We start from the raw sequence: 57671 nt of genomic DNA, 5'->3' as shown, positions 1-57671 counted from the left end.
ATTGGAGAGAGATTGTCAGGCGAAACAGTTATTCTAAAGCTCAAGAACGCAAGCGCATTGAAGGTGAAAGCAACCAAAATAATTTTGAACAATGAAGATTTTAAAAAAAATGGAGTGTAATAATCGTTTGTATCTAATCTGTACATAATCAGCGTTTTTTATTATTGTTTTTTGGTAAAATATGCGAATTAATTTAACAAATTTAGTATTTAAATTTTAAATGGTTTTTTTTTTGAAATTTAATTTTGTGTCTGACCTTGTTTTTTTATCTATTAAGCAAACGAAATATAATTGGCTGGATTCTTAAAAATAACACAAAAAAAAGAGACTACCGTTTTGGATAGTCTCTTTTGAATTTTTCTCAATTATTTTTACATCGTAAAAGGGAATATTATTCCGTTTTGTGTGTAGGTAGCATCTTTGTCACAATCACCGTTTCCATAATCTATAGTACCGCTTAAAAGAGTGCTTTCTACTTTTATTTTTCCTTTTGAAACATAATCACATGAATAATTTTTGACTAATGTTTCTAAAATGGTTAAAGTAATCTGACCACCATTCTGCTTGCTAACAGTATGATTTCCATCAATCATTTCATATGTATTGTCTTGTAAAACCAGCGGAGTTGAAACTCCTGCAGTTTGTTTGACAGTATGTGTACCTGAGTTAAAATATACTTCACCTTTAGAATCAGTAAATATTCCATTGGTTACTGTTCTTGTCCATTGTGGAGTATTTGAACTTACAGTTGTATTTTTGTATTCAATTTTTCCTTCTACTTTGTTGCCGTTTACATAATAGTTTTCTCTTTCAATAAGCATAGTACTTCCCGTTTCAGTAATAATGTTTGAAAAAGTAATTTTTAATTTACCTTTTCTTGTAATACCATTTGTAGTGCAGCCATCTCCAAAATCCACAGTATATATTTTCGGGAAATTAGATCCTGATTCTGTAGTAATAACAGCACAAGTTGTAGTTTTTCCTATTTGCTTAGCTGTCAATTTTTCGAATGATATTTCAGTTCCCATTTTAACATCTAATTCATTAACTAGATCAATAGAAACAGAGGCTACAATTGGGCTATTATCTGTTGCTGCCAACGAATCTTCTTTAGTGCAGGAAACGAATGAAAATAATGTAATTACAAGAGCAGATAATAAGAATGAACGGTTTTTCATAAATTTAATTTTTGGTTAAGTTTTTATAAGGGTAGCCAAATTTATTATTTTATGTGAACTAATTATTGACAAGACTGTTAAATTTTTAACATATCATCTCTATTTGTATTTATTAAATTATAAATCTGACAAATTAAAGTAAGTAATCTTTTGTTGAAGTTTAAACTTATATTTTGGTTTAACAGTAAAGCAGATTATTTATAATTTTAAAATAGCAATGAAATGCGATTAATGTGTTTTGAAATAAGTAGAAACTTCTGGCAACTCAGCTAAATCAAGTTCTAATTCAGTTGCGCCATTATCTGCAAATGCTCCTACGGTAAAAGATCCGTAGCTGTAAAAATTGAGTTCTGCAGATTGTTTGTCAATTTTTACAAGTTTGAATGGAGGATTGCCAAAGGTATTATGCAAGGCAAATAATATGTATTCTCCATCTTTTAGTGGATTATTTTTTGGATCTGTAGATATTACTTGTAATTTAATCTGGTACAATCCTTTTGTTTCTTCGGTTACAGCCGCTTTTAATTCTCGCTCGTTGTTGACTGCTTTTGACTGCCATTGCCCTTTTTGAGGATCCTCATGATTAAGAACTAATCCTTTATGCAGTTTTATTTTGGCTTCATCTATCATTTTATCAATATCTGACTTTATGTTTTCTTTGCCTTTTTTAATTTCATCAGATGTAATTATTTTTTGGACAACCGTTTCAAAATTAGTATTTGACATTGAAGTTTCATTTACTTTAGTCATCAGCGATTTTGTCAATTGTTCTTTTTCTTGAACTAAGCTCTGAGTCTGGATAATCTTTTTATCTTTCTGCTGAATTTCCTCTTTTACTTCATTAATTTTTTCATTGGCCATTTCGAGTTCTTTGCGAATCAAATTATCATCGGCATATTTATATTTATTTGATAAAACAAGGCGCATGTAATTGTATCCAATGTATAATCCTAAAAAGCCAAAATAAATTACGATTCCAATACTGTATACATTTAGCAGCTGTCCATCATATTTGGACGATGCTTTTACATATTCTCCTAGTGAAATCAAGAAGCCGGGAATTTCTTTGAGATTTACTAAACCTAGGCCTACGATTATTTTGGTTAACCAATCTGAAATTTCTACTAAACTATTATTTAGAGAATAATCACTTTCTTTTTCATTGTTACGTTTAGGCATGCCAAAAAGAGTTCCCAGAAAAAAAGAACTGATAAAAGCGGCTATGCCAAGGATGATTCCAATAAAAAGAATCTTGCTTCCCATTTCGGGAATTGTGATGGGAAAACCAATTACTGGAACCATTCCTAAAAAAAGGCCCATGTATAATGTGATTAAGATGGAAGTTTCAGCTTCTTTTACTGTTTTTTTTTCTTTCTTTAATTCTGTTTCATTTTGACTTTTGTTGTTTGACATATCTGTTAGGTTTAGATTAGTATCGTCTCAAATCAGTAATAGAATTAGTTTGTGAACTTATTTTTAATAAAGAAAATTTGAATTTCCGAGAGTGAAACAGCAATGTAGCGTCTCTTCTCTCTTAAATAATAGAATTATTTTATTTTATTATTTCTTAAAATTAATCAAAAAATGAATATGAAATAGTGGTAAGTGTTTGTTTTTGAGTAATATATTTATTGGTTTTTATTGGCCGTTTTAAAATCACAGTGATCAAAAACAAAAAACCCTGCAAATACTAATTTGCAGGGTCATTGTCATTAACTCTAAGTATTATCCTCAGAATTATTTTATCAGTTCAAAACTTCTTTTTACGAAAGCAGTCAACGCTTCCCCTTTCAATAAATTCTGAGATAATTTAGCCAAGTCCAAAGCTTGTTTTACCAAGTTTTCCTGAGCCGATTTATCAGAATTGTTTAAGATGCTTGTAGCCAAATCGGAGTTAGTATTAACAACCAAATTGTACATTTCCGGCATATTACCCATTCCGAACATGCCGCCTCCGCCTGTTTGACTCATTTCTTTCATTCTGCGTATAAATTCTGGCTGCGTGATAATGAATGGAGCCGCTTCGCTGTCTAAAGCTTCAAGCTGTACAGTGTAAGTCTGTTTAGGAACGATAGTTTCAAGAACTGTTTTTAGACTTGCCTGCTCTTCATCTGATAATTTAGAAATTGAAGTTTCTTCTTTTTTGATTAAATTATCAATATGGTCAGAATCGACACGAACAAACTGCATACCGCTGTTGTCTCCTTCAATTTTTTGAATTAAGTGCGAGATGATTGGAGAGTCTAGTAATAAAACTTCGTATCCTTTGTCTTTTGCAATTTCGATATAAGAATGTTGCGCTTCCTTATTTCCAGCGTATAAAACAACAAGTTTTCCGTCTTTATCAGTTTGTTTCTCTTTGATTTTTTCTTTTAATTCTTCAAGGGTGAAATAAGTATTATCAACTGTTGGATATAATACAAATGCTCCAGCTTTTTCATAGAATTTATCCTCAGAAAGCATTCCGTATTCTAGAACGATTTTGATGTCATTCCATTTTTGTTCGAAATCAGCTCTGTTTTCATTGAATAAAGATTTCAATTTATCAGCCACTTTACGGGTGATGTAGTTTGAAATTTTCTTAACTGCACCATCAGCTTGTAATCCTGAACGAGAAACATTCAAAGGAATATCCGGAGAATCAACGACACCGCGAAGCATCATCAGGAATTCGGGAACAATTCCTTCTACATTATCTGTTACATATACTTGGTTTTGGTACAATTGGATTTTGTCTTTCTGAATCTGCATATCAGAACCCAATTTTGGGAAATACAAAATACCAGTTAAATTAAATGGGTAATCTACATTTAAATGAATATGAAACAATGGCTCTTCGAACTGCATTGGGTACATTTCGCGGTAGAAATTTTTATAGTCCTCATCCGATAAATCAGCTGGCTGTTTAGTCCAAGCTGGATTAGGATTGTTTACAATATTATCTACTTCGATAGTTTCGGCAGTAAAATCTTCTGGAGCATCTTCCGGTTTTGGAAGTGTTTCTTTTTTGGTCCCAAATTTAATTGGAATAGGCATGAACTTATTGTATTTACTCAATAAACCAGAGATTTTGAATTCTTCCAAGAACTCTAATGAATCTTCGGCAATGTGCAGAATAATTTCAGTACCTCTAGTCGTTTTGTCAGCTGGTTCCAATGTGAATTCTGGGCTTCCGTCGCAAGTCCAGTGTGCTGCTGGTTCGTCTTTGTATGATTTGGTGATGATTTCTACTTTTTCTGCAACCATAAAGGCAGAATAGAAACCTAGTCCAAAGTGACCAATGATTCCTGAATCTTTGGCAGAATCTTTGTATTTATCCAAGAATTCTTCAGCACCCGAAAAAGCAACCTGATTGATGTATTTTTCTACTTCATCAGCAGTCATCCCTAATCCTTGATCGATAATGTGGATTTTTTTGCCTTCCTTGTCAATTTTAACTTCAATAATTGGATTACCATATTCAACATTGGCTTCTCCAATACTGGTTAGATGTTTTAATTTTAAAGTTGCATCCGTTCCGTTAGAAATTAATTCACGCAGGAAAATCTCGTGATCACTGTATAAGAATTTCTTGATTAAGGGAAAGATGTTTTCAACCGAAACATTAATTTTACCTGTTGTCATATTTTTTTATATTATTAATGGTTTTACAATCGGGAAAGTAACTTTCAAATAGAATACCAAATACTATAAAAGTGACAAATTGTCGTAAGTGAAATGTTTAAATACTTTTTGCAGGCTGGTTAAAATGTCTTTTCACGCACCTCATTTCTCAAATCCGCTGCAATAGCTTTAGCAGCAGTCTTGTCGATTACTCTGCTGTTATTTTTGAAGATTTAAAGATCTCCACCCATTTTTCTTGAGATTTTGGTGTTATCTCTTTTTGGTAAGTTGACCATAAACTGCAATATAATTCATTTTTTCCTTGAATAACATACCAAATTTGAGATTCACTTGAGTATTCGATTTTGAGGATAAACCAAGGATGTTTAGCTTTTTCATCCTTCTCAATTACTGTTCTTTTTGCTGTCTGTGCATATTTTAGCGGTTGAAATAATTCTTCCATTTTCTTTTCTATGGGCACATACATAGAACCACGACAAATATATGTTGTTGCAATTTCGCTGCAATTAGCAATAGTTTCTTTGCCTTTTAATGATACTATCATTGTTGTTGTTTGTTCGGCATTATTTTGCTGGTCAACTATATGCCAGCCTTCTTCTTTTGGCCAGTTAATTGTAAATGTTTCCGTGTTTGAATTTGACTGGGCATTACTATTGTTACATAATAAAAATGCAAATAGAACAATAATTTTGAATTGACTTTTCATTGATTTTGAGTTAGAGTAAAATTTATTTTTCTTCCAATCGTATTTATTCGTATTAGTTTTTACGAGTTAGAGACAGCATATTTATTTTAGTTCATTATATTTTTCAAAAAACATCGTCAATTTTGCCTCATCAATTTCAAAATTATCTTTAATGACATTATTTTCACAAAGAGCAAATATTATTTCTTGACGGCCAATAATTTTTTCGTTAGAGAACTTTTTTCCAGAAGTAATAAAAGTAATTATACTTGAAAATTTTCCGTTTCCGTGTGAAGTTATACTTCCTTTGATTAATTCTTTTCCATCAAGATTTGAAATTAGAAAATCATTTCCGTTTCGGCTATAGTTATAAGCTGTTTTGTTGTTCAGGATAATTTTGTCAGCTTTCAATTCTATAGCAGTAATAATCTGATCTTCTTTTGATTCTTGAGCTGTTAAGTTCGCGAAGGATAAAATAAAAATTGAAAGTAATAATATTCTTTTCATAAGTTATATATTCTGTTTTTAAGTTATTTATTTCTTTATTAAATCGGGAATATTGTAGTTAATGTCTTTGGATTTGCTAAATCATCCAAATACAAAACCATCATTCCATTAAGCCAATTGCCCAAATCCGTTGTAGTAGCTGTGTCTTTATATTTTAATGAATCTTGCTGCAGTACAATTATCTGGATCTCCAAATTCAATAAAGATTGTAAGTTTTCCATTTTGAGAAAAAATTTTCCAGAAGCTAACAGTATTATTTGATTCAGATTCTAAGCTAAAAATCATTTTTGTTATTATTTCGTTAGCATCCGATTTCTGTGGGAATTTCCAAGTTCCGTTTGCTTTATCAATTATTCTTTCACCATGCAAGAAATCATTAAAAACCGCAGTTGGAATATTTGTTATCTCAATCTGTCCGTTTTTCTTTATTGATAGTTTACTGTTTGAATTCTTCAGTTCTGGAATTAATTTTTTTGTCCAATCATCAAGTTCATAGTTGCCAATTAATTCTTTTTTTGAAACTTTATTATCCAAATCAGTTAAGCCCGCTGTAGAGCTACAAGGAATTAATGTACAACTCGACATGAATATCACAGCGATAATTATTAATACTATTTTTAATTTCATACCGTTTTTTTTTTTGATATAGCTGACAATGTTCTCGCGCTACAAGCAGTTTGGGATTAAAGATGCCCATTCTTCGGGTTTGCCAAATCATTCAAATACAAAACCATCTTTCCATTAAACCCAATACCCAAATCCGTTGTAGTGGCTGTTAGCAGGCGTTGTTTTTTATTCGTTTGTTTTAAAACCTGCACCAAAAATTTTTTCAGTGTCTGTCACTTCATCTGAAAAATCTACTGTTATTTTTTCAGGGTCTAAATTTGAATAGTGTAAAATAAAATATTTTCCAATTTTGCTTTCGTAGTTTGGTGGACACTGTCCATAGTTTTCCTTATAAACTTTTCCATTTACATAATACTTGAAATAACTACTTGAAGTTTTTGGAAATTCTTTACAAGAAACAAACTGACAAACTGTTGTCATTCTGTTTTTATTAATTTCTTTTTTATATAGGTAACCTATGACAAATAAAGATATTAAACCTAAAATGAATATAAATAATAGGTATTTATATATTGTTTTTTTCATAATCTCATTTTCGGCTACAATGCCTGCTAACGTTCTGGTACTACAGCGGGTTTGTTACTAAATTAAGCCCATTCTTCGGATTTGCCAAATCATTCAAATACAAAACCATATTTAAATTAAGCCAATTGCCCAAATCCGTTGTAGTAGCTGTTATGCACCGTTTTTTTACAACGCTATTAAAGTCCAGTTTTCAGGAAATTTTTTTTCGACAACTGCTTGTCTGAATCCTTCTGGATTTATTTCGGATTTATCTTCAAAATAAACGACAGCATAGAAGAACTTATATTCAGGATCTCCGACATAGCTGTCAGCATCTGTTTTGATTTGATCAAGATAGTTTGAGATTCCTACGCCTTTTCTAATATACTTATATTCTACCGCAGAACTAATTTCGGGAATTAATATATCAGGATGATAAGTGGTGAATTTTTTTATAAATCTAGCTTTACCTAAACTTCTCATGGTTGGATAAACTATTTCTACAAACCATTTAATAGGTGTATATATGGAAGTTTCATTAGTTACTTTCGATTTTGTTTTTGCCAATATTGGATTGGTATTCTCTAAAATTTGTTTAAGCTTATTTACTTCAAGTTTTTCAAAATAGTCAATATTGAATTCTTGGAATGAACGTAAAAATTCTCTAAATTCATCGTGAATTATCATTGATGGCTCATCATCAGTATATAATGGTCCTCGACTTTTACATACTATTTTTTGATCATTTATTATTAGTTGAAATTTATCAATAAACATTTTATAATAAAGTGGAACATTTTTCAATTCAAGAAATAGGCAAATTTTATAAAACAGTGCTCGAGTTCCATAAAATAGCCAAGTTGTTTTATCTTCTCTTTCATAATTAAAATGTAATTGCCCATTTGTATCTTCATAATATTCTTCATCATTTCCAGGATAAACATAAACTTCCCAAAATGTTACTTCTAACTTGTGTAATTGGGTGGATATCTCTTTAGATAAAACTTGTATTTCTTCTTTTCTGTCTGTCAATGTAGTTCTGTTTTTTAAAATGGTGCATAACTATCTTATATACGAAACAAACATTCATATAAACACCCAAAACCGGATGGCTTAACGAAAATTCGTCTCACGTTATTCTTTTCTCAAATATAGAAAATAATAGTTACAAACCTACAAAACGTAATTTTTGTTCATTACAGCTGTTTTTACGCTCCGCCCAGTAAAATAGGGCAGTAGAAGAAAAAATAATGCCCTGATACGAGCTTCGGAATGCCTGATGCATGCTTCGGAACGCCTGAAATATACTTCTGAACGCCTGATACAATCTTCGGAATGCCTGATGCGGTCTTCTGAATGATAAATTTGGTCATCTGAAAAGTAATTTTGCACATCTGAATGCTACAATTTAGCTTCTTAGTGCTTTTCGCTTGGTTCTGAACGCTTTGGATTTATATAAAGTAGTACTTTTTTTATATTTAATGTAAAACATATTGATATTTTGATACATTTGTAAGTATTAACTTTTAAATATAAAATTATAATTATGAAAAAACCGTCAGTAGTTAGGTCGTACAATTTCTCAGATGCTACTTTGGTTTCGAAGGCCAAAGAAAAAATTGCTTTTATGCGTCGCGATGCTGCCTCTTTTACCCCGTTTGGGATTACGGCTGCCTTAGTAACCAGTTTGGAAACGGCTGTGAATGTGTTCTCCAATACCATTACCGATGTTGAGGCGGTAAGCGACCAAACGGGAGTTACCGTTGCGAAAGATGCTAAAGCCGATCAGCTAAAGGTTGCGATACGAGCAGTAATGTCACGTGCGGAGCGAAAGTATACGGTGGGATCTGCTAAATATAAAAAATTTGGCACTCAGGCACTCTCACAACAATCGGATTCTGAGCTGGTGACTATTTCCAAAAGAGTAGTGCGTGTAGGGACATTATTATTAGCTGAATTGGCACCAAATGGTTTAACAGCAGCCATGCTTACAGCTATTACTAAATTATGTAATGAGTTTGAAGTGCTGATGATCGACCTTCAGTTAAAAATTGCGGATCGAGATATAACGCAGGAAGACCGTGTAGAAGCGGGTAATATAATTTACAAAACGCTGATGAGCTACACCACAACAGGACTCAGCATCTGGGAAACCAGCGATGTGGCCAAGTACAATGATTATGTTATTTATAATACCGTGACCGGAGAGACTCCAGAGGTGGCCGCACCTCCCGTAGTTTAACAGCATTTAACGAAATGAGAGCACTGAGTAATTAGTGCTTTTTTTATTTTATAAGGTGATGCAGTACAGCAGCTTGTCTTTTAAACCTGCCTTTGGCTTGTTATAAAAATACCATATTGCTGGAGACCGCCGTAAGCAAATTATATAAATAAAAAAATAATTTTGAACGAATTTCATACGTATCTTTGTAATCAAATTAATCTTAAAATTAAAAAAATGAGAAAAATTCTTTTGATATGCACTATGGCCATTTTGGTTTTTGCATGTAAGTCTGGGTCTACAGCTCCCACTACTCCCGAGCCAGTATCTAATGCCCCTGCAACAAAATTAGATAAGACTTCGCAAGTAGGAATAAAAGGAGATTGGCAGGTTGTTAGCGTGAGCTATCCGGGATCTGAGTATATAAAAGTGAATTCTTTTAATATCGCCGATTCAAAATGTTTCGTGGGAAGTACTTGGCATTTTATTTCCAATAATAATAAAGGAAATGTGACGTTAAATAGTCCAAACTGTACTGCTTTTACTTCGGCAATTACTTGGTATATTAATAAAGAAGGGCAGTTTGTCTTGAAAATATTAGACGAAGGATTGAAATCCAAAAAAGTAAAAACAGGTTTTGTTCTTGCCGTAAGAAATCAATCAGAAACTTCATTTGAATTGGTTGATAAAATAAGCGTAGGTAACAATCCAACAGATGTTGTTTACCATTTCCAAAAAGTTAACTAATACATAAATACAAAAAAGATGAGAAAGATTGCAATTATAGGATTATGCGGATTATGCATGCTGAGCATGGTGTTTACAGGATGTGAGGCTACAAAAAACGCGAATAATACTCAAAAAGGTGCCGGAATTGGTGTTGTTGCCGGAGGAGTTATCGGAGCAATTATCGGAAACAATACTAAACTTGGAACTGCTGCCGGTGCTGCTATTGGTGCTGCTGTAGGAGGAGGAACTGGAGCCTTGATTGGGAACAGTATGGATAAACAAGCCCGTGAAATCGATCAGGCACTTCCTGGTGCAGATGTGGAAAGAGTAGGAGAAGGAATTCACTTGACTCTTAACGAAAATGCAGTTCGTTTTGATGTAAACAAAGCTACATTGACTGCTCAGGCCAAAGCTAACTTAGATAAACTAATCCCGGTATTTAATTCGTATGCCGATACTAATATCGAGATTTTTGGATATACAGATTCTACAGGAAAAGCAGATTATAATTTAACGCTTTCGCAAAAAAGAGCCGAATCTGTAAAAACATATCTGGTATCAAAAGGACTTGCAGCAAGCCGTTTTAAAACATCAGGTTATGGAATTGCCGACCCTATTGCATCTAATGATACTAAAGAAGGACAAAGCCAAAACCGTCGTGTAGAATTTGCAATTACTGCAAATGCTAAAATGATCGAAGATGCTAAAAAGAAACAATAGTCATTAAGTTACAATGTTAAAAAAACTGCTTTATTATAAAGCAGTTTTTTTTTGGATATAAATGAATTATAACCTTATTTTTTTTGGACAAAGAAACTATCTTTGTTATCCTAAATTTTAATAGTACAGAATGCTTCAAGTTCAAAATATTTCATTCGGCTATACCGAAAAAATCATTATTCAGAATGTTGACTTCACCGTTGCCAAAGGACAGAATATTGCACTTATTGGCGAAAGTGGCTGCGGGAAAAGCACCCTTTTAAAACTGATTTATGGCATGTACGACTTAAATCAAGGGCGTATTATATATGACGATACGGAGGTTCGAGGCCCTAAATACAATCTGATTCCCGGAATGCCATTTATGAAATATCTGGCACAGGATTTTGATCTAATGCCTTATGAAACCGTATCCGAAAATATTGGAAAGTTTCTTTCTAATGGTTTTCTGCCATTAAAAAAACTGCGCATACAGGAATTATTAGAAATGGTCGAAATGACAGAATTTGCTAATGTCAAAGCAAAGCTGTTGAGTGGCGGACAGCAGCAGCGTGTAGCTCTGGCCAGAGTCTTGGCTTTGGAACCAGAAGTGCTGTTACTCGATGAACCTTTCAGCCATATTGATAATTTTAGAAAAAATGCACTCCGCAGAAATCTTTTTGCTTATTTAAAGAAAAAAGAAATCACCTGTTTCATAGCGACTCACGACAGTACTGATGCTCTTTCTTTCTCTGATGAAACTATTGTTTTGTACCAAGGCCGAATTATGGAAAAAGGCCCTTCTGCTGATGTTTATAAATATCCGCTGAATAAATATGTTGCTTCCCTTTTTGGAGAAGTGAATGAATTGAAATTATCGCAGCTAATGCCGATTGAAGGAGAAGATGAGATTGTTTTATTATACCCGCATCAGCTGAAAGTCGATACGCAGGGTTCTATAAAAGCAGTAGTTAAAGAATCATTTTTTAAAGGAAGCCGTTTCTTGATAAAAGCGGTTTTCGACAGAAGAGTCATTTTCTTTGAGCATGAAACCGCGTTAGAATTTAATCAGGAAGTAATATTGAGGATTATTTAATCTATAGAAAATAGTTTTGGAATAAAACTGCTGATGTCGAAAAAAACACGATATTGTGAACGTCTTTTTTAAAAGATGTTTAAATTGCGAGTTCTATTTTTAATAAAATAACAAAGTATGTATCATTCAAAAATAACAGGATTAGGATATTATGTCCCAGATAATGTAGTGACCAATGATGATTTGTCCAAAATCATTGATACTAATGACGAATGGATTCAAGAGAGAACAGGGATTCAGGAAAGGAGACACATCATTCGAGGTGAAGATACTACTACTTCAATGGGAGTTAAGGCGGCCAAAATTGCGATAGAGCGTTCGGGTGTTGTTCCCGAAGATATAGATTTTGTCATATTTGCAACATTAAGCCCCGATTATTACTTTCCTGGACCAGGCGTTTTGGTACAGCGCGATTTAGGTTTAAGAACCGTTGGAGCACTGGATGTGAGAAATCAATGTTCGGGTTTTGTATATGCCATTTCAGTTGCTGACCAGTATATCAAGACAGGAATGTATAAAAATATACTAGTAATTGGTTCCGAAGTTCATTCTACAGGTTTGGATATGACAACACGGGGCAGAGGAGTTTCAGTTATTTTTGGAGATGGAGCAGGAGCGGCTGTTTTGAGCAGGGAAGAAGATCTGTCGAAAGGTATTTTGTCTACACATTTGCATTCAGAAGGAATTCATGCTGAAGAGTTAGCTTTGACTGCGCCGGGAATGGGCGCGCGATGGGTAACAGATATTATTGCCGATAATAATCCAGATGACGAAAGTTATTTTCCTTATATGAATGGACAATTTGTGTTTAAAAATGCAGTGGTTCGTTTTGCCGAAGTTATCAATGAAGGATTGGAAGCCAATAATCTGCAGGTTTCCGATATCGATATGCTGATTCCGCATCAGGCAAATTTGAGAATTTCGCAGTTTATACAAAAGAAATTCGGTCTGGAAGACAATCAGGTGTTCAATAATATTCAGAAATATGGAAACACAACTGCTGCGTCTATTCCGATTGCCTTGACGGAAGCTTGGGAACAAGGGAAGATAAAATCAGGGGATACTGTAGTTTTAGCTGCTTTCGGGAGTGGATTTACCTGGGCGAGCGCGATTATAAAATGGTAGTTTTTTGTCAGTAATCTGATGATTTTTAAATATAAAGAAACCCCAGAGTTGGCATTCTCTGGGGTTTCTTCTTTTGTAACCAATTCTACTATTAAAACTAATTTTTAGAAACCACCGCTTCCTTGGGTTTCGTTTTTATCTCTTGTTTTTCTTTGAATCGCTTTATTTTTTCCTGTTCCAAAACGGTAATTGAACCCTAAATAAGCCGTTTGGCTTTCCCAATGAAATTCTCCGGTTTGTACTTTTGGTTTTGTAGCATCAAATGCAAAATGCATGCTGTCGAATAGATCACTTACTCTCGCCGTTATAGTTCCGCTGCCTTTCATTACTGTAAGACTGGAACCTGCATCGACTCTCCACATAGGTTTTCTCAGGAATTGTAAACTTAAATCTTCTCCGCGGTACATACCAGTTAATTGAAAACGTAAATTTTTATTAGCTTTAAAAGTGTTGCTGATACGGGAATTGAACGTCGTAACATTTACTTCTATATAATCGGTTTCTACGTAACCTTTGGTTTTTTTGTTGTACATGTCAAAGCTGATATTGGCAGTGTACCATTTTGTAAAATCAAGATTTCCCGAAAGTTCCACTCCATAAGCGTTGTTGTCGCCTATATTGGCATACGATAAAATTTGTCTTTCGGTATTGTTTGGATTTTCAAAAACTGTTCTTGAAATTTCGTCATTAATCTGACGGTAAAAAACGCCCGAAGTAATGGAACCTATTTTAGTTTTTCTAGTATAATTCAGCTCTACCGAATTTGTGAATTGAGGGGACAAATTAGGGTTTCCTTCGGAATCTATCAAAGGCGTGCTCCATTGGCGTATTGGATTTACTTGATCTATACTGGGTCTGTCCACACGCTTTGAAACGCTAAAATTGAAAGAGTCATTGTCGGTTGGCGTGTAGGTTACAAATCCAGAAGGATATACAGTGAATAAATCATCATCAAAAGTTCCGTCAGCTTCGTTCACTTTTTTGAATAATGCATCGGCCGTGTATTTTTCAAAACGGGCACCCACTTGAGCATTCCATTTTTTCCATTGTTTGGCAATGGTAGTATAGGCTGAATAAATTTTTCTGTCGTAATTAAAATTGGAATTATAGGCGCCGTCTTTCAGAAAATTATTTTTGGTGTTTTCAATACGGGTTTCCAGCCCAGCTTCCAGTTTAATAGTTTCGGTCAAAGGATTTACGTAATCCAGATTGAGTAAAATATTCTCACCTTTATTAGTTATGTCGTTTAATGCTGGAGGATTAGTGAATGAACTGTTTTCTTCGTTGTCATTATTGCTGTAATTGCCTTCAAATTCAAGAGTGTGTCCTTCTTTTTTGAAATTTTTCTTGTAATCAAGATTATAGGTTTGCGTGTAGTTGCTGTTTTTGCTGTCAAATAATTGATTGATACGTTTTGGAAGGTTAGGATCCGAAAGATTTGGAAAATCTACAATGACTTCTGAATGTCCTTTTTCATTGTTAATATTTTGAGTTGTATAAACAGAAATAGTATTTGAATCATTTAAATAAAAATCAAGTCCCACTTTGGCTAAATGAGAAGTGTTATCATCAGTGAAATCAAATTTTTGAAAGTTCTCTTGAATCCCATTGTCATCAAACGTTTCTATTTGTCCGTGATTGTGATGTTTTCCGTTAGTTAAACCATAATTACCATACATATTTACTTTTCCATTACGGTAATTCATGTCAAATGAAGAATTTGATTTTGGTGTTTCTCCAATGGTAACTCCTGTGTTTGCGCTTCCGTTAAAACCAATTTTAGCATTTTTGTTCAAAACAATATTGATAATTCCGCTCATTCCTTCCGGATTGTACTTAGCTGATGGATTTGTAATTAATTCAACTTGTTTGATCGAAGTTGCCGGAATCTGCTGTAATAGCTGGGAAGCACTTACTGTGGTAGGCTTTCCGTCCACAAATACCCTTACATTTGAATTTCCTCTAAGACTCACCGCGTTGGTCTGCGGATCTACGCTCACAGAAGGAATATTGTTCAGAATTTCGGAAGCAGTTGCTCCTGCGCTAAGCAAATCCTTGCCTACGTTGATTACTTTCCTGTCTGTTTTTTGCTCGATTAACGAATGCTCTTTGACGATATCAACCGATTGAAGTTCCGTTATATCTTCTTCTAAAGCAATTTCTATTCTTGAATTTTTCTGAGAAGTACTCAATTCAAAAGAAGAAGTATATTTTTTGAAACCAATAAATTCTACTTCTAAAGTGTATTTTTTTAATTCTAAATTTTTAATTAAAAATTCTCCTTTGTCATCTGCAACAATCCCATTTACGATTTTCACACCATCTTTTACAACAATAGAAGCGTATGGAATTGGCTGCTTAGTTGTTTTGTTTATTATTTTTCCGGAAATGATTCCGGCGTTTTCTGCTTGTGCGATTCCTATAAAACATAATAGGAACAGTACTAATAGTTTAGTCTTCATAATTTAATTATTGATTGATTATTTTGATTGATGATTTGCAAATAAGACTGTTTTGTCTTCGTTTTGTAACAGTTTTTTTGAAAAAAAATAATAAAAAAAAATATTTTTATGATTATCTCTTCAAAGAAAAATGTGATTTGAAAACTTTTGGAATTCCTTTTTGGGTGTATTCTACTGTAAACCAATAGTCGCTGGAAGGTAGCGGCTGTCCATTATATATTCCGTCCCATCCTTCGGCTGCAGGAGTTATTCTTTTAATAAGTTTTCCATATCGGTCAAAAATGGATATAACAGCATCTGGATTTGATAAAATTAAATCAGGAATATTCCAGGTGTCATTGTAACTATCACCATTTGGAGTGAAAAATTTGGGGTAATTTATTATTTCAGCAGTGAGAGGAGCGGGACTGCAATGCCCGTCTTTATCTCTAGCTGTAATAGTGTGTTCGCCAGAACTTACATTGATAAACATATTGCTGTCTTGGAAAGACCAGTCATCTAGCTGGTATTCGTAGTTTCCGGAACCAGCTCCTAATACATTTACTGTAATATAATTTGTGTTTTCGAATGCATCACTGTAGATAATTTCTATATAAGGAGCATATTTAGTGACTTTGGCTGTAGTTGTATTGATGCAATTGGTAGCGGTATTTGTTACTTTTAATCCGTAATCTCCAATTTGATTAGTTGTTATGGAAGGTGTACTGCCACCATATGGATTTCCGTCAAGAGTCCAGTCAAATAAGTAATTTGTTCCTGTAAGATGCGTGTCTAAAGTCGCCGAATTTAAAGAAGTACCAGATTTATAATCCTCGCAAATAAAATATTCCGGTTTTAATTGAGGATTAGGCAATGGATTGACAATCAGTTTTACTTCAACAGTATCAAAGCAGGAAGCTGTCACTCGGTTATTGGTTACTTTAATCCAGATACTGTCTGTAAATGTATTGTCATTTTGATAGGCTGCGGGATTACTGATGGGAATCGCATTTACATCATTTGCTGCAGCCAATGATGTATAATAAGTAAATGTAAAATCAGAATCGGGTGTTTGGCCGTTTAATACTTGATTTCTGATGGCTGATGCAGTTAAATCGAATTCGGAAATGCCATCGTTTATTCCAAAGGTATCACAGGTTTCTAAAGGATTTACCGGATTAGCAACTGGTCTGGGAGCAATAACGAGACTAAATGGATTTTCATCGTTGCAATTTAACCGATCACCGGTTTCATAGTAAATATAGTATACCGGTTTAGCAGTTGCAGGTGTTAGAACAGTGCCAAAAGGTATTATATTTCCCCCGCCCAAAGGACCGCCGGGTGCATCATAATAAAAATTATTTGCAGAGGGCAGGGCTGGAAATGTGAAGCTGTCGCAATATGATAATTGTGCAGGAATTGGATCGGCTTCAACACCATTTATAAAAATGTCAAAAAAGTTTTCTGTATAACATGATGGATCGTTTGGATGTGCTTTATAAATATAGATTCTATTATCCTTACTGATAACAGTCCCCGAAGCTATAGGATTGATTCCGTTAGGATCATCAAAATAATTTCCATTAGTCAGCGGAGTTAAGGTATAGGAGTCACATTGATCTACATTTGATCTGGAATCTATAATTGGTTTTTTATTAATGGTAATGAGCCACGGTTTTTCATTGTAACAGCCTGTAAGTGTTACAGATGGTTTATAAATATATATAGTTGAAGTCGAGGTTATGATATCCGCATTTGGAATTAGTTTTACATTTCCGGCGGTTATAGGTCCTCCGGGTAAGGTGTAATATTCTCCTCCTTCGATTTGGGGAGGTATTACAAAACTGGAACAGGCGGTTACATTTGCAGGAGTTGTTAAAAAAGGTGCATTTATTGTAATAGTAAAAAAATCATCATTTGCACAGCCAGCTCCAGGAACATAGGTATAAATAGTAGTTGTCTGTGTTATCAGTCCGGGAGGAATGATATTTCCGCCGCCGTTAGGTGCATCGCGATATTCGCCAACAGGAGATGGCTCAAGCTCATACGAAACACATTCGTTTAAATTAGTAAAACCTAATGTGTTAATGTATACCGTAAAAATGGTATCTGGTGTTCTGCATCCATTATTTTCTGCAAAAACATGTAAAGTTGTGGTCGTTGTTATGGGAGAAACTGCGGGAGTGTATACCTCTGTTGCTGCATTGTACGTATAATAATCTCCCACTGCTAATGGAGGTAAAGTATAAGAAGAACAATTAAGAACATTTGCAATTGGGGCAATTTTTGGAGTTATGTTTATGGTTGTATTAAATTGGCTTTCAAGAATACAGGGATTGGCTAAATCTGTCGAGGTAAAATAGGTATAGATAGTCGATATGCCAGCGGAAATTATTGATGTTCCGGCAGCAAGTTCTTTCCCTCCTCCGCTTGGACCTCCAGGCAATGTAAAATAACGGATGCCATATTGAGTTTGTGGTAATTTATAGCTGTCACAGGCTTTTACATCTTTGGGTTTTAGATTTTGCGGTTTAACAATTTTAATTAAAAAACTACTTTCAAAAATACAATTAGGTGTACCTCCTGTTTCGGTATAAAGATAAACGGTTTGGTCTGTCGTAATCACATCGCCAGCATTTAATATTGGTAATCCTTTGTTGGGACCTGAATAGTAATTACCTGGATTTACAAGTGGAGGTAAGGAATAGCCATTGCAGACATACTGATCGGAAGTATGATCAACTGTAGGAGTTGGTATAATAATTAAGTCAAAACCAGCAGTACTGAAACAAGCGGGGTCAGTAATGGTTTGTACTCTTGTATACAGCGTTGTATTTCCAGTGGTGAAAGGGACCGAAGTATCTATCGAATTAAGTCCTGCATAGGCATCAGTTTGATTGATATAATAAGAAACCTTATATATGCTTGAGGATTGTCCTCCCAATATTATATTTGTTAGGGACTCAATGTCAAAATCAGCTGTATTTGAGTCTGGGACAGTTTCACAAAGGCGAATAGTTCCTGGACTGTTGGCGCGGGGTGGAGCAGTATATGCTAATTGAAAACTTTTCGAGATGAAACAATCTGTGGATGTATTTTTAATTCTTATCCAAATTACAGCTGGTAAATCAGCTGTATTGATTGTATAACTATTTGGAAGCGGATTAATATTTGCAGTGGCTTCTGCCAAAGAAGAATGGTAACTTATTTGAGTTTCAGGTATGGTTACAATAGGATTGTTCAAAGACAAGTCAAAAGTATAATTGGCTTGACCAGAATTACATTTAAATAAATTGACAGGATCAGGAGTTATTATTGGGCTGTAATATTCAACAGTTATAAAATCACTAGTGACGGGGCAGTTGGTTGCAATAATAGAGTAGGTAAGTCCATAAATACCTGCTTGATTTACTGTTAAATCTGGAGTATTACCGCCAATTGGATTTCCGTTAAATGTCCAGGCAAAAGAATAAGCAGCGGGATTTAAACCTGAACTTAGGGTGTGTACACTGTTTGGGCAAATTGCATTATGGGCAGCAACAGTAAGATCTTGTCCTAAAACATCTTGCCCTACATTGAAGCTGTTTGCTCCTAGAAATATAGCGGAATCAGCTTGATTGTCTTTTCTGTCAGCAATTACCAGCTTAATATGATAAGGTATATTAGGCACTAAAGTAGTTGATGAAGCACTCATAGAAACTGTTTGTCCATTAAAATTTGTAGCCGAACCAGCAGCTTCAGAACCGCCGTTAAATGATCCGAAATAATTTGGATTTTCTGAGGAGCACGAAGAATTATATAATGAATTGCGGATAGTTACTACAGAAATTGGAGTAGTGGTGTTAGGCACAACTGCAAGATTTGTAGTTACTCCAGTTGATTTATTGGTTAGTAAAAAAGCAAAAGCATCTGAAAATTGACATTGAAAATTACCATATTCTTCGGAAGCGAATATAAAGTTAAAGTCAAAATTGGAAGAAAAAGGTACAAAATCAAATTCTAACACTGTTGCATTTGTAGAATTCATTGTAATTCCTTCGGCCAAAAGCGCAGCTTCTAGATCGGTATCGCCAATCCATGCTGTATTGCCATCATTGAGCTGGCTATTATTTGGGCCAGCTGCATTTGCAGCATTTCCAGTACTTAAGATTACACCATTTTTTAGCGGAAAGGATGGATTAGTATTTGTAAAATATCCAATCCCATTTGATGAGTTAAAATTATTTGTATTACCAGTTCTCCAAGAAATGTTATCTACAGGAATACACTCTTTGTTTACCAAAATATTAGTTACTAATTCTGGGACAGTATAGGTGTTCGTATCTATTGTAATAGATTGCGAATAGCATTCTACTCCAATAATTAAAATTAAAATAAGTATACTTTTTTTCATGATGAAAATAGTTGTACTAATAAAACAGAAACAATAAAGGCTGAGTTTACGTACGAATACAATTCTCAAATAGATTTGTATCTCGTTACGACATAAAATAATTTAGGAAGTGGGGTAAACTATTTTCGCGTGATCACCAAATAAAACGTTAATAGAGGGAGTATTATTTCCTATAAATATACAAACTATTTTCTTATGAAATCCTTATATTTGCACACTTAAAAAATCAAGCACAAAATGTCATTACCTAATATTCTTACCCCGTCGATAGAAAAAGCAATTCAGACTTTGTTTGACGTAACCATTGATAAAATTGAGTTTCAAGCTACGCGCAAAGAGTTTGAAGGCGATATCACAATGGTTATTTTTCCATTATTGAAAGTGGTAAAAAGCAATCCTGTAGAATTAGGAAACAAAATTGGAAACTATTTAGTAGAAAATGTTTCTGAAGTTGCCCGTTTTAATGTGGTTTCAGGATTTTTGAATATTGTGATTGCCGACAGCTATTATCTGAATTTCTTCAATGGAATCAGAAGCACTGACAAATTCGGATTTGTAACGCCTTCGGCAAATGATAAAGCGGTGATGGTGGAGTATTCTTCGCCAAATACCAATAAACCTTTGCATTTAGGACACGTTCGTAATAATCTTTTAGGATATTCTGTAGCCGAAATTATTAAAGCTTCTGGTAAAAAAGTATATAAAACCCAAATCATCAACGACAGAGGAATTCATATCTGCAAGTCAATGCTGGCTTGGCAAAAATTTGGAAAGGGAGAAACTCCAGAATCTACAGGTTTAAAAGGAGATAAATTGGTTGGTAATTATTATGTAGCTTTTGATAAAGCGTATAAAGAGCAAATCAATCAATTAATTTCAGAAGGAAAAACTGAGGATGAAGCCAAAAAGCAAGCGCCAATCATTCTTGAAGCACAACAAATGCTTTTGGATTGGGAAAGCGGAAAACCTGAAGTTATTGATCTTTGGAAAAAAATGAACCAATGGGTTTATGACGGTTTTGGAACAACATATAAAAATCTTGGAGTAAATTTCGACAGCTATTATTACGAAAGCAATACTTATTTATTAGGAAAAGATGTGGTTCAGGTAGGATTGGATAAAGGGATTTTTGAAAAAGATCCAGACGGTTCGGTTTGGATTGATTTGACTGACGAAGGATTGGATCGTAAAATCGTTTTGCGTTCTGATGGAACTGCGGTTTATATGACACAGGATATTGGAACTGCAATCCAGCGTGTAAAAGATATGCCGGATGTTGGCGGAATGGTTTATACCGTAGGGAACGAACAGGATTATCACTTTAAAGTTTTGTTTTTGATCCTTAAAAAATTAGGTTTTGACTGGGCTTCTAATCTCTTCCATTTATCATACGGAATGGTGGATTTGCCTTCTGGGAAAATGAAATCGAGAGAGGGAACTGTTGTTGATGCCGATGATTTGATGAATGAAATGACCAGCACAGCTCAAAAAATTTCTGAAGATTTAGGAAAATTAGATGGCTATTCTGCTGAGGAAAAAGCAAAGTTATTCAATACAATTGGTCTTGGAGCGCTTAAATATTATATTTTGAAAGTCGATCCAAAAAAACGAATCCTTTTTAATCCAGAAGAATCGGTTGATTTTGCAGGAAATACAGGGCCTTTCATTCAATATACTTACGCCAGAATTCAGTCTATTTTAAGAAAAGCTGATTTTGATTTGAATGCAGGATCAGGAGTTGTGGAAATGCACGAAAAAGAAAAAGAACTTATAAAACAGCTTGAGTTGTTTCCAGAGGTAATTCAGAATGCAGCTAACAATCATAGTCCGGCTCTAATTGCAAACTATACGTATGACTTGGTTCGTGAATACAATTCTTTTTATCAAGCCGTTTCCATACTTGGTGAAACTGATTTGGCTAAAAAAACATTCAGAGTACAGTTGTCCAAAAAAGTGGCAGATGTTATTGCAGATTCCTTTAGTTTACTTGGAATTAATGTACCAGAGAGAATGTAATTTTTTTAAAAATAATAAAATAAAGAAGGCTGTCTATATTTGTTAGACAGCCTCTTTTTTATTTGGTAGGGATGGGGGAATTTTGGTTTAATTGTAGAATCATTGCAATTTTTAATTCATTGCTAATTCATTGCTTGTTTTAACAATTTTGTCTGTTAAGCAAATTTGTATATTTTGAGTTTGATTTTCTTTTTTAAGTTTCAAATGGTATGTTTTTTTTATTATAGCTCCTTTTTGTTGAGAGTATTCAAACTTACTTTTTGTAATTGTCCATTCAGGATACCACATACAGACAAAACGCATTATTTCTCTTGGTAATTCTGCATTTGCATATTTTTCGTTAACCCGTACTAATACTCCGTTTTGATTGTAAGTTGCCACTAAAAAACCTTTTTCATTTTCTAAAGTCACTAAATACTCGTCGAAATTTCTGCACTCATTATTATCTACTTTGTATGAAATGAATTCGTTTTGAGTGTTTCTGATAACTGCATCAGGATTATTATCTGGAATGTATTTTGAAACATTTTTAGTGTATGAAACCAATACTTCTGGTAATACTTTCATTTTTATAGTTTCTTCTTTTTTATCAGCTGTTTTTTGGTCTTGTGAATACGCTGCAGAAAAGAAGCTTAAGCAAAGGGAGAAGGTGATAATTGTTCTCATGATTTTGTGTTTTTTATATTGTTTTTTTAATGATTTTTATGCTTTTATTTTATAGTATAAATGTACCTTTATTTTCGAAATAGTAAAAATATTTTTTTATTAATTTTTTAAAATATTAAATATTTTTTTGTTAATAATATAATTTACTGTACTTTTTTTATTTTTAAATTAAATTATATTTAATATTTTAACATTAACACGTTGTTTTGAAAGCTTCTTTCGGTAAACTGTAAAACATACGAAAACGTTTGATGGAAATTAATGCTAAAAGCGTAAAATCGGACTTAATTATCAGTCAAAAAACATGAAAAAAACATGAAAAAAACAGTCTAAAATTGTACAAAATAGGATATATTAAAATATATGTTTTTATGCCGCTTTTGTAGTAATTTGGAATTCCTTAAATTCGGCTTTTCATGGCAAATTAAATTTTACGAGATACTTCTAAAACAAAAAATCCGTCCTGTTTTATAAAAAACGGGACGGATTAATTTTATGTGCTGCAGTCTAAATCAATTTGAGATTATCTTATAATTGATTTCCATAGGTTTTAGAATTCTATCTTCACTGACACAATCTACCAAAAAGCGTAATTCCTCCAATTCTTTTCTGTTTAGCAGAATGATGAAGTTGGACTGTAAAGTCGGAATTGGAATTTTCTTTTCATAAATGGAGTATTTATATTCCCTTTCCCAATAATCAATGTCAATCTGATCAATATAATTGGCAAAACTGGTCATTTCGATGCCGCTTAAATCAAATGTCAGATTATTGAACAGCAGCTGATACATCTCTCTATGCTGACAAAATAACAAAATGCCATTTGAGGTCCGGTTTAATACTTTTAGATTGCACATAAGCGTAATTCTTAAATTATGATTTGATTACGAAAGAATCAATGATTGCGTCGACTTCAGCTTGAGTTGCAGTTGGTTTCAAATCAAATAAAAGAGAAAAAAGCGATTTCTTGTTTACTTTATTCTGAAGCGATAAATCTTTATTGCCTGCATATACTTTTTCCCATTTGCTTCTCACTTTTTCCCAAACTTCTTTATTGTTTTTCCACCAGTTTTGTGCCAATAAACATTTGCTGTCTTCCACTTTGGTATAAACGTCAAATCCTTTTTCTTCGGCTAATAAATAGTCTTTCCCGCTTTCGTCTCTTACCAGCTTTTGATTATCCTGCTCATGATTCCAGCCAGTTGCTGTGATTTCATGAATGTTTCTTCTTTTAAGAACGTTGTAATCATTACGTTTAGTGTGTTCTCTTCTTGGAAGTGGTGCATCTGCGGCATTCAGCCAATAATTTTTCCCGTCAATGTGAGCCCAGCTGGAAGAACCTTCGTATCGAGGACTGTCATCTACTTGATATACTTTTTGGGACCATTGTCCTTTTACGTTTTTGGCTGTCAGTTTGTTGAATTTCCAGGTATTATCCTTGTAAAAAGAATATAAATCGGTGTTTTCATAAAGCCAATCTTGTCTCCAGTGTTTTACAATGTCATTTTCTCCGGTTCCAACAATTAACAAATGCTGTAATACTACTTTGTTAGGTTTGTCTTCCAATAATTCTATCCATTCAAGAGCCGTTTCATGTTTGGTTTCTGATGGTTTGTAGCTTGCTGAATCCTTTGGATATTTGAAAGTTTCGGTAAAATTGAATTTTACTTCATAACAGCCACACATCGATTTGATTGCTTTGATGTCTTCTTTTTTTGTGTTTTGGCTAAATCCAATAAGGCTTGTAATGCCCATTAATACTGTTAGATAAGTCTTTTTTGTGATCATAATTGAGTTTTTATTTTAAAAAAAATTTTGACAAATATATTAAATTTATTTAGAATAAATAAAAATAACTATATATTTGCATTGATTATTAAGACTAAATAAAAATAATGAAATATAGAATTACTCTTTTTTCTACTCTCCTTTTTTATCAAATTTCTTTCGCCCAAGAAAAGAAAAAAGATAGTATTCAAACTAATGAATTGTTAGAGGTTATGGTGGTTACAGGAACAAGAACAGAGAGAGTTCTTTCGTCATTGCCGTTACCGATGACCATAATTACATCTGCTGAAATTGCCAAGACAGGTGTAACAAGATTAAACGAAATTTTAAGCGAGCAAACTGGAATTATCCTGATTCCGGATGAAAGTGGTTTTGAAGGAATTCAGATGCAGGGTTTAGATTCGGCTTACACTATGGTTTTGATTGATGGTGTGCCTTTGGTAGGAAGAAGTGCCGGAGTTCTGGATTTGTCAAGAGTTTCTGTTGGAAATATTGAAAGAATCGAGATTGTAAAAGGTGCTTCATCTGCTTTGTATGGTTCCGAAGCCATGGGCGGTGTGATTAATGTAATTACAAAAAAACCGAAAAAAGACATATTTTCGGGCAGTCTTTCTTATAGATATGCAACTTTCAATACCAATGATGCTAATGCTAATTTTCTATGGAAAAAGAAAAAGTTTTCGGCTAATTTATTCGCCAATTATTATTCGTCAGATGGATATGATTTAGATAAAAGTACTCCTTTAAAAAATCTTGAAAATTTTTATAATTACACCATTCAGCCCAAATTATATTATGATTTTTCAGAAAATCTAAAACTAATTGTGAGCAATCGTTTCTATAACCAGAAGATGGATAACGTTGCTATAATTGATGCTGGAAATTACAAAGGCGATGCCACAGAAAATGAATGGAATTCCCAAGTAAAATTGGAACACAAATGGAATTCTAAATTTTATTCTGAATATGAATTATATGCTACCAATTATAAAAATGATTCGTTTTTGAATGATGAGAACGATGTGCTTTATGATAAAGCCTACTATAATCAATGGCTTTTTCGACCTGAAGTCAGAACAACTTTTTCGATAAAAAATAACAAACTAACGGCAGGAGTTGGGATGAATTATGAAACTTTGGATAGAACCTATTTTAGTAAAAATGTAGAATTTACTTCTGAATATGTTTTTGTTCAATACGATTGGAATCCAAGCGAAAAGTGGAATATTCTTGCGGGATTTCGATATGATAATCACAGTGAATACGCATCTCAGTTTAGTCCAAAATTAGCCGTAAATTATAAAATTAATTCTGATTTTTCTCTAAAAGGATCTGTTGGTTACGGTTACAAAGCACCCGATTTCCGCCAGTTGTATTTTGATTTTTCGAATCCTTCTGTTGGATATACCGTTTTGGGTTATAATGTTGCCGAAGATCGTTTGAATCAATTGGATGCTGAAGGTCAAATTTTGAAAAGAGTAGATGGAATTAATTTTGATACTCCATTGGAAGCCGAAAGTGCAATTAATGTCAACTTTGGAACATTTTTCAAAAGAAACAAACTGAAAATAGATGCAAATGCTTTTTACAATTCGATAAGTAATTTGATTGATACGAGAGTAGTAGCTCAAAAAACGAATAGTCAGAACGTTTTTAGTTATTTCAATGTCAGCGAAGTCTTTACTTATGGGTTAGAATTTAATTCGGCTTATAATTTTACCAATGAATTTTCAGTGTCATTAAGTTATCAATATTTGACTGCGAAAGACAAATCGGTTGTCGATAATTTTGAGAATTATCAATACATACGAAACTCCGAACTGCAAACCATTAAAATCAATAAATCGGATTATTTCGGATTGTATAATCGTTCAAAACATACTGCCAATATCAAATTTGCTTACACAATCCCGAAAATAAAAACCGACATCAATCTGCGTGTTTTTTACCGAAGCAAATACGGTTTGTATGACACCAATGGAAATCAAATCTTGGACAAATACGACACTTTTGTAGATGATTATTTTACGGCCAACTTATCGGTTTCAAAATGCATAACAGACAAAATATTATTTCAGGCTGGAGCCAACAATTTACTTGATTATACCGATCCGAGTCAAATTCCAAACCTTTCCGGAAGACAGCTTTTTGCACGAATTCAATATAATTTTTAATCAACCTTTATTTTAAACACTTTTACAATGAAAACAAATTTTTTAAAACTTTCGATTTTAGCATTAATACTTTTTATCACATCTTGCAGTAATGATGATGATAATAATGAAACAACACCGGCTGTTGTAACTCAAAAAGTTTCTAATCTTTCTGCACCTCAGACAGGCGGACAGGGACAGCCAGTTGGCGGTGAATTTACAAAATTCAGTTTCTCTGAAAACAAAGTGGTAACTAATGATAATTGGGATATTGCTTTTCGTGGGACCGCAATTATTGTAAATGGAGGAGCTAAATACAATGCTGCCGATGCAGGTGAACCAGCGAGAACAGGATCAGGATCAGTAAGTTCTGTTTCTGGAACATTTGCTAGTGTAACAACATTTCCAGTAGCAACTACTTTTAAAGCAGATGGTGCTTCAGCTTATGCAATTCCTACAGGAAGCGGAAATGGTTGGTATTCGTATAATTCAACGACACACATTATTTCGGCTATTGCTGGAAAAGTATTTGTTGTAAAAACGCATGATGGCAAGTATGCAAAATTCGAAATCTTAAGTTATTATAAAGATGCGCCTGCAACACCAGATGCCACATCTTTGTCGCCTTATTATACTTTTAATTTTGCATATCAAGCGAATAGCACGACAACATTTTAAGATGAATTAGTTTGTAAGTTAGTTAGTTTTTTTTTTGGAGAAGAGAGGCTGTTCTAAAAGACAGCCTTTTTTTTGATATACTGGCCACAGAATCCTAGCCGTTTTTAATAAAATTGAATTAGAATCTTTTTATGTAAAAAAAATAAGGAGAGATCGTCTCAAGGTATTGACGGTCTCTCCTTTTGGTTAATAAAGGTTAGTTGGTTTTTTTAAGTTTCTTGATTTACAGCAATTTTTAATTCATTGCTAATTCTTCTAAGTTGGCTATTTTAATCTCTCCTATTGAACTTACTAATATGTTTTGAGTTTTGTTGTTTTTTTGAAGTTTCAAAAGGTATGCTTTTTTCAATATTTGTCCTTTTTCTTGAGAATATACAAATTTACTTCGAGTAACTGTCCACTCAGGATAAGCAAGGTAAACCGTTTTCATAAGTTCTCTTGGCAATTCCACATTAACATATTTTTCTTCAACAGACATAAGCATTCCTTTTTGATTGTAAGTTGCTATTAAGGAACCTTTAGAATTTTTTAAAGTCACTAAATAAGTGTCAAAATCCTTGTAATCTTCATCCACTGTATAAGCAACAAATTCATTTTGAGTTTTTCTGACAATTACATCTGGATTATTGTCTGGGATGTATTTAGCAAAATCATTTTTAATTGATGATACTACTACTTCAGGTAATTCTTCAATTTTTGTTTCTGAGTTTTTATTCGCTTTTTTATCTTGTGAATATGAAGCTGTAAACAAACTCAAACATAGTGCGAAGGTGATAATTGTTCTCATGATTTTTTTTATTTTTTATGTTATATTTTTGTGTTTTTTAACCTTTTTTGTTAGGATAAAAGTACTAACTATTTTTCGATCGACAAAATATTTTGTTGTCAAATTTACAAAAAAAGACAATTTTTTTTATAAATCTTCAATTCTATAACGTTTTTTATCTTTTTAAATTGAATTATATTTAATATTTTAACAAAACTAATTATTTTTAAATTACTCTTTCTCGAAACAGTCGATTAAACGAAAACGTTTGAATTAAATTGGTGTTAAAAATGCAAAAAATCCGACAAAATTGTCCATTAAGGAATTTTAGAAAGAAGTAGAATAGGAGAGCTTAAAATGTATGTTTTTAGGTCGGATTTCCATAAATCTGGGTAAGAACCTGCCGCCTTTTTAACTCATTAATAATAGTAATTCGGAGATTTATAAAATTATAGTTGAAAAATAGGCAGGCTGATTCCAAAATGACAAATCTTTCTGATTCAAAATAATATACGGGTGCTCGTTTTTAATTTAATTTTCAAAACAATTGATTTTTTATTTCTAATACTATTTAAACTTCAATATCAAATCATTAAATTTGCGCCTTAATAAAAGAGAAATATAATTATGTTCGATAATTTAAGCGATAAACTAGACAAAGCCTTTCATATATTAAAAGGACACGGAAAAATCACAGAAGTAAATGTAGCTGAAACTTTAAAAGAAGTTCGTCGTGCTTTACTTGATGCCGATGTCAATTTTAAAATTGCCAAAGATTTTACAACCAAAGTAAAAGAAAAAGCAATTGGTCAGGATGTATTGACAACATTGCAGCCGGGGCAGTTATTGGTAAAGCTGGTCAAAGATGAGCTTACTGAATTGATGGGTGGAGATGTTGCAGGAGTTAATCTTTCTGGAAATCCATCGGTAATATTGATGTCAGGATTACAAGGTTCTGGGAAGACTACTTTTTCTGGTAAACTGGCTAATTTTCTTCAAACAAAAAAGAATAAAAAACCACTTTTGGTTGCCTGTGATATTTATCGTCCTGCGGCAATTCAGCAATTATATGTTGTTGGGGATTCAATAGGTGTTGAGGTTTATTCTGAGCCGGAAAATAAAAACCCTGTTGAAATTGCACAAAACGCTATTAAACATGCAAAAGCTAATGGATTCAATGTCGTAATTGTAGATACAGCTGGTCGTCTTGCTGTCGATAAGGAAATGATGGACGAAATTGAGAAAGTTCACAAAGCTATCCAACCACAGGAAACCTTATTTGTTGTAGATGCTATGACAGGTCAGGATGCCGTGAATACTGCTAAAGCTTTTAACGATATCTTGAATTTTGATGGAGTCATCTTGACGAAATTAGATGGTGATACTCGTGGTGGAGCTGCGATTTCGATTAAATCTGTTGTAAACAAACCAATTAAATTTGTTGGTACAGGCGAGAAAATGGATGCGATTGATGTTTTCTATCCAAATCGTATGGCTGAGCGTATACTTGGTATGGGAGACGTTGTGTCTTTGGTAGAGAGAGCGCAGGAGCAGTATGACGAAGAAGAAGCCCGAAAAATCCAAAAGAAAATCGCTAAAAATGAATTTGGTTTTGATGATTTCCTGTCGCAGATTCAGCAAGTGAAGAAAATGGGTAATATGAAAGACTTGGTAGGAATGATACCTGGTGCTTCCAAAGCCATGAAAGATATTGAAATCGAAGATGATGCCTTCAAACATATTGAAGCAATTATTCATTCGATGACTCCAATTGAAAGAAGCAAGCCTGCAATAATTGATGTGAAAAGAAAAGCAAGAATTGCCAAAGGTTCTGGGACAAAAGTGGAGCAGGTAAATCAATTGATGAAGCAGTTTGAGCAAATGAGCAAGATGATGAAGATGATGCAGGGGCCAGGCGGAAAAAATTTAATGAAAATGATGGGCGGAATGAAAGGCGGAATGCCTGGAGGTATGCCTGGAATCAGATAATAAAATAGTTTAAGGTTTAAAGTTTCAAATGAATTGGAATTTTAGACCTTAAATTTTTTAAATTGAACAAAGAATAATTATATAACTTGAGTTTCACCTTTTATCCGAAACTTTAAGCTTCAAACATTTAACTTTTTAAAAAATGCAAATACTAGACGGAAAAAAAACATCAGAAGATATTAAAAACGAGATTGCTGCTACAGTTCAAAAAATGAAAGCTGATGGGCAAAAAGTCCCTCATTTAGCTGCAGTTATCGTTGGAAATAACGGAGCTAGTTTGACTTATGTTGGTAGTAAGGTAAAATCTTGTCAGCAAATTGGTTTTGAATCCACCTTAGTAGCTTTGCCGGAAACGATTACCGAATCAGATTTATTGGAAAAAATAAAAGAGTTAAATGAAGATGATAATTTAGATGGTTATATTGTTCAGCTGCCTTTGCCAAAACACATAGATGAGCAAAAAATCCTGATGGCTATTGATCCAGATAAAGATGTGGATGGTTTTCATCCTGCGAATTTTGGAAAAATGTCTTTGGACATGGAGACATTCTTGCCAGCAACTCCATTTGGGATAATGGAATTATTGGAACGTTATAAAGTAGAAACAGCAGGAAAACATACTGTAGTAATTGGACGCAGCCATATTGTGGGAAGACCAATGAGTATTTTGATGAGCCGCAAAGGATATCCGGGAGATTCTACAGTAACACTTACACATAGCCGTACAAAAAATATTGAGGAGTATACTAAAAATGCTGATATTATAATAACGGCTCTTGGAGTTCCTAATTATCTAAAAGCTGATATGGTGAAAGACGGGGTGGTAGTAATCGATGTTGGTATCACAAGAGTTGACGATGCTTCAAATCCAAAAGGATATAAAATTACAGGCGATGTTGATTTTGACGGCGTAAGCAAGAAATCTTCTTTCATTACTCCGGTTCCAGGAGGTGTCGGACCAATGACTATTGCCATGCTTTTAAAAAATACGCTTTTGGCAAGAGAAATGAGAATGCAAAAATAAATTTATTTTAATATTATGATAAAACCTCAAGCATAAATATGTTTGAGGTTTTTTTATTGTATGAAGCTAAGGCAGTTATCTAATAAATTTACAACACATGCGTTTTTTGCATAAAATATTTTTTTAAAGGATAAAATAAAAAAATACGATTTCAATCATCAAATAATTTTACAAAATTTATTTTTGCTAATGTGTTGATATATAGATTGTAAATTAACTTTTCTAATATTAATTCTGAATTATAGTAAATAAATGAAATTCATACAGATTTCGTTAAATTTTCTTATAATTTCCTTATTTTTTTGTATTATCAGCATGTTATATTTGCTTTTAAACGTTTTTATGACAATAAATGTCGGTTTTGCATCATTTTTAGTATCAAATTATTGTTAAAGTATTTACCTTTACAATAAACAAAATTAATTGCAAATACCACAAAATTTATTAATTTGAAAAATCAAGCCAAATCCCCCCTTCTAAAAGTTATCTTGATATCGTTTTGCGCTATAGCACTGCTATCATCCGGTGTTCTCTATTATTCGATCGGCATGGAAAATGAATCAGAAACTGAGCCCGTTTCAAAATCAAAAAAGATCAAGCGAGTTTTAACAGAAAATGAGCGTGAAAAAAATATGATTTTGCAAGAACTTAAAGATCTGAAAAAGACCTATGATGAGATTATTTTAGAAAATAAAACAATGTCCTTCGAGTTAATTCAGGAAAGAGATAAGGTAATTAAATTGATGACTGATTTAGTTGCGTCTAAAGGAGATCAGATTGCTATTGATAAATATAGAGACCAAGTCAAGTCATTACAGGAAAAATTGGCGATGGTGACAGTTGAAAACGTGGAGCTAAAAGAGCAGAACGTTTCAATAAAAAGACAAAATGCAAACATAAAAGAACAGCGAGATATTACAGAAGTAGTTTTAAATGAGTCTCAAAAAAAGAATGAAGGCTTAAAACGTGATCTGCAGAATACAGTTGAAAAATTTTCTAAATTAGAAGTTTCGGGCACCTCGATTGTTACATATAGGCTGAAAAGTTCGGGAGATTTAATAGTAACTGATAAGGCGAATAAAGTAGGAGGAATAAATATTAGTTTTGTGATTGCTAAAAACGAAATTGCAAAACCAATTGATAAAACTTATTATATTCAAGTTATGAATAGTGAAAATTTAATTCTGGGTGACGACGATATGAGAACGCATCAGTATAAAAGTTTAACTTATAGTATGGCTTCTAATGTGAGATATGAAAATAAAATGGTTAGGGTGTCGGAAAATATAATGGGTAAGAATTTTGCAAAAGGGACTTATTACGTTAATATTTATGACGGAGAAAACTTGGTTGATGAAAGCAGTTTTGTATTAAAATAATTTGAATTTGTTTCTTTTTTAGGATTTCGAATAAAAGAGTAAGTATATAAAAAAAGTGCTAAGATATTTTGTCTTAGCACTTTTTTTATGGTTTAATAATTTCCTCTTTTTTTGAATCTTGGATCATCTCTTTTTATGAATTCCGTTTTGCGTCTGGGAGGATATTCAGATTTTGGCAGACTCGCTTCCTCTGTTTTGCTGGAAGGCTCTATTAATTGATTGAGCTCTTTTATTTCAGCATCGGTCAGATCGCGGTAACGGCCCACAGGAACATCCAGTGAAATATTAATAATCCGGATACGTTTTAAGGCGGTAACTTCGTAGCCCAAATATTCACACATTCTGCGGATTTGACGATTAAGTCCCTGTGTCAAAATGATTTTGAAGATATTTTTACTAATCTGCTCTACTTTGCATTTGCGGGTAACAGTGTCCAAAATAGGAACTCCATTTGCCATTCGCTCAATAAAACGATCAGTTATTGGTCTGTTTACAGTTACCGTATATTCTTTTTCGTGATTGTTTCGGGCACGTAAAATCTTGTTTACAATATCACCGTCATTAGTCATAAAAATTAAACCTTCACTGGCTTTGTCCAAACGGCCAATAGGAAAAATACGTTTTGGATAATTAATATAATCTACAATATTATCGCGGACTTCCAGATTGGTAGTGCATTCTATTCCTACGGGTTTGTAAAATGCAAGATAGACTGGTTTTTCATTTTTTTCACGAATTAGTTTTCCGTCTATACGCACTTCGTCATCTGGTGATACTTTGGTTCCCAATTCTGGCACTGCTCCATTGATGGTTACTCGGCCTTCTTCGATAATTTTATCGGCTTCTCGTCGAGAGCAGTAACCTGTTTCTCCTATAAATTTATTGAGGCGTTTTAGATTTTCTTCCATACTGCAAAAGTAGTCAAAATTTAGACTTCTTGAATTTTTTGGATTCTTAGATTTTTAGATTGCTCTTTTTAGATAGTTATGCAGTCCGCTAATTTTATTAAAAAGACATGATGTTAGAGTTTGATATCTTAATCTTTTAAGCCAAAAAGCGAACAGTCTGGTACTTTGAGAAACTATTTTTCAAATAAAAATTGATATATTTCTTTGTATAATGTCTCGTCATGCATGGAATGACCAAGATTGTTAGTCGTTATAAAACGGCCTTTCTCCCAATTTGCAGCAATTTTTTTGCCTTCTTCAAATGCAACTACGGTGTCGTTGGTGTCGTGGGCTATAATGCCTTCTATTTTTATTTGTTGGGCTAAGGCTGCACCTGAGAAATAGTCTAATTCGATATTGAAATTTTTTAAATAATGTTTTTCTAAATGGGTAAACATTTTAGGATTTAAACTCAGCATTTGGATATAATTGTCAAGCAGCGTTTTTAAATCTGAAGGTGCGCCAAGAAGAACCATTTTTTGGATGTTTGTGTCCGGATATAAATATTGATGATAGAGACAGGCGGAACCGCCTATAGAATGTCCAATAATAATATTGGGTTCAAATTTTTTTACCGCTCTGTTGATGAATTCGGCATAGCGCGGAACATTGAATTCTTTGCCGCTAGTTTGTCCGTGAGCGGGAGCGTCGATGGCAATAATAGTACTTCCGGATTTTTGAAGATATGGTAACGCTTTTTCCCAGCGTGCCGAATTACTTTCCCAGCCGTGAACCAAAAGAATTTTGGTGTCATTTCCCTTCCAGGTATAGGTGTGAAATTTATGTTCATCGTGCTCGAATATTTCTTTATGCGTGTCTTGCAGTACAGCAGGGAGGTTTTCTTTTGAAAGTTTCCCGACTCTAGGATTACTGAAAAGAGTGTATGAGAGCTGCAATGCTTTTTTTGGATGCAACAAATGGAGAAGGTTTATATATTGACCAACGGATTTGACAACTATAAATCGGATGCTTTTTTTTAAATTCAAAATAATATGTGATAAAAAAAGTCCCGATTAAATCGGGACTTAGTATTTTTAGAACTTAGCAAACAATTGCTGCATTTTTTCTCTTTCTTCTTCAGCCAGTACGCTGTCAACTAAAATTCTTCCAGAGTGCTCATCGATTAAGATTTTCTTTCTGGCAGCAATTTCTACTTGTGTTTGTGGCGGAATTGTAAAGAATGATCCTGCAGAAGCTCCTCTTTCGATAGAAACAACAGCTAACCCGTTACGGACACTGCTTCTGATTCTTTTGTAAGCTACTAATAAACGTTCTTCGATTAATGCTTCATACTCTGCTGATTTCTCGCTTAAGAAGATTTCTTCTTTTTGAGTTTCGGCCATGATAGCATCCAATTCGGATTTTTTATGTTTTAAATGAGATGATTTGGAATCTAATTTCTCTTTTGAAGAATTAATTACTTCTTTTTTGTGTTCAATAGAAGCTTTCATTTCTTTAATCTGCTTTTCAGCCAATTGAATTTCTAATTCCTGAAATTCAACTTCTTTAGTCAACGAATTGAATTCTCTATTGTTACGAACGCTTTCTTGCTGCTTGGTGTATTTTTTAACGGCTTCTTTGTGCTCGTCAATAGCATTGATTTTTTGTTTGATAAGGTTCTCGATTACCTCAAGTTCTCCTTTTAATTTTTCTGAACGAGTGCTTAAACCTGCAACTTCATCTTCCAAATCTTCAACTTCTAAAGGCAGTTCACCTCTCACGTTTCTGATTTCGTCAATTCTAGAGTCAATTAGCTGTAAATCGTAAATTGCTCTTAACTTGTCCTCAACACTTAATTCTTTCGTATTCGCCATATTCTATAAGTACTTAACTGGATTTGTATTTTCTTCCGATAAAATGATTGCAAAATTAAGAATTTTTTTTCTAAGATAATCAACAATATACTCTTTTGTATAACGTTCGCTTTCAAAATGTCCAATATCCGCTAATAAAAGCTGATTTTCGGCCTCATAATATTGATGATATTTTAAATCGGAAGTCAAAAAAACATCAGCTCCAGCCTGAATTGCGTTAGTTATTGCAAAGCTTCCTGAACCGCCTAAAACTGCTACCTTTTTTATTTTTTTTCCTGTAAATGCTGAATGACGGATTCCATCTGATTTCATTTTGTCTTTTGCGTAGAGCAAAAAGTCTTTTTCGTCCATTTCCTCCTCTAATTCGCCAATCATTCCTAAGCCAATATGATTAAAAGTGTTTTTCATATTGTAAATTTCGGTGGCCACTTCTTCGTAAATATGATTTTCTCGAAGAGCTTTTATGATGCCAGCTTCTAGATGTTTGGCGTAAACGACTTCGATTTTGGTTTCCGTTCCTCTAGACATTATGCCTCTTTCTCCAATAGTCGGTTCACTTTTTTCATTTCCTTGATAAGTAAAAGTTCCTTCGGAGTTGAAACTGCATTTGTCATAATTCCCTATGCTTCCTGCTCCTGCATCAAACAATGCATTACGAACTTTTTCGGCATTGTCGCGAATAGTATAAGTAACTAATTTGCGAATGTGATTTTGTTTTGGGATTAAAATTTTGGTATTGATAAGTCCCAAAGTGTCACAAAATATTTTGTTTACACCCTCTGGATGGTTGTCCAGTGCGGTGTGAACGGCATATATCGCAATATCATTTTTTATAGCTTTGAGCAGCGCTCGCTCTACATAATTTTTACCGGTTATTTTTTTTATTGAAGCAAATAGAATAGGATGGAAACAAACAACCAAATTGCATTTTTTTGCAATAGCTTCATCAATAACATTTTCTAAAGCATCGTGACAAACTAAAATGCCTGTTGCTACAGCGTTTTCATCTCCAATTATCAAACCTACATTGTCAAAATCTTCGGCATAAGCCAATGGAGCCATTTCTTCAAGAACAGAAAGAATTTCTTTTATCGTACTCATTTTTAATCTTTTTCTGGGTATTTGTTATCTGTATTTTACAAACTAATAACGCAAATTATTTGAAATTAATTTGAAAAACTACAAGATAGTCTGTTTTTAATAATTTCCGTCCAAAGATAAAATATTATAGTTTCGTAAAAAGAATTTAATGCGAAAAATTACGATTTCACTAGCCAATTTTTGCAGTATTTTTAAGAGTGTTTAATTGTGTTAATTTTTTGTATGGATTAATAATAGAATCTTCTTAAGTCCTAAATCGGAAGAGGGGAAGAATCGGCAGATAAAAAAAATATAAAATCCTTAAAATTTTTGAATTAATACAGTTTAGCTTTTAATTCTTTATATTCTGCAGTCATTTCCAATGCATTATAAACACTCAAAAGATTTTGTGAAACATAGGAGTCATTAGGATCTATTTCAATTGCTTTTTGGAGATAAGGGATTGTGCTTTTATATTTATCATCTCTTTTTAATTTTAAAGCATCATATTTCTTCATTTCTACAGGAGATGTTCCTAATTTATCCATGTCTGCATTTATAGCAGTTGCTTCCTCCAGTTTTAAAACCGAAAGATTTATATATGCGTTGATATAATTGGGATTAAGTGTTATTGCCTTCAAATAAAAATTTTCGGCATCAGAAGTGTTTTTTGCTTTAGCACTAAGAACTCCCAAATTATAAGCTAAATCAACATCAGTTGGGTTTTTTTTCACAATGGGATCTATCACTTTTTTATAAGATTGATAGTCTTTGGTCTCTAAAAATAAATCAGCTTCGGCTAATGCTAAGAAAATGTCTTCTGGATTTTTTATTCTCGCATCCGAAATTACTTTTTTGGCTTTTTCTCGATCTCCATTTTGGAAATAAAGCAAGGCCATATTTTTATAGATTTCTCCTCTTTTGGATGCTCTTTTTTCAGTTCGGGGTTTTTCATGAGTTCCGGCTTGAAGAGATAAATCGCGGTCATTTTCTGTTAAAAAATTTTCTTCTGTTTTGGTTTTTTTATTTGTTGCAAAATAATTGGTGCCAATTCCAGAAAAGTTAATGGTTTTGAGCGTTTCATAATGTTTAAGTGCGGCAGCGTAATCTTTTCCATTTACAAATGCAATAGCTGAGTTGTATAAATTGATCGTGTCTTTCGGGTCTATTAAATAGGCTTCATAACGTTCATTTGCGCTGTCAATGTATTTTTTCTCTTTAGAGTCATTGACAGCAATTGTCACCAATTTATCTTTAATGCTTTTAAAAGAGCTCTGAATCTGTCCTGTGTATCTTCTTTTGCCAGATTCTGATTCAATTTTAATGGTTTCTCGGAATGATTTTCCCGCTAAGACTAAATTTTTGCTTGCGTCAGTTTTTTTATCGGCTAACCCTAGAAATGCAGATCCCTGAACAAAATAATATTGAGCTTTTTCTTCATCTTTAGAATTGTAGACTTGATATTCAATGCTTTTTAGAATATAGATTGCATTTTGCAGATTGCCGCTGCTCATCTCTTTTTCAGCTTCTTTTATTTTTTCTTTTTGTGCTTCAATGGTTCCGGTAAATAATAATAAGATTAAAACAATAAAGTAGTTTTTTTTCATAATTAAAGAATTGAAGGTTAAACGAATTTGTAATTTGGGTTGTGTTTAATAGTGTCAATTTGTGTTATTTTTTTATTTAAAATTGTCTGAATAACGTGGTTTTTTAACAAAAATAGAATTAAAAATGAACTGCTTATGCGATTTTGGAAGGTATTTTAAGGTCTCTAATTAGATTTCATAAAATGGTAAAAAACAGTATGTTAATTTATTGTTATCACAATTGTGGCTGTTCTTTTTTTGTAAAATAGTAATCTGATAAAACCATCTTACTTTTACTATTATCATAAAATGTTTTACTTTCGTAAAATGAATATACTTCGAAAAATATTTTTCCCGTTTGCTGTTTTGTATGGCTTTATTACTGGAATTCGAAATTTTCTTTTTGATAGGGGAATTTTAAAATCATATTCTTTTGATTTGCCTGTTATTGCAGTGGGTAATCTTAGCGTAGGAGGAACAGGAAAAACACCGCAAATTGAATATTTAATTCGGTTGCTGGGCAATCAATATAAGCTGGCGACCTTGAGCAGAGGTTATAAAAGACAATCGAAAGGTTTTGTTTTGGCCACTGAGAATTCGGACGCCCTAGAATTGGGAGATGAACCGTATCAGTTTTATCAAAAATTCACCAATATTCAGGTTGCAGTAGATGCAGACAGGAAAAATGGTATCGAGAAATTGCTTTCTGCAGCATCTAAACCCGATATTATTTTATTGGATGATGCTTTTCAGCATCGGAAAGTAAAGGCTGGTCTATATATAATGCTTACTTCATATGGGGATTTGTACTGTAATGATTTTATACTGCCTGCTGGAAATTTAAGAGAAAGCAGAAGCGGAGTGAAGAGAGCCAATATTGTTATTGTTACAAAATGTCCTCCAGATTTATCTTTGGAAGCTCAAAATGCTATTAAAAGTAAATTGAACCTTTCTCTAAATCAGAGTTTGTTTTTTACTTTTATTGAGTATGACGAAATAGTTTATTCGGATAAAAAAACAATAAAAGCTGATGAAGTTAAAGTAATGGAAAAGTTACTTTTGGCTGGTATCGCTAAACCTGAGTCATTTTTTGCTTATTTAAAACATGGAAATGATGAATGTATGACTTTTCCGGATCATCATCATTTTAGCGAAAGCGAATTGCAGGAAATTAAAGAAAAAGCAATGGGAAAAATTATCGTGACAACTGAGAAAGATTATGTTCGGTTAAAGGGAAGTATTTTAAGTGGCCAGCTCTATTATTTGCCTATAAAAAGTTCATTTCTTTCCGACTCAGATAGTTTTGACAAAAATATTTTAAATTATGTGGGACAAAGTACAAGAAACGGTTAGTTACATTAAAGAGAAATTTAATTTCAGTCCTGAATATGGTATAATTTTAGGATCAGGCTTGGGTGGATTTACAGAGGAAATCGTAATTGAATATGTATTACCTTATGATGAAATTCCTAATTTTCCTGTTTCCACGGTTCAAGGGCATAAGGGAGCATTGGTTTTTGGTACCATTGGAACCAAAAACGTAGTGGCGATGCAAGGCCGCTTTCATTATTATGAAGGCTATTCTATGAAAGAAGTTACTTTTCCGGTTAGGGTAATGAAATATTTGGGTGTTGAAAAATTAATTGTTTCCAATGCCTCTGGAGGGGTGAATTCAACTTACAAGGTTGGTTCCATCGTTATTATTAAGGATCATATCAATTTCATGCCTGAACATCCACTAAGAGGAAAAAATGATGAACGTTTTGGACCAAGGTTTGTAAATATGAGCCTGCCTTATTCGGTTGAGATGATGGCTAAAGCAAAAGCGATAGCAAAAGAATTCAATATAGAAATTCATGACGGAATTTATTTAGGCCTGCAAGGACCAACTTTTGAAACATTGGCTGAATACAGAATGGTCAAAAATTTAGGAGCAGATTGCGTTGGAATGTCTACGGTTCCTGAAGTTATTGTAGCTCGTCACATGGATTTGGAAACCTTCGGAGTTTCAATTATTACAGATATGGGGGATGAGGAAAGCATACTTAGTATTTCGCATGATGAAGTTTTAGAAGCTGCAAAAGGAGCGGAGCCTCATTTGCGAAAACTTGTAAAAGAGCTGATAACTAGAGATTAAGAATTGCTGAAGTTTTCTGCAATTGTAGTATAAAAATCTTCGGGAATAAAAGGTTTTGTGATTACATCTGTCATACCAAAAGAAATTAACATTTCTCTGTTTTCATTTAACGAAATAGCGGTCAGCGCAATAATAGGAGTTGTGGTGTCAAACTGCCTGATTTCTTGTGTAGCAATAGTACCGTTTATGCCTAGTAGATGGACATCCATTAAAACTAAATCGTAGGTGTTGTTTTTTAAAACTTGTATAGCTTCCTCACCATTGTCTAAAATGGTGCATTCCATATCTTTTCTTGAAAGCATTTTTTTGGTAATCATTTGATTGATTTTGTTGTCCTCAACCAATAAAACCTTTTTGTTTTTGAATATTTCCGGATTGTATTTTTTAATTTTAGATTTGATTTGAACTGGTTTTGTGTCTGTTTTAAAATTCAATTCAAATGAAAAAGTTGAGCCTTCGCCAACAGTACTTTTCACCCGTATGCGACCGCCTAATATTCTAACTAATTTTTTAACGATAGTCAATCCTAATCCAGTGCCTCCAAATTTTCTGTTGATTTCGACAGAACCTTGTGAAAAACTTTCGAATACTGTTTTTAATTTGTCTTCCGGAATTCCAATGCCTGTATCAATAATTTGAAAATAGATAGCGGCATTTTCGTTTGTATAGCTTCTTAAACGGGCAATAACACTAACAGTACCGTTATTTGTGAACTTTAAAGCATTGTTGATTAAGTTCATGAAAATTTGAGATAATTTTGTTGGATCTCCAATTAAATTTTCAGGAATAGCAGAATCTATTTTAAGGTGAAATTTGTTTTTGTTTACTGTAGCAATTTCTTTAAGTGAGTTTTGAATATCAGTTAATAGCTGTTTGAGGTTAAAACTAATGTATTCAATCTCTAATTTATTTGACTCGATTTTGTTTATTTCTAAAATGTCATTTATAAAATTAGTTAAATAATTACCAGAAAACTGCAATGATGTTAGATAATGCATTTGGGTCTTTTTCGGATTTTCTTCAAGTAATAAATGAGTTATTCCGTTGATGGCGTTTAGCGGTGTTCGAAGCTCATGGCTTACTGTTGATAAAAATTCGGATCTTGCTTTTGAAGCTTCTTCAGCTTTGTTTTTGGCGACAATTAATTCGTTATTTTTTTCTTTTAGTAATGAATTCGTTTGATTGCGTATAATGTTATTTTTGTACAATGACAAACTCAATAAAGAGAGGATCGAAATTATAGCAATAGCCAATATGCTGATGAGTCTGGAAAATTTATCGTTTTTTTCCTGTTCCTTTTTTTCTTTTTCTTTCTGTAATTTTTCTTGAATTTGCTGAGAGCCTTTGAAAGCTTCATAATCATTAACACCTAACTTTTCATCATTTGCCAGCGTAATGCTTTCTTTTAAATTTAAATGTTTTTTTAAATACGTATAAGCGGCCGTTTTGTTTAATAGTTTATCATAAACGGTACTTAAAGCCAATAAAATATTTGATTCTTGATTAAGATCTTTACTTTTTTTATTTAGTTCTAATGCTTTATTGAAATAATTTAAAGCTAAGTTGTAACGTCTATTTTCGGCTTCAATAATTCCGATTTGATATAATGCTTCTGCTTTTGTATTTGGCAGGACTTTGTTTTCGGGTTTAGCAGCAATAGAATTAAATATGTCTGATGCTAAAAAAATATTGCCTTTTTTTCTTAAGAGTATTCCTTTTTGCAGATTAATTAAATCTGTATCAGTTTTAATATTTAAATTTTTTTTAATTTCTTCAGCTTTAAGAATAGAGTTTATGGCTAGGTCATATTTCTTTTTTTCTATATAAACTAAACCAATATAATAATAAGCATTAGCTGCTTTATCATTTGGTTTTTTAGAAATAATGTTGAATGTGGCAATACTTTTGCTAAAAACTTCGAGGGCATCGTTGTAGAGTTTTAAATCAAAATATATTTTGCCTAAATTGAAAGTCTGATTCGCTTCGGCTTCAGTTTTATTGTTTTTTTTACAATAATTGATTGCTTTTTGAGTGTAAAAGAGAGTTTCTTTATAATTATTTTTTTTTTCATTCTCCGTTGCCAATCTTGTATAATAAGCAACACTGTCTATTGCCACTCTTTTTTGGGGATAGAGAAGTGTATAAAAGAAAAAAAATAATAAAAAGTATTTCATGCGTTGCTATTTATGGATATGTATTATCGCAGTATAGTAACTTGTAGGTGATTACTTATGTTTTATTTTGCTAATTTTATTTTTTATTAGAGTTTAATAATGAAATTAAATCAATGATTCGGGAAGAATAACCAATTTCATTATCATACCATCCAACTACTTTTACCATTTTGTCGATTACCGAAGTAAGCTGTGAATCAAATATACATGAATTTTTGTTACCAAGAACATCTACTGACACAATTGGATCTTCGGTGTACTCTAAAATCCCTTTTAAATTGGTTTTCGATGCAGATTTAAATGCATCATTTATCTCCTGTATAGTTACATTTTGTTTTACATTAAATGTAATATCTGTTAGAGAACCATCAGGGACAGGGACACGAATACCGCATCCTCCTACTTTACCATCCAAGGATGTGAAAATTTTGGTTAAAGCTTTTGCAGCACCCGTTGTTGTCGGCACAATCGATTGGCTTGCTCCTCTTGCTCTTCGCAAATCCTTGTGAGGCTGGTCGTGCAGACTTTGGTCAGTAGTAAAGGAATGAATTGTTGTAATGTAAGCTTGTTCGATACCGCAAAGTTCCTCTATGACTTTAATCATAGGAGCTGCATTGTTGGTAGTACAGCTTGCGTTGGATATGATGGTTTCGGTCCCGTCAAGAATGGATTCATTAACCCCCAATACAACCGTTTTTATACTGTCAACCTCAGATGGAGCGGACAAGATTACTCTTTTGGCTCCAGCCAAAATATGAGCATTTATTTCATCAAAAGTTTTATATTTTCCAGTTGATTCTATAACAAAGTCAATGTCGATGCTTTTCCAATCTAGGTTTGAAATATTTTTTTCGTGAAAAAATAAAAAATGCTTTCCATCAACTAGTATTCCTTTTTCGTCACTGCTGGCTGTAAATGGTAAAACACCATGAATACTATCGTATTTTACCAAATGAGCCATGGTCTTTTTATCGGCAATGTCATTGATAGCAACTACTTCAATTGTGGGATGGTTTAAAAGAAGGCGGAATAAATTTCTTCCAATTCTTCCAAAACCATTAATAGCGATTCTTGTTTTCAAGTTTAAATTGTTTAACCGTTTAATCGTTTAATCGCTCGAACAATTAAACGATTCATCGATTAAACGTTCAGCCGAATAAACGATTTATAATATATGTTTTTGTGCTTTGTAAGAAGATCGAACTAATGCACCGCTTTCCACATGGCGGAAACCTAGTTCTAATCCGAATTTTTCGTATACCTTGAATTGATCTGGTGTGATGAATTCTTTCACAGGAAGGTGTTTTTTGCTAGGCTGTAAATATTGTCCAATAGTAACAATGTCCACATTGGCAGCTTTTAAATCCCTCATAGTTTGAAAAACTTCTTCTTCTTGCTCGCCAAGCCCCAGCATAATTCCCGACTTGGTTCTATTAATGCCTTTTTCTTTCAGATATCTCAAAACTTCTAGGCTTCGGTCGTATTTGGCTTGAATACGTACCTCACGAGTCAATCTGCGTACGGTTTCTACATTGTGAGAAACTACTTCTGGATTTGCTTCCACGATACGATCGATGTTTCTTTCGATACCTTGAAAATCTGGAATTAATGTTTCAAGAGTTGTGTTTGGATTCATTCTGCGGATTGCTTTTACAGTTTCAATCCATATAATCGAGCCGCCATCTTTCAAATCGTCTCTGTCAACACTTGTAATTACAGCGTGCTTTATATTCATTATTTTGATAGAACGGGCTACTTTTTCAGGTTCATCCCAATCTACAGTTTCAGGTCTCCCGGTTTTTACACCGCAAAATCCGCAGGAGCGAGTGCAGACATTTCCCAGAATCATAAATGTTGCGGTTCCTTCTCCCCAGCATTCTCCCATATTTGGACAGCTTCCCGAAGTGCAGATAGTATTCAAACTATATCTGTCAACTAAACCGCGAAGTTCTGTATATTTTTGACCTATTGGAAGTTTAACTTTTAACCATTTTGGCTTTCCAACGGGTAATGTATTATCTAAAACAGTTTCCATATTTCATTATTCAGACTGCAAAGATAAGGAATGTAGTTTTAGAATTAGAGTTCCATATTTGTGAATTTTGACAAAACTTGTTGTGCTGTCGGGTCTGTTTTGTGATTTTTGTTTTCAAAAAACAGATGTGAAAGATAAATAGGATTAAGATTTTTGTAATATTAAATTTAAATTTTTAAATAGTTCGGGATTATGTTGTTTTCAAAGTTGTAGTATATTTGCTTACTCAATTAAACATGAAAAAAAATGAATACTAAAATATTACTTTCAGGAGCAATAATTGTTTTGTTTGGAATAACTAAGGCTCAGGCTCAAATTAATTTTGGTGAAAAAGCATTAGGTGCTGTTCAAAAAGGAATGACAGGATTTACTTTTAGCGATGCCGATGCTGCAGCTTTATCTAAACCAGCTGTTGATAAAATGGATGCCGAAAATAAAGTAGCACCTGCTACAGATCCTTATGCGATTCGTTTGGCCAGAGTTTTTGGAAAATATACAAAAGGTGAATTTTATACATTGAATTATAAAGTATATTTAACTAAAGATGTAAATGCTTTTGCTACTGCAGACGGAAGTGTACGAGTGTTTTCCGGCTTGATGGATGTGATGGATGATAATGAGTTAATTGCTGTGATAGGCCACGAAATTGGGCATGTTCATAATCATGATTCTAGAGATGCTATGAAAGCTTTGTACCAAAAAGAAGCTTTGATTGATGCCGCCTCTTCTCAATCGGTTAAGATTTCTGCGATTACAGACAGTCAGCTGGCCAAAATTGGAAGTGCAATGATTGATAGTAAATATAGCCGTAAACAAGAATCGGAGGCCGATTTGTTTGCTTACGATTTTATGAAAAAAAATGGTTATGATGTAAATGCAGAGGAATCTGCCTTTAGAATATTAGCAAAAATGAGTGAAGGGACTCAGAGTTCTTTTATTGATCAGATGATGAGTTCACATCCAGATTCTAAATTAAGAGCAGATAATGCCAAAGCAAGGGCTGAAAAGGATGGATTATATAAGCCGTATGTGCAAAAGCCAATTGTAAATACTCTCCCTGTGGTGAAGAAAACTACAGCCAAGAAAACAACTAAAAAAACCACTGCTAAAAAGAAAAAATAAGTTTCAATTTGGTATTTATATAAAAAAGAAAGCTACATATTATTTATATGCAGCTTTCTTTTTTGAGTTATAGTTTAGTTTGTCTGAATTGTAATTGGCAGATTATAAGAAGTTCTAACTGCTTTGCCGTCAAGAATTCCTGGGCTCCATTTTGTTTTTAATGATTTTAAAACACGAATGGCTTCGGCTCCTAATCCATAACCAGGATCTTTAAGAACTCTGATGTCGGTCATGCTTCCATCTTTCTCAATAACAAAAGATACACTTACGCGAATTGCCATTTCACTGTCAAGTTCTGGTCGTTCAAAATTATTGCCTACATAAGTATAAAACTTGTTGATTCCCCCAGGGAATTCAGGTTTTTTATCTAACACAGCACTATTCATAATTGCATTGGTAGGTACGCTAGTGGGTTCGACTGCCGTACCTGTACCTGTTGAAGTTCCTGTGCCTACACCTGTTCCGCCTGGAGTTCCAGTACTGTTATCCGTGGTATTTTTGAGTTCAATATTTGTAGCAATAGGTTCAGTTGTTGCTTCTGTAGAATGAGTAATTACGGGATTTGTTAGCTGTTGGGCGGTATTAATGGTTTGTTCAATTGGTTCTGTAACTGCAGGCATTGCAGCTTCTTCTGGCCTTGTCTCGTTAGGTATAATAGGGTCGTAAGGTGAGACTTCTATAACATCTGATTCAGGAATGACAGTTGTGATAATCTGTGCCGGATTTAGATAGCTATAAACTTTCGGGACGCATAGGGCAGCTGTCAATAGAGATACTCCCATAAAGAGTGCAAAAATGGTTGTTTTAGTGTTTTCCTGACGTAAATGATACGCGCCGTATTCTTTGTTTCTGTTTTCGAATACGATGTCAGTCCAGCTTGTTTCGTAGAGGTTTAATTTAGACATAATTTATGGATTTAATGGTTAAAGTAGAGATTAAATCATAAGCTAAAGCGGGTTTTTGTTTCTAACGCAAATAACAGGAATTTTAGTATGTGTGAATGTGATTATTTTTAATAAAGTTGTTAAATAGGTATCAGTGTAAGTAAATATAGTAATATTTATTGAATATAACTATTGTTTTTTAACAAATTAATTCTGTTAATGTAAATTAATCTGAAGCCTTATAATGGAAGGGAGTAATATGTTTTTGGTATAAATATTCAGTAAAATATTTTGGTAAAACTACCTTCTGTTCTGAATAATTTCTGAAAGTAATTTTTTGGCACGAAGCAGTTTGATTTTTACATTGCTCAAAGGTTCGTCAATTTTGTTCGCAATTTCCTGATAACTCATTTCCTGAAAATAACGCAGTTGAATTACTTCTTGATAATGAGGTTTCAGTTCTTTGATAAACCGCAGCAGCTGTGAAAGATTCTGCTCGGTAATTAATACATCTTCTGCCGATGGAGTAGTATCGGCAACATTATAGGCAGTTTGGTCTTCTTCGTCGGTAATTTCAATAAAAAGGCTCGATTTTTTTTTGCGGATTAAATCGATATGAACATTTTTTGCAATAGAAATTAACCAAGTGTTAAATTGAAACTCTGGGTTGTAGGTTGCTATTTTGTCAAATGCTTTAGAGAAAGTTTCAATGGTAATATCTTCGGCTGTGGTCTCGTTTTCGGTTCGTTTCAGCATAAAACCGTAGACTTCATTCCAGTAGTAATCCAATAGAAAAGTAAAGGCAACTTGATTTCCTTTCTTAGCTTTTTCTATTTGTTTGCTTATTTCCAATGTGCAGGTTTTGAAAAAATATTGGTTATAAAAACATTAATCTGAGTGAATATAAGTATAATTTCGATAATAGGATACCAGTACATTACATCTTTTTCTTTTAATTTTCCGGAAGCAAATCCAATTACAATCCAAGTTACCAAATATCTAAAGCCGATAAGGCTTAATACTAATATCCATTGAAATTGAAAAACCAATAATGCAATTGGTAACAGCAGGAATAATAATTGTGAGCTAAAGAACAGTCCAAGCTGTATTTTGTCAAATGCTTTGTAAAATTTAGCAGTGGCAACGTGTCTTCTTTTTTGAATAAACCAATCTCTGTAGCTGGTTTTTGGTGCTGAATATGTAAAGCTCTCAGGTGAAAAACTAATGGTTGTATTGTCTGAATTTGCAGCTTGGTTGATGAATAAATCATCGTCTCCAGAACGAATCTGTATGTGATCGATAAAGCCGTTTACATTGAAAAACTCCTCTTTTTTGTAAGCTAAATTACGGCCCACGCCCATATATGGCTTGCCTGTTTTTGCCCATGAAAAATACTGAAGAGCCGTAAGTAAAGTTTCAAAACGGATTATTTTATTTAGAAAAGAATTGTTTATTTTTTCATAACCGCCGTAACCCAAAACAATGGTTTCTTCTTTGGTAAATTGAGCGCTCATTGCAGTTATCCAGTCTTTGGAAGCTGGGTAGCAGTCTGCATCTGTAAAGAGAAGGTATTCTTTTTTAGCAGCTTTGATTCCTAATGTTAAAGCATATTTTTTATTTCCCCAAAAAGCTTCGTTGTTTTTTACTTTAACTAATTTAATGTTAGGATATGTTTTTTCAAATTCTTCAAAAATATCCAAAGTAGTATCGCTCGAAGCATCGTCAATCAAGACAATTTCGAAATCGGGATAATTTTGCTCGGCCAATAAAGGAATGTATTTAGCGACATTTTCTTCCTCGTTTTTGGCACATACAATTACCGAAATTGGAATATTTGTGGGTTTAATTTCCTGTGCTCTGGCAAAAGAAAACTTTGCAAAAACAATGAGATAATAAAAAAGTTGAATAACAACAATAGCAATAAAAAAGTATAAAATAATGTTTAGCATCTTTTATTTTTTGGCTTTTAAAACGATTACAAATGTAATTAGCAATTGTCAATTATCAATGTAAAATGAGTAATTACTTTCTTAATTTGGACATTTCTTTTGCTACAGCCTTAGATTGAGGTTTTTCTGTTTTTTCCAATTCCGAAATAATATTCGAATAATTTTTATCATCTCTATTTTGTGACATTTTATTTTTGGCTTGTATCTCTTCAATTTTAATTTCAAATGCCACAATGCCTCGGGTCTGCATCATTGTTTTCTTTGATAATTCCGAAACACGGACTGGACATTTGGAGTTTTGCTCGTATTTGTCTACTAATTTCGTTAAAGAGTCGATTACGGCATCTCCTTCTATGATTTTGATTTTTCCGTAAATATGTACCGCCGAATAATTCCAAGTAGGAACATTTTCATGATCGTACCAAGACGAAGATATATAAGCGTGAGCCCCAGTAAATACTGCTAAAACTTGATCGTTTGATTCAAAAGCAGTCCATTGCGGATTTTCTTTTGAAATATGACCGTGCAGAATTTCTTCACCATCTTTGTTATAATCCAGTTCTAAAGGGATATGCGTGGCAAATAATTTCCCATTGGTTTGATTGATGAGAAGTCCAAAAGCATTCTCCTTTAGAAATTTTATGATGGAGTCTTTGTCTTCGTTTTTGAATATATCCAGGTTGTACATTTTCTGCTATTTTAAATTCCTGATTTAGGATTTCTGTTATCTGAATTCTAAAATCTGTAATCTAGATTATATTCACTTCTGCTTCAATATGAATGCCAAATGTGTTGAAAACAGTGTCCTGAACAGTTTTGGAAACATCCAAAATTTCCTGACCAGTTGCGCCTCCATAGTTTACCAAAACCAATGCCTGATTTTTATGAACTCCGGCATCGCCAAAACGTTTTCCTTTCAATCCAGCCTGTTCAATCAGCCAGCCTGCTGGAACTTTAACTTCGGTTTCTGAAATGTCGAAGAATCTCATTTCTGGAAATTTTTGGTGTATTGGTTCAAAATCGGATTTTAAAAGTATCGGGTTTTTGAAAAAACTACCGCTGTTTCCTAATTCGGCAGGGTCAGGTAATTTGCTTTTGCGAATGGCAATCACGGCATTACTCACGTCTTTTAGACCGGGAGCTGTGATGTTATTCTTTGCTAATTCGGCAAGAATATCACCATAAGAAGTATTTATTTTATGGTTCTGTTTCGTTAGTTTAAAAACGACAGAAGTTATGATGTATTGGTCTTTTACTTCGTTTTTAAAAACACTTTCTCTGTATCCGAAATTACATTCTTCTTTGTTGAAAGTTTTCATTGCCTGAGTTTCGATATGTATCGCTTCACAGGAAACAAAAGTGTCTTTAATTTCAGTGCCGTAAGCACCAATATTTTGTACGGGAGTTGTCCCAACATTTCCCGGAATAAGTGACATGTTTTCGAGTCCGCCAAAATTTTGTTCAATGTTCCAAAGCACAAATTGATGCCAGTTTTCACCAGCCTGCCCTTCGATCCAAACGAAATCAGAATCTTCCTTTATTATTTTTTTTCCTTTTAAATCAATATGGATTACAAGCGCTTCGATATTTTTTGTCAAAAGCATATTGCTTCCGCCGCCAAGGATGAATTTCTTTTTGTTTTTATTTTGTTCCAAAATGTTTTTCAATTCGGCAACGCTGTGAACGGCAACAAATTGTTCGGCTTTGGCTTCAATGCCAAATGTATTGTAGTTTTTTAAAGAAAAATTATTTAAAATCTCCATTAAGAATTGGATTTAAGAGTGTTTTGCTTTTGTAATTATTCGGTGTATAAAGCTCTTTCGATAAAATTATTGAAAGGTTTTAAGGCTAGCATTTTTTCGACCATTGTCGGAACAAAATCTTTTTGTGTAACCAATTTGGTATCGAATGACTGCGTTGCCGTAAAGCTTTTTAGTTTCAAATATTCAACCGCTGGATCTTCTTTGTCGTAGCCTTTTGGCGGATTTTTTAAGGTCGAATTCTCGTCTCTGTTTAAACTTTGGTAAACGGACTGGAATTTTTTATCGTTTATGATTTCGACCAGATCATCATAGAAAAAATGGATTTCTTTTCTGATTTTTTGCAGCTGATCCGGCTGAGGGCAATACATCCCTCCGCCAACAAAACATTTTCCGTTTTCTATATGAAGGTAATAACCAGAAGCTTCGGTGTGTTTAGAGCCTGCAGAAATCCAGATTCCCAAATTTGTTTTGTAAGGAGATTTGTCTTTGGAAAAACGAACGTCGCGGTTTATTCTGAAAACGCAGTTTTTGACTTCCAGCATTTCCAGTGAAGAATCCAGAGGTTTCAAGGCATCAAGTAAAGAACCAACCAGTTGATGGTAGTCTTTTTTTACTGCTTCGTACCGTTTTTTATTTTCGAGAAACCAATCACGGTTGTTGTTGGCTTTTAAATCTTCGAGGAATTGTAGGGTGTCTTTTGAGAGCATGGGCCGGATTATTGTAATTGGGTTTTTAAATCTTCTTCACTCACGAATCCCGATTGCTGCCATTTTATAGCTTTGTTTTCGTATAATAGCAGAGTAGGAAGTTCGCTGATTTTTAGTTCCTGCATAATGGTTTTGTTTTCATCTGCATTCAGGCGGATGATGGTTACTTTATCGGCCATCTCTTTCTGCATTTTTAGGATGTAAGGTTCCATTTTTTTGCAGGGAGCACACCAAGGTGCATAAAAGTTTACTACTATTTTTTTGTCGGATTTTAATAATTCGGCGTATTCCTGACTGCAGATACCTATGATTTTGGTGTCTGGTTTTGCCAGTCCTGCAGCTTCCCATTTAAGCATTCCGCCATCAAGATTGTAAACAGAGGTAAAGCCTAATTCGGCTAGTTTTGCAGATGCTTTGGCACTTCTCCCGCCGCTTTTACAGTACACAAACACAGGTTTTGTTTTGTCGTATTTGTCAGTTTTTAAAACAAAACTGCTGCTTAGAAAGTCAACATTATCGGAGTTTTCGATATGTCCAGTTGCATATTCATCAGGTGTGCGAACGTCTAGAATTTGGGCGTTTGGAGTAGCTTTTATTTTTTCGGAATACGAAGCAACATCAATGGTTTTGACATTTGTGGATGTTTGTCCGTTGCAGGAGAAAATTATAAAGGATATGATGAATAAATAAAGCTGTTTGATTTTCATTGGAAACGTATATTTTATATTGGTGTAAATTTAAGCAATTTTTGTTTTTTTGAATCTTTAAGAAATCTTAAATCACAAATTGAAAATCGTATAACTCTGCATCGTCGATTTTACAATCGTTTCCGTGCGTTCAGGGTGGGTGTCAGATATAAAAAGCTGTCCAAAAGTGTCATTATTGACCATTTCGATGATTTTGGAAACACGGGTTTCATCCAGTTTGTCGAAGATGTCATCAAAAAGCAGAATGGGTTTTACACCGCTTTGTTTTTTTAGGAATTCGAACTGCGCAAGTTTCAAGGCTATCAAAAATGATTTCTGCTGGCCTTGGGAACCAAATTTCTTGATAGGATGACTGTCAATTTCAAAAGAGAGATCATCTTTATGAATTCCCACGCTGGTGTACTGCAGGATGCGGTCTTTGTTGATGCTTTGTTGTAAAAGTGTCAATAAATCATTTTCGAATAAATGGCTTTCATAAATGATTTGAACCGATTCTTCCGAACCTGTTATATTGTGATGATGAAAGTTAAAAATAGGAATAAACTCGGCGATGAATGCTTTTCTTTTTTCGAAGATGGACTGGCCAAATTCGGTTAACTGTTCATTATATATAGATAAGGTATCGTTGTCATAAGTATGGTTCAGGGCAAAGTACTTTAATAAAGCGTTGCGCTGGCTCATCACTTTTTGATATTGAATGAGCTGCTGCAGATAATGCGGATCCAGCTGCGAAATCACGCTGTCCATGAATTTTCTGCGGGTTTCGCTTCCTTCGATGATTAAATCTCTGTCGGCTGGCGAGATAATGACTAACGGAATAAATCCAATATGGTCCGAGAATTTATCATAGGCTTTTCCGTTTCGTTTGAGGACTTTTTTCTGTCCTTTTTTGAGACTGCAGACAATTTGTTCGGTTCTTTCATTTTTATCGAATTCGGCATCAATCACGAAAAATTCTTCTCCATGTTTGATGTTTTGAACGGCAAGCGGATTGAAATAACTTTTTCCATACGACAAATGATAAATGGCATCCAAAACATTGGTTTTTCCGATGCCGTTTTTGCCCACAAAACAATTGATTTTGCTGTCAAATTCGAAATTGGCTTCGGAAAAGTTTTTGTAATTGAATAACGATATTTTCTTTAAATACATCTGAATGTCTTGCTGGAATTGTTGTCTTCGAAGTCCTTTTTTGGACAGTTTCTAAGAGGGTGCAAATTATTGAAAAATATCGAGATAAAGGAACTGAATTTGCGGTTTTGAGTTTTCATCAGCTTTTTGAAGCCAGGTGGTTTGTCCGTATAAAAAAAAATGTGGAATTGCCAGAGAAGCAAATTCCACAAAAAATGGTGTAATCGTATTGAAATTTAATTACAAAACTCTTCCTATCGGATATAATAGATACCTTTCGTCATAAAATTTTGTTTTACTGTAAAACCAGCTGAGTATGGCAGATGGATTGTTGGCAAATGCCGCATCATTTGCTTTCTTTTCTTCAAATTCTTTCTGTAATGCAGGCGAATCATCCAGCATTTTCTTTGCCATTGGTTCCATTATATAAGCCTCAATATATTCAGTCCGCTGGAAAATATTAAGAAAAAATCCCCAGCTGAAATAAGAATCCTTTGATGCTGTTTCAAGCAGCAACATGGCAAGGTCGCCTAGTGGCTGATCGGTTGAAACATATACTGAACCAGCTGGAAACAGCTGTTTACGGACTTCCGTCTTTGTGGCTGCATCAACTTGCATATGTCCTTCAAAAGGTTTTACAGCTTGATTCTCATCCTGAAATTTATAATCAGTAATGCGGTACATTTCGACGGTTATTTCTTTGGCATCCGTTAGTGCTGTCATCGTAATGCCGTGCAGTTTCAGCCTTGTAATTATTTCCCCGCAGGAAGCAGGTATCCAATATCCTTTTGGCCTGCTGATAAAATCAATCGGCTCTGTTGATTTATAATCAGCAATGTGCATGGTTACTGGTCTGCCCAGCCATTCGACATAATCAGAATTGGTTACAGCAGATTTCTGTATTTTAGAATCAATCGCTAAAAAAGTTATGCTGTCAGCAGGTTTTGCAGCGTTTTCTGAATTTTGTAAAGTGGATAACGCTTCAAATGTTGTACGCTGTTTCATCTGCGGTATCTTCCAGGCCATAGGAACTTTTGCCGGCCTTATGTCTTTATCCTTTTTTGTAATTTCATGTAATGAATTGCCTTCATTGGCCAATAATTTTAAAGTGCTTTCCAATAAAACATAGGTGCCTAATACTCGCTGTTTAAAAGGTTTTAATGAGTGATTTTCCACTAAAACTGAAGCAAGATGACGGGCATCGCCATAGCTGTCAGAAAATCGCGGAGCACCTGTTGTTACTACATTACCCTGCGAAAACTCTTTGTCGTTAAAAGCATTGGTCAACGCCCCGGGAATATGTCCATTGGCAGAAAGGTCTTTATCTGTAAAGGGTTTATAAGTTTCGCTCAGCCATTTTTCGATAGCAGGAGAATATCCAATCTGTCCAATACCGCCAAACGTGATATCGTATTGGTAATCGGCACCATCAGTGACATGAATATCCATATACATTTCAGGATCATAATCGTTGATTACTTTTATAACAGCTCTTATTTCCTTTGTATCGAGTTTTGCATAGTCTCTGTTTAAGTTTAAATTTTGTGCATTAGTGCGCCAGCCCATGTTCTCAGGGCCACGCTGATTGGGTCTGTTATATGCTGAAGAACGTTCATGTGCATCGACACTCAAAATAGGAATGAACAAAAAATTCACCTTATCAAGCAGTGACTTTTTATTGCCGAAAGCAATGTCTCGCAGCAACATCATGCCTGCATCTTTTCCGTCAATTTCGCCGGAATGAATGCCTGCCTGTACCAGCAATAAAGGTTTTGCCGAACTCTTTAATGAAGCTGCAGTTATATTTTTATCGGAAGAAGCAATAATCATATTAATATCTCTGCCTTCATCGCTTTTGCCAATAGAAATCATTTTAAGTAATGGCGAGGCAGCATCAAGTTTTTGTAACCAGATCATGGTTTCCTGATAGGACGGCGTAGTTCTAAAGTTTGCTTTTTCGGTTGGTGTAATCCAGGGATTATTTGGTTTGGCAATAAGTGATTCACTTTTTCCATGCCATTCTATTTCTGGTGGCAGTATCGATTGAGCGTTTGCTATTGCTGATCCCAGCAAAAAAAGATATAGTAAAAACGGGCAGTTATTCTTTTTTGTCATAACTAATAATTAAAATTTTTGATCATTGAATACTTTGTCAGTTTGAGCTTTTGGGTTACTCATTTGGTATCAAAAATTTTCATTTTTATAGCTTATGATAGCATTGGCAATTGCTGCTGCAATAGTATTCTGTCCGTCTTCGGATTCTAATATGCTCACATCAATTTTGTTAGAAATAAAACCTATCTCGATTAGGACTCCGGGCATTGTAGTAGCATCTAATACCCACAGAGGCTCTTGTTTAATACCTCGGGATTTTATAGACATAGTGTTCGAAAAATTATTCTGGATTTTAGTGGCAAGATCAATACTGCTCGTTAAATTGCTTTCCTGTACAATCTGCAGTCCTATTAATGTCCCTGGATTGTTTGGGTCAAAACCTTTATAGGTTTTCTCATAATTATCTTCTAAAAAGATTACGGAGTTTTCAGCTTTGGAAACTTCCAGATTCATATTTGCTCTAGACATACCCATTACATAAGTCTCGCTGCCGTTTCCTGTTGGGCTTCTGTTTGCATTACAGTGAATGGATACAAATAAATTTGAATTAGCACGATTGGCAATTTTTGCTCTTTCTCTCAGCTCAATAAATTCATCGGTTTTTCGAGTATAGATCAGTTCAATACCGGCATTTTGTTCTAATAGTTTACCTACTTTTAAGGTAACTGCCAGAGTCAAATCCTTTTCTTTATTATCAAAATACTTTGCGCCGGTATCTTTACCGCCATGCCCTGCATCCAAAGTCACTTTGAAATTACCGGATTGTCCATAAGTATTGGCAATAAACAGCATTGTTAAAAATGCAAATGCTATTTTTGTTTTCTTTGATATATTCATTTAATAGTTCATTTAAAAAATTACAAATCTGCTGGGCGCAAATTATTGAAAAATATCGATATAATTAAGAAGCAGATTTCTCTTTTTGACTTTTTTACTATGATTTTAACGTAAATGTAAATTTGGTTTATGCAGATTTTGTAGATTTTATTTATTTTCAATACGCATACCGAAATGCTTTGTAATAAAACATTTTGTTTTTTCGATTTCTGTTGCGTTTAATTCAAGATGTGAAAAAATATACTTTTTATTATTTTGAAGATTTAAGTTAATAGTGTTTTTCAATATTTCTAAACTTTCAATATGTTCAATTTCAAAACTATTTGTTTCTTTTCCGTTTTCTAAATACAGCTTGCCATTTTCATTTTTAATTAATACTGATGGAATAAAAATTAAACCTTTAAAAATAAAAATCAGACCTGATATAAAATAAAGGACAGCTAATATTTTTTCATTTTCAGTCGCAAAGAAAAATAGTATTGCAAAACAACAGAAAATTGAACCGAAAATGAATGGTATAATATTGATATAATTATCATTGCTGTTTTTTATTCTGATTTCGTTTTCAGGTTTGTTTTTTGAATATCTAATAGATTCAAAAATGTCAATAATATATAAAAGTGGAAAAAAGAGTAGTGAATATTCACTGAAATGCGGAATGAATTTATCCATGTCTATAAATATTGACAACATAATTATAAGTAAAAATATAGTTGTCAGTAGTAGAGTAGATTTATCTTTCTTTTGAAATTTCATTTTTATATAGTTTTCAAACTGATTTGCTAAGTTCTAATGTTACTGGAGGCTAAGGACTAAATTAACCCCAGTCTTCTGATTTGCAAAATCTTCCCAAATGCAAACCATTTTTTTATTAAACCTTTTGCTTAAAACCATTTTAGTACCAGTTAGCGGGCGTGTTTTGCGTTATTCGAAAGTCAATGTTATCAACTTTTCTTTTTTATCCCTGAATTTTAGAACAAAACAATATGTTATTATATTCTTTAATTTAGCATTCGACACATTATACTTTTTTTAAGTATCGTTTTATCATAAGTTGATAACATATATACCAAAATATTAAAAAAATAATTATCTGAATTAGTATAACTGCCAAATAATATTTACCTGCTATCATTATTCCAAAACTAAAAATAATAACTGGAAATGTAAGTAATTGTATCACTAAAATAAAATCATTATAGTATGGTGGGTATGAACATAGAACAGCTAACGTTCCAATTCCAACATATATTGAAGAAATAATTAATGAATTGTTCCAAGCTCTTTTTTTTGCATTTTCCATTTTTTATTTATTTAATGGTGTAACCGTTGGTCCATTACTACTTATGGTATATTCGCTAACGTCCTGTTCATACAGTAAGTTTAATTAAGCCCTATCTTCGGATTTGCAAAACCGCTACAAATACAAAACTATTTTTTTAATTGAGCCAAATTGCTCAAAACCGTTGTAGTAACTACTCTACGTAGTTTTATCACACATTAATATATTCAAATATATATAATTTTAGTTAGCATCACTGATTAATTCAGCCTTTCGCCCCAAGCACCTGCAGTAAAACTTGTTTCTCTGCTTCAAGCAGTTCTATTTTTCTTTCCAAGGCTTGTATTTTATCGGCGGCAGTTTGGTCTGTTGGAGCATCAGTAGAATAATTTTTTGGCAGCTTAACTGCGATGTCCATCAAAAAATTATGCTCCAAACCTTCTGATAGCTTTAATAAGGTATTCACAGAAATGTTTTCAGACTTGAGGTACTTTAAAAGAGACTGATAGCCAATCCCAGTTTTTCTTGCCAGTCCGCTTTTGAAAATACGTTCGCGATCGCAGTATGCCGAGAGTAGTTCTCCTGTTTTTATTGTTATCATAATTTAAATAGTTTAATGTTTTGATAAAAATACAATAAAATTTTTATGTAATCTGCGTAAATTATTATTATAATAATAGTATCACTATATTGTTAGTAGAGAGATGCTGTATTTTTGATATAGCGATGCTATAGTTATGATCTAATGACGCTATATTTTAAGTAGAGCGTCGCTATATTAAAAATTTAGCATTATTAAATAATTAGTAGAGCGACGCTGTATTTTAAATATATCTTTGTTCTATTAATAGTATAGCATGAATATGCTATTTGCATAGCACAGCTATACTTAAAAGCAGGAATCTGATAGATGTCCTTAATTTAATGATGATGTGATTGAAGATTTCTGATTAACGAGTTTTGATTGTAGATGTAGGAGTTCTCGAAAAAAAACATCTTTTTTATTGGTCTCAGATTCGGGTTTAAAACCCTGCAATTTATTGCAGTACTTTAGTAATGCGAAAAAATCTTTACCTTTAGATTATGAGCACAGATTTAAGAAAAGGTTCGCAT

The 57671-nt window shown here is 33.5% G+C and carries 49 protein-coding genes (1 of these 49 running past the window's edge); 14 read left to right on the top strand and 35 right to left on the bottom strand.

Going from position 1 to position 57671, the window contains the following annotated elements; all coding sequences use genetic code 11:
• The 9 genes from C8P67_RS20790 to C8P67_RS20750 all read right to left on the bottom strand — a co-directional run.
• Positions 1 to 146: the start of an MASE1 domain-containing protein gene (locus C8P67_RS20790; RefSeq protein WP_115815123.1), read on the bottom strand. It extends 802 nt beyond the left edge of the window; the window shows 146 of its 948 coding nt (coding positions 1-146); it begins with the start codon at positions 144 to 146; its stop codon lies off the left edge, out of view.
• 225 nt (positions 147 to 371) lie between these two features.
• Positions 372 to 1178, bottom strand: a complete 807-nt coding sequence (locus C8P67_RS20785) for a hypothetical protein (RefSeq protein WP_115815122.1) — start codon at positions 1176 to 1178, stop codon at positions 372 to 374.
• Positions 1179 to 1406: 228 nt separating this feature from the next.
• Positions 1407 to 2591 carry a pYEATS domain-containing protein gene (locus C8P67_RS20780; protein WP_115815121.1) on the bottom strand — a complete coding sequence of 395 codons (1185 nt, stop codon included), beginning with the start codon at positions 2589 to 2591 and terminating at the stop codon, positions 1407 to 1409.
• A gap of 324 nt (positions 2592 to 2915) precedes the next feature.
• Complete coding sequence (htpG, locus tag C8P67_RS20775; RefSeq protein WP_115815120.1) at positions 2916 to 4802, bottom strand: molecular chaperone HtpG; 1887 nt, start codon at positions 4800 to 4802, stop codon at positions 2916 to 2918.
• A 187-nt stretch (positions 4803 to 4989) separates the two neighbouring features.
• The gene (locus tag C8P67_RS20770) at positions 4990 to 5508 is read right to left on the bottom strand and encodes a hypothetical protein (RefSeq protein WP_115815119.1); all 519 of its coding nucleotides are present in this window, start codon (positions 5506 to 5508) and stop codon (positions 4990 to 4992) included.
• A gap of 81 nt (positions 5509 to 5589) precedes the next feature.
• Positions 5590 to 5994 carry a hypothetical protein gene (locus C8P67_RS20765; RefSeq protein ID WP_115815118.1) on the bottom strand — a complete coding sequence of 135 codons (405 nt, stop codon included), beginning with the start codon at positions 5992 to 5994 and terminating at the stop codon, positions 5590 to 5592.
• 147 nt (positions 5995 to 6141) lie between these two features.
• Positions 6142 to 6621, bottom strand: a complete 480-nt coding sequence (locus C8P67_RS20760; RefSeq protein WP_115815117.1) for a hypothetical protein — start codon at positions 6619 to 6621, stop codon at positions 6142 to 6144.
• 165 nt (positions 6622 to 6786) lie between these two features.
• Positions 6787 to 7146, bottom strand: a complete 360-nt coding sequence (locus tag C8P67_RS20755) for a hypothetical protein (protein ID WP_115815116.1) — start codon at positions 7144 to 7146, stop codon at positions 6787 to 6789.
• Between the two features lie 165 nt (positions 7147 to 7311).
• Positions 7312 to 8157, bottom strand: a complete 846-nt coding sequence (locus C8P67_RS20750) for a PD-(D/E)XK nuclease domain-containing protein (RefSeq protein WP_115815115.1) — start codon at positions 8155 to 8157, stop codon at positions 7312 to 7314.
• A 514-nt stretch (positions 8158 to 8671) separates the two neighbouring features.
• Here C8P67_RS20750 and C8P67_RS20745 point away from each other — a divergent pair.
• The 5 genes from C8P67_RS20745 to C8P67_RS20725 all read left to right on the top strand — a co-directional run bounded on the left by C8P67_RS20745 (position 8672) and on the right by C8P67_RS20725 (position 12995).
• Complete coding sequence (locus C8P67_RS20745; RefSeq protein WP_115815114.1) at positions 8672 to 9367, top strand: hypothetical protein; 696 nt, start codon at positions 8672 to 8674, stop codon at positions 9365 to 9367.
• A gap of 216 nt (positions 9368 to 9583) precedes the next feature.
• On the top strand, positions 9584 to 10093 hold the full coding sequence (locus C8P67_RS20740) for a lipocalin family protein (RefSeq protein ID WP_115815113.1): 510 nt from the start codon (positions 9584 to 9586) through the stop codon (positions 10091 to 10093).
• Positions 10094 to 10111: 18 nt separating this feature from the next.
• The gene (locus tag C8P67_RS20735; protein ID WP_115815112.1) at positions 10112 to 10795 is read left to right on the top strand and encodes an OmpA family protein; all 684 of its coding nucleotides are present in this window, start codon (positions 10112 to 10114) and stop codon (positions 10793 to 10795) included.
• 130 nt (positions 10796 to 10925) lie between these two features.
• Positions 10926 to 11870, top strand: a complete 945-nt coding sequence (locus tag C8P67_RS20730) for an ABC transporter ATP-binding protein (RefSeq protein ID WP_115815111.1) — start codon at positions 10926 to 10928, stop codon at positions 11868 to 11870.
• 117 nt (positions 11871 to 11987) lie between these two features.
• Positions 11988 to 12995: a 3-oxoacyl-ACP synthase III family protein gene (locus C8P67_RS20725; protein WP_115815110.1), complete on the top strand. Its 1008-nt coding sequence runs from the start codon at positions 11988 to 11990 to the stop codon at positions 12993 to 12995.
• 104 nt (positions 12996 to 13099) lie between these two features.
• Here the strand turns inward: C8P67_RS20725 and C8P67_RS20720 are convergent, their stop codons facing one another.
• Together C8P67_RS20720 and C8P67_RS20715 are read right to left on the bottom strand one after the other, a co-directional pair.
• Complete coding sequence (locus C8P67_RS20720; RefSeq protein ID WP_115815109.1) at positions 13100 to 15457, bottom strand: outer membrane beta-barrel family protein; 2358 nt, start codon at positions 15455 to 15457, stop codon at positions 13100 to 13102.
• A 112-nt stretch (positions 15458 to 15569) separates the two neighbouring features.
• On the bottom strand, positions 15570 to 19829 hold the full coding sequence (locus C8P67_RS20715) for a T9SS type B sorting domain-containing protein (protein WP_115815108.1): 4260 nt from the start codon (positions 19827 to 19829) through the stop codon (positions 15570 to 15572).
• Positions 19830 to 20066: 237 nt separating this feature from the next.
• On the opposite strand from C8P67_RS20715, the gene argS reads away from it, so the two are divergent.
• Entirely contained in the window at positions 20067 to 21845 is a 1779-nt protein-coding gene (argS, locus tag C8P67_RS20710; RefSeq protein WP_115815107.1) for an arginine--tRNA ligase, read from the top strand.
• A gap of 111 nt (positions 21846 to 21956) precedes the next feature.
• Here the strand turns inward: argS and C8P67_RS20705 are convergent, their stop codons facing one another.
• The 3 genes from C8P67_RS20705 to C8P67_RS20695 all read right to left on the bottom strand — a co-directional run bounded on the left by C8P67_RS20705 (position 21957) and on the right by C8P67_RS20695 (position 24299).
• On the bottom strand, positions 21957 to 22511 hold the full coding sequence (locus tag C8P67_RS20705) for a hypothetical protein (RefSeq protein WP_115815106.1): 555 nt from the start codon (positions 22509 to 22511) through the stop codon (positions 21957 to 21959).
• Positions 22512 to 23023: 512 nt separating this feature from the next.
• On the bottom strand, positions 23024 to 23368 hold the full coding sequence (locus C8P67_RS20700) for a DUF6686 family protein (RefSeq protein WP_147298272.1): 345 nt from the start codon (positions 23366 to 23368) through the stop codon (positions 23024 to 23026).
• Positions 23369 to 23384: 16 nt separating this feature from the next.
• A complete protein-coding gene (locus C8P67_RS20695; protein ID WP_115815104.1) occupies positions 23385 to 24299 on the bottom strand; it encodes a DUF6607 family protein in 915 nt (304 codons plus the stop codon).
• 107 nt (positions 24300 to 24406) lie between these two features.
• Here C8P67_RS20695 and C8P67_RS20690 point away from each other — a divergent pair, with 107 nt between their 5' ends.
• Entirely contained in the window at positions 24407 to 26473 is a 2067-nt protein-coding gene (locus C8P67_RS20690; RefSeq protein WP_115815103.1) for a TonB-dependent receptor plug domain-containing protein, read from the top strand.
• Between the two features lie 27 nt (positions 26474 to 26500).
• A complete protein-coding gene (locus C8P67_RS20685; RefSeq protein ID WP_115815102.1) occupies positions 26501 to 27130 on the top strand; it encodes an HmuY family protein in 630 nt (209 codons plus the stop codon).
• 235 nt (positions 27131 to 27365) lie between these two features.
• Here the strand turns inward: C8P67_RS20685 and C8P67_RS20680 are convergent, their stop codons facing one another.
• The gene (locus C8P67_RS20680) at positions 27366 to 27917 is read right to left on the bottom strand and encodes a hypothetical protein (protein ID WP_147298271.1); all 552 of its coding nucleotides are present in this window, start codon (positions 27915 to 27917) and stop codon (positions 27366 to 27368) included.
• A 606-nt stretch (positions 27918 to 28523) separates the two neighbouring features.
• Here C8P67_RS20680 and ffh point away from each other — a divergent pair.
• The 3 genes from ffh to C8P67_RS20665 all read left to right on the top strand — a co-directional run bounded on the left by ffh (position 28524) and on the right by C8P67_RS20665 (position 32288).
• The gene (gene ffh / locus C8P67_RS20675; protein WP_115815100.1) at positions 28524 to 29885 is read left to right on the top strand and encodes a signal recognition particle protein; all 1362 of its coding nucleotides are present in this window, start codon (positions 28524 to 28526) and stop codon (positions 29883 to 29885) included.
• 142 nt (positions 29886 to 30027) lie between these two features.
• Positions 30028 to 30909, top strand: a complete 882-nt coding sequence (locus C8P67_RS20670; RefSeq protein WP_115815099.1) for a bifunctional 5,10-methylenetetrahydrofolate dehydrogenase/5,10-methenyltetrahydrofolate cyclohydrolase — start codon at positions 30028 to 30030, stop codon at positions 30907 to 30909.
• Positions 30910 to 31358: 449 nt separating this feature from the next.
• Entirely contained in the window at positions 31359 to 32288 is a 930-nt protein-coding gene (locus tag C8P67_RS20665) for a hypothetical protein (protein WP_147298270.1), read from the top strand.
• A gap of 92 nt (positions 32289 to 32380) precedes the next feature.
• Here C8P67_RS20665 and rluF read toward each other — a convergent pair whose 3' ends face one another.
• From rluF to C8P67_RS20640, 5 genes are all read right to left on the bottom strand, one after another.
• Complete coding sequence (gene rluF, locus C8P67_RS20660) at positions 32381 to 33196, bottom strand: 23S rRNA pseudouridine(2604) synthase RluF (RefSeq protein WP_115815097.1); 816 nt, start codon at positions 33194 to 33196, stop codon at positions 32381 to 32383.
• 173 nt (positions 33197 to 33369) lie between these two features.
• Positions 33370 to 34221, bottom strand: a complete 852-nt coding sequence (locus tag C8P67_RS20655) for an alpha/beta fold hydrolase (RefSeq protein WP_115815096.1) — start codon at positions 34219 to 34221, stop codon at positions 33370 to 33372.
• Positions 34222 to 34269: 48 nt separating this feature from the next.
• The gene (locus tag C8P67_RS20650) at positions 34270 to 35049 is read right to left on the bottom strand and encodes a zinc ribbon domain-containing protein (RefSeq protein WP_115815095.1); all 780 of its coding nucleotides are present in this window, start codon (positions 35047 to 35049) and stop codon (positions 34270 to 34272) included.
• Between the two features lie 3 nt (positions 35050 to 35052).
• Complete coding sequence (locus tag C8P67_RS20645; RefSeq protein WP_115815094.1) at positions 35053 to 36150, bottom strand: Nif3-like dinuclear metal center hexameric protein; 1098 nt, start codon at positions 36148 to 36150, stop codon at positions 35053 to 35055.
• Positions 36151 to 36464: 314 nt separating this feature from the next.
• Positions 36465 to 37736, bottom strand: coding sequence for a tetratricopeptide repeat protein (locus C8P67_RS20640; protein ID WP_115815093.1), 1272 nt, complete (start codon positions 37734 to 37736; stop codon positions 36465 to 36467).
• A gap of 306 nt (positions 37737 to 38042) precedes the next feature.
• Between C8P67_RS20640 and lpxK the strand changes: the two genes are divergently transcribed.
• Positions 38043 to 39068 carry a tetraacyldisaccharide 4'-kinase gene (gene lpxK, locus C8P67_RS20635; protein ID WP_115815092.1) on the top strand — a complete coding sequence of 342 codons (1026 nt, stop codon included), beginning with the start codon at positions 38043 to 38045 and terminating at the stop codon, positions 39066 to 39068.
• The gene (locus tag C8P67_RS20630; RefSeq protein WP_115815091.1) at positions 39040 to 39852 is read left to right on the top strand and encodes a purine-nucleoside phosphorylase; all 813 of its coding nucleotides are present in this window, start codon (positions 39040 to 39042) and stop codon (positions 39850 to 39852) included. Before lpxK ends, C8P67_RS20630 begins: the two co-directional genes overlap by 29 nt.
• Here C8P67_RS20630 and C8P67_RS20625 read toward each other — a convergent pair.
• From C8P67_RS20625 to lipA, 3 genes are all read right to left on the bottom strand, one after another.
• On the bottom strand, positions 39849 to 42026 hold the full coding sequence (locus C8P67_RS20625) for a tetratricopeptide repeat-containing hybrid sensor histidine kinase/response regulator (protein ID WP_115815090.1): 2178 nt from the start codon (positions 42024 to 42026) through the stop codon (positions 39849 to 39851). The genes C8P67_RS20630 and C8P67_RS20625 overlap by 4 nt on opposite strands.
• Before the next feature lie 76 nt (positions 42027 to 42102).
• Positions 42103 to 43107 carry a type I glyceraldehyde-3-phosphate dehydrogenase gene (gene gap, locus C8P67_RS20620; protein WP_115815089.1) on the bottom strand — a complete coding sequence of 335 codons (1005 nt, stop codon included), beginning with the start codon at positions 43105 to 43107 and terminating at the stop codon, positions 42103 to 42105.
• An 84-nt stretch (positions 43108 to 43191) separates the two neighbouring features.
• Entirely contained in the window at positions 43192 to 44061 is an 870-nt protein-coding gene (gene lipA, locus C8P67_RS20615) for a lipoyl synthase (protein WP_115815088.1), read from the bottom strand.
• A gap of 246 nt (positions 44062 to 44307) precedes the next feature.
• Here lipA and C8P67_RS20610 point away from each other — a divergent pair, with 246 nt between their 5' ends.
• Entirely contained in the window at positions 44308 to 45183 is an 876-nt protein-coding gene (locus C8P67_RS20610) for a M48 family metalloprotease (RefSeq protein WP_115815087.1), read from the top strand.
• A 74-nt stretch (positions 45184 to 45257) separates the two neighbouring features.
• Here the strand turns inward: C8P67_RS20610 and C8P67_RS20605 are convergent, their stop codons facing one another.
• The 12 genes from C8P67_RS20605 to C8P67_RS20540 all read right to left on the bottom strand — a co-directional run bounded on the left by C8P67_RS20605 (position 45258) and on the right by C8P67_RS20540 (position 57159).
• The gene (locus C8P67_RS20605; RefSeq protein WP_115815086.1) at positions 45258 to 46088 is read right to left on the bottom strand and encodes an energy transducer TonB; all 831 of its coding nucleotides are present in this window, start codon (positions 46086 to 46088) and stop codon (positions 45258 to 45260) included.
• 279 nt (positions 46089 to 46367) lie between these two features.
• Complete coding sequence (locus C8P67_RS20600) at positions 46368 to 46919, bottom strand: RNA polymerase sigma factor (RefSeq protein WP_115815085.1); 552 nt, start codon at positions 46917 to 46919, stop codon at positions 46368 to 46370.
• On the bottom strand, positions 46910 to 48016 hold the full coding sequence (locus C8P67_RS20595) for a glycosyltransferase (protein ID WP_115815084.1): 1107 nt from the start codon (positions 48014 to 48016) through the stop codon (positions 46910 to 46912). The genes C8P67_RS20600 and C8P67_RS20595 overlap by 10 nt, the downstream gene beginning before the upstream one ends.
• 73 nt (positions 48017 to 48089) lie before the next feature.
• Positions 48090 to 48704, bottom strand: coding sequence for an FMN-binding negative transcriptional regulator (locus C8P67_RS20590; protein WP_115815083.1), 615 nt, complete (start codon positions 48702 to 48704; stop codon positions 48090 to 48092).
• A gap of 61 nt (positions 48705 to 48765) precedes the next feature.
• A complete protein-coding gene (gene murB, locus C8P67_RS20585) occupies positions 48766 to 49779 on the bottom strand; it encodes a UDP-N-acetylmuramate dehydrogenase (RefSeq protein ID WP_115815082.1) in 1014 nt (337 codons plus the stop codon).
• A 35-nt stretch (positions 49780 to 49814) separates the two neighbouring features.
• Positions 49815 to 50486, bottom strand: coding sequence for a DUF2461 domain-containing protein (locus C8P67_RS20580; protein WP_115815081.1), 672 nt, complete (start codon positions 50484 to 50486; stop codon positions 49815 to 49817).
• Positions 50487 to 50494: 8 nt separating this feature from the next.
• Positions 50495 to 51193 (bottom strand): thioredoxin domain-containing protein, encoded by a 699-nt coding sequence (locus C8P67_RS20575; RefSeq protein WP_115815080.1) that lies wholly within the window; start codon positions 51191 to 51193, stop codon positions 50495 to 50497.
• 72 nt (positions 51194 to 51265) lie between these two features.
• Positions 51266 to 52345, bottom strand: a complete 1080-nt coding sequence (recF, locus tag C8P67_RS20570; protein ID WP_115815079.1) for a DNA replication/repair protein RecF — start codon at positions 52343 to 52345, stop codon at positions 51266 to 51268.
• 219 nt (positions 52346 to 52564) lie between these two features.
• Complete coding sequence (locus C8P67_RS20565; protein ID WP_115815078.1) at positions 52565 to 54439, bottom strand: M14 family metallopeptidase; 1875 nt, start codon at positions 54437 to 54439, stop codon at positions 52565 to 52567.
• 69 nt (positions 54440 to 54508) lie between these two features.
• Positions 54509 to 55276: an N-acetylmuramoyl-L-alanine amidase family protein gene (locus C8P67_RS20560; RefSeq protein ID WP_245980553.1), complete on the bottom strand. Its 768-nt coding sequence runs from the start codon at positions 55274 to 55276 to the stop codon at positions 54509 to 54511.
• A gap of 147 nt (positions 55277 to 55423) precedes the next feature.
• On the bottom strand, positions 55424 to 56032 hold the full coding sequence (locus C8P67_RS20555) for a hypothetical protein (RefSeq protein ID WP_147298269.1): 609 nt from the start codon (positions 56030 to 56032) through the stop codon (positions 55424 to 55426).
• 791 nt (positions 56033 to 56823) lie between these two features.
• A complete protein-coding gene (locus C8P67_RS20540; RefSeq protein WP_115815074.1) occupies positions 56824 to 57159 on the bottom strand; it encodes a hypothetical protein in 336 nt (111 codons plus the stop codon).
• Between the last annotated feature and the right edge of the window lie 512 nt (positions 57160 to 57671).

Source organism: Flavobacterium aquicola (assembly GCF_003385115.1).
GTDB lineage: Bacteria > Bacteroidota > Bacteroidia > Flavobacteriales > Flavobacteriaceae > Flavobacterium > Flavobacterium aquicola.
Note: the sequence above shows the minus strand (reverse complement) of the source record. Positions and strands in the feature narration are given on the sequence as shown.

Excerpts from the sequence above, each read along its gene's own strand:
- C8P67_RS20565 (WP_115815078.1), bottom strand. The coding sequence starts at position 54,439 with ATGACAAAAAAGAATAACTGCCCGTTTTTACTATATCTTTTTTTGCTG.
- argS (WP_115815107.1), top strand. The coding sequence starts at position 20,067 with ATGTCATTACCTAATATTCTTACCCCGTCGATAGAAAAAGCAATTCAG.
- C8P67_RS20760 (WP_115815117.1), bottom strand. The coding sequence starts at position 6,621 with ATGAAATTAAAAATAGTATTAATAATTATCGCTGTGATATTCATGTCG.
- rluF (WP_115815097.1), bottom strand. The coding sequence starts at position 33,196 with ATGGAAGAAAATCTAAAACGCCTCAATAAATTTATAGGAGAAACAGGT.
- lipA (WP_115815088.1), bottom strand. The coding sequence starts at position 44,061 with ATGGAAACTGTTTTAGATAATACATTACCCGTTGGAAAGCCAAAATGG.
- C8P67_RS20695 (WP_115815104.1), bottom strand. The coding sequence starts at position 24,299 with ATGATCACAAAAAAGACTTATCTAACAGTATTAATGGGCATTACAAGC.
- C8P67_RS20580 (WP_115815081.1), bottom strand. The coding sequence starts at position 50,486 with ATGCTCTCAAAAGACACCCTACAATTCCTCGAAGATTTAAAAGCCAAC.
- C8P67_RS20630 (WP_115815091.1), top strand. The coding sequence starts at position 39,040 with ATGTGGGACAAAGTACAAGAAACGGTTAGTTACATTAAAGAGAAATTT.
- C8P67_RS20640 (WP_115815093.1), bottom strand. The coding sequence starts at position 37,736 with ATGAAAAAAAACTACTTTATTGTTTTAATCTTATTATTATTTACCGGA.
- C8P67_RS20780 (WP_115815121.1), bottom strand. The coding sequence starts at position 2,591 with ATGTCAAACAACAAAAGTCAAAATGAAACAGAATTAAAGAAAGAAAAA.
- C8P67_RS20740 (WP_115815113.1), top strand. The coding sequence starts at position 9,584 with ATGAGAAAAATTCTTTTGATATGCACTATGGCCATTTTGGTTTTTGCA.
- C8P67_RS20575 (WP_115815080.1), bottom strand. The coding sequence starts at position 51,193 with ATGAAAATCAAACAGCTTTATTTATTCATCATATCCTTTATAATTTTC.
- murB (WP_115815082.1), bottom strand. The coding sequence starts at position 49,779 with ATGGAGATTTTAAATAATTTTTCTTTAAAAAACTACAATACATTTGGC.
- C8P67_RS20765 (WP_115815118.1), bottom strand. The coding sequence starts at position 5,994 with ATGAAAAGAATATTATTACTTTCAATTTTTATTTTATCCTTCGCGAAC.
- lpxK (WP_115815092.1), top strand. The coding sequence starts at position 38,043 with ATGAATATACTTCGAAAAATATTTTTCCCGTTTGCTGTTTTGTATGGC.
- C8P67_RS20730 (WP_115815111.1), top strand. The coding sequence starts at position 10,926 with ATGCTTCAAGTTCAAAATATTTCATTCGGCTATACCGAAAAAATCATT.
- C8P67_RS20720 (WP_115815109.1), bottom strand. The coding sequence starts at position 15,457 with ATGAAGACTAAACTATTAGTACTGTTCCTATTATGTTTTATAGGAATC.
- C8P67_RS20690 (WP_115815103.1), top strand. The coding sequence starts at position 24,407 with ATGAAATATAGAATTACTCTTTTTTCTACTCTCCTTTTTTATCAAATT.
- C8P67_RS20540 (WP_115815074.1), bottom strand. The coding sequence starts at position 57,159 with ATGATAACAATAAAAACAGGAGAACTACTCTCGGCATACTGCGATCGC.
- C8P67_RS20645 (WP_115815094.1), bottom strand. The coding sequence starts at position 36,150 with ATGAGTACGATAAAAGAAATTCTTTCTGTTCTTGAAGAAATGGCTCCA.
- C8P67_RS20700 (WP_147298272.1), bottom strand. The coding sequence starts at position 23,368 with ATGTGCAATCTAAAAGTATTAAACCGGACCTCAAATGGCATTTTGTTA.
- C8P67_RS20560 (WP_245980553.1), bottom strand. The coding sequence starts at position 55,276 with ATGAATATATCAAAGAAAACAAAAATAGCATTTGCATTTTTAACAATG.
- C8P67_RS20725 (WP_115815110.1), top strand. The coding sequence starts at position 11,988 with ATGTATCATTCAAAAATAACAGGATTAGGATATTATGTCCCAGATAAT.
- C8P67_RS20770 (WP_115815119.1), bottom strand. The coding sequence starts at position 5,508 with ATGAAAAGTCAATTCAAAATTATTGTTCTATTTGCATTTTTATTATGT.
- C8P67_RS20555 (WP_147298269.1), bottom strand. The coding sequence starts at position 56,032 with ATGAAATTTCAAAAGAAAGATAAATCTACTCTACTACTGACAACTATA.
- C8P67_RS20735 (WP_115815112.1), top strand. The coding sequence starts at position 10,112 with ATGAGAAAGATTGCAATTATAGGATTATGCGGATTATGCATGCTGAGC.
- C8P67_RS20605 (WP_115815086.1), bottom strand. The coding sequence starts at position 46,088 with ATGTCTAAATTAAACCTCTACGAAACAAGCTGGACTGACATCGTATTC.
- C8P67_RS20650 (WP_115815095.1), bottom strand. The coding sequence starts at position 35,049 with ATGGCGAATACGAAAGAATTAAGTGTTGAGGACAAGTTAAGAGCAATT.
- C8P67_RS20625 (WP_115815090.1), bottom strand. The coding sequence starts at position 42,026 with ATGAAATACTTTTTATTATTTTTTTTCTTTTATACACTTCTCTATCCC.
- C8P67_RS20705 (WP_115815106.1), bottom strand. The coding sequence starts at position 22,511 with ATGAGAACAATTATCACCTTCTCCCTTTGCTTAAGCTTCTTTTCTGCA.
- C8P67_RS20610 (WP_115815087.1), top strand. The coding sequence starts at position 44,308 with ATGAATACTAAAATATTACTTTCAGGAGCAATAATTGTTTTGTTTGGA.
- htpG (WP_115815120.1), bottom strand. The coding sequence starts at position 4,802 with ATGACAACAGGTAAAATTAATGTTTCGGTTGAAAACATCTTTCCCTTA.
- C8P67_RS20685 (WP_115815102.1), top strand. The coding sequence starts at position 26,501 with ATGAAAACAAATTTTTTAAAACTTTCGATTTTAGCATTAATACTTTTT.
- C8P67_RS20745 (WP_115815114.1), top strand. The coding sequence starts at position 8,672 with ATGAAAAAACCGTCAGTAGTTAGGTCGTACAATTTCTCAGATGCTACT.
- C8P67_RS20785 (WP_115815122.1), bottom strand. The coding sequence starts at position 1,178 with ATGAAAAACCGTTCATTCTTATTATCTGCTCTTGTAATTACATTATTT.
- C8P67_RS20755 (WP_115815116.1), bottom strand. The coding sequence starts at position 7,146 with ATGAAAAAAACAATATATAAATACCTATTATTTATATTCATTTTAGGT.
- ffh (WP_115815100.1), top strand. The coding sequence starts at position 28,524 with ATGTTCGATAATTTAAGCGATAAACTAGACAAAGCCTTTCATATATTA.
- recF (WP_115815079.1), bottom strand. The coding sequence starts at position 52,345 with ATGTATTTAAAGAAAATATCGTTATTCAATTACAAAAACTTTTCCGAA.
- C8P67_RS20670 (WP_115815099.1), top strand. The coding sequence starts at position 30,028 with ATGCAAATACTAGACGGAAAAAAAACATCAGAAGATATTAAAAACGAG.
- C8P67_RS20715 (WP_115815108.1), bottom strand. The coding sequence starts at position 19,829 with ATGAAAAAAAGTATACTTATTTTAATTTTAATTATTGGAGTAGAATGC.
- C8P67_RS20680 (WP_147298271.1), bottom strand. The coding sequence starts at position 27,917 with ATGAGAACAATTATCACCTTCGCACTATGTTTGAGTTTGTTTACAGCT.
- C8P67_RS20595 (WP_115815084.1), bottom strand. The coding sequence starts at position 48,016 with ATGCTAAACATTATTTTATACTTTTTTATTGCTATTGTTGTTATTCAA.
- C8P67_RS20590 (WP_115815083.1), bottom strand. The coding sequence starts at position 48,704 with ATGTACAACCTGGATATATTCAAAAACGAAGACAAAGACTCCATCATA.